This is a genomic window from Gluconobacter sp. Dm-44, assembly GCF_018256175.1.
GTDB lineage: Bacteria > Pseudomonadota > Alphaproteobacteria > Acetobacterales > Acetobacteraceae > Gluconobacter > Gluconobacter cadivus.
The window spans coordinates 1-56,899 of sequence record NZ_JAERLZ010000009.1; the positions used below are offsets into that span (position 1 = coordinate 1).

A 56,899-nucleotide genomic window follows, 5' to 3' on the forward strand; every position below is an offset into this window, starting at 1 on the left:
GCCGCAGCGACGGCCGGCATCGGCGTCGCCGAAGCCGATCTCTATCCCCAGGTCAGCCTTGGCGGCTCGGTGGGGAGTACTACGTCGATAACGCATGCCCTGACGTTGTCGTCTTTTGGTTTGAGCGTCGGTCCATTGATCTCGTGGTCGTTCCCTAATCGGGTCTTGGCGCGCGCGCATATTGCGCAAGCCGGCGCAGAAGGCCGTGCTGCGCTTGGCACGTTTGATGGAACGATTCTACTCGCATTAAAACAGACTGAGACCGCCCTGTCTGTCTACATGCAAACACGTAAGCGTCTGGGAGACCTAGAGCGGGCGGCGAACTCCGCCGGCAAGGCAAGCGCCGATGCCGAAACACTGCAAAGCTTCGGCCGTACACCATTCCTCGACGTCCTTAACGCGCAAGCAAATTACGCCGACGCGCAGACACGCCTGTCATCCGCCCGGATTGAACTTGTTGATCGGCAGATTGATCTGTTCCAGGCGCTCGGCGGTGGTTGGGAGTGATAGTGATCTGTCTGGACATTATGTGCCGCGTTTAGAGCTCCCGTTGAGGACAATTGATGTCTTCTTCTGAGCATTCCTGCGCTGGAAGCGGACATTCCGTTCACCCCCCAAGTCAGCCGCAACGCAGAGAGACGGCTCCAAGCCTGCGTGAGTTAAAATGTCTCTCGCAAAGAGGGCCAGAGACGATCAGGCTGTCTTTCTGGCAGCAGACGTTCTCCTTGCATGGCGTCTGTCGAACATGCCTCGAAAAGACCTTTGCGGGTCTTTTTTGGTGTCTCGACCCTATGTCCGATAAAGTAGATTAACGGACATAGTGTGCGGGAAGGGGGCGATTTTCAGAAAAAAGGCGGAGACTTACCTTTTGAGGATATTAGGGTGTTTGAATGCTGTTGCTACGGGCCGCTTGGTGGTATTGAAGGTTCATAGGCGAGAGACACAGCGCGCCTTCCGGCCTGTGAAATAACGGAAAAGTCTCTCAGACAAACAGTCATGACATCCTGTTCGGAGTGTGGCGCAAATCAGGCCCTGTGACTCATCCTTCCGGTCGAGGATTCAAATGACGATTTCCTTTGAAGCGCTCAAAAAGCAGGCACGACAGGAAAGCCGGTCAGGTGCTTTGTCTTATACGCAGGCTCTTGAACAACTCTCCCAACGCCACGGATTCCGGACTTTCGCTGCTCTGAAAGCCAGCTCCGCCAAATCGTCAGCTGTGCATGCCCAAGGCCCTGGTCCCGGTGGGAGCGGAAACGCCCGCCTTGGCGAAGAAATGGTCGGACCTATCATCATCGGTACGATCCGGGACGACCCTCATCCGATCTCGATGGATAAGGTCAAAGCTATGGGTGGAAAGTTGTTTGAAATGTCTTTTGCTACGGACGTAAAGCAGCACTACGCAGAACTCGTCGCGTCCGGGAAGGTGATCCATCTTGGAGACTATCCGAAAAGTGACGCCTCATAGGATCAATGGTTCCTCCGTTCGCCGAGAGGCTCACCCGTCTCAGTCTTGAGCTGGGACGTCTGGATCAGGCGCTGAGACATGGTTCCCCTGTACCTGCCTTCCTGTTCCGACAACGCCTGGATGCAATTCAGCGCCATAGCGCTGTAGACGGATGGCTGATCGATCCCTGGTATCTGGTTGCCGAACTGCACGGCCTCGTGCCAAAAATGGTCGGCCAGGACGGCTATGAACGCGGTACGGCCATGGATGCGGCATCCCATGCCTTTACGCTCTGGCGCTGGTACGCTCGCCCGGATGCTATGCAGGCGAATGCCATTACCGAAGCCGCAGCGTTCCTGAATGATCAGTCATCAGGGTGAGGACCGATCCTTGATGTGGGGATCGCTTTTCATCGCTGGTTACAGGCCGGTCACCCTCGTGCTCCCTTCTGCGCGGCGTTAAGCCGGTACTGGCACTCCCATGATATTCTCCGGGCGCCCTTGATCCTGACCGGCATAGAAGCACTCGCTCCGGGAACGCCTTGGGAGATCGAGCCCTGGCTGTGCTGGTGGCTCGATGCTCTTCTAGCCGAGGCCCGAGAAGCGCTCGATCTTCTGCGCCAGCTGGAGCGAGCCAGGACACAGGCGCTTGAGAAGTGCGGCGCACAGCGTCGTCATTCCCGTGCGCCCCAAGCGGTCAATGTGCTGGCGATCCAGCCGCTCATGTCTGCCTCTATGCTGGCGGATCGTCTGGGCATGTCGATGAAGAGCGCGCTGCAGCTTCTCAGCGTATTCCAGGACCGAGGCATTGTTGTGGAAGTCACGCACCGAACGGCTCATCGCCTGTTTGGTCTGGCTGGCATGGGAGCGCTCCGAGACGTCGTGAAACCTCCAACACGCCCCATCCACGGCCGAAAGCGCGGCCGGCCCCGTAAGGATGATCCTTTCACGACACAATCTATCCCCGAGGAAGAGATTCCGCAGCTTCCGCCGCCGATGCGGCTGGACCCGGTTCAGTTCGACTATGAGGATCTGGCTGCCAGGCTGATGAAGCCATATGCGCCGCTTCCTCTTCCTGGAAAGATTGAGTGCGAGCGCGTAGCTATCAGCGGGTAACAGCCCCCGATCTGCTGAAAACGCAGATCAAAAGCGACCTAAAGAACCGTCTATCAGAACGCCAAATGCCAGACATTACAGGCCAAGTGTATCAACCAAGGGTTCTTCGATCCCTCCAGGTTTCATCCACTTGGACGTGATTGCCTATGCCGCCATCCTTTTTGAACAACCATGCTTCACGTATACGCTGCGCGAGGAACCAAGCTGACTTCTGCGTGATACCGAGTTCGCGAGCCATTTGTGTTGAAGGAATGCCTTTGCGCGCCGTGGTCATCATGTAAATTGCCATAAGCAACTTGTGCAGCGGCAAGCGACTTTCGGCGAGGACAGTTCCAGTGCGGACACTGAAATGCTGACGGCAGTCGCGGCAGCGATAGGGCATCGGCCTGTGATTCTTGACCTCGGCCACCGAAAAGCTGCCGCAATGAGGGCAGGAAACTTTGTCATTCTAGCGGTTTTGTTCAAAATATTGCCGTGCAGCCTCCTCGTGCGGGAAGCGCTGGAAAAACTGATACAAACTGACGGTTTCGGTAGCTATAAAACATAAATAGCCGTTAATTATTTCGTTGCCAACAATGTTTTGGATAGATATGTATATAGGACCAAAATAAAAAATGTATACTACACCTATTGCTACGTCATCCTATTTTGTAGGCCATTGTATTACTTGAGAATTTCATTAAATTCTAGGACGTTTCCGTCCGGATCGCGAACGAAACAGACGATGCGTCTGTCGTGCCCCATCTGGACTGGTCCTTCCGTGATGGCGATCTGTTCCCGTTCCAGCCAGTGCACCAGATCCGCTATGCTCTCAACAATGAACGCCGCATGCGTATATCCCGGACGTTTGACGGGAACGTCCATAAGAACATTCCCGGCTGGATCTGGCACGACATTGAAAATGAGATGGATACGAAGTCCGGATGGGTGGTGTAGCCCACAGGCTTTCACGGCCGGAGCGAACTCTTCCGGGTCGCGGATGAAGCCGAATTTGGCATAGAACCGTTCAGAAACGTCAAGACTTGTCACACGAATACCAACATGATCGAACGTCAGGTGCGCGAAATTCATTGTCCACATCCTGTTTCCAGGCCAGCTACAGTTTTCTGAAGTGGGACAAAGCCTTTCAGGTTCTCCACACGTTGCAGCCAGACAGCAATCGCATCATATCCAGAGAGATCAACATTTCCCTCCGGTGCTCTTGCGATATAGCTGTAAAGAGCGATGTCCGCGATCGTGGGCTGCTGGGTTCCTGCGATCCAGGTTCTGTCCTTCAGGGCGTGCTCGATAACTCTAAGTGTGTCGTGAGCGCGCTGAATGACTTCTGTCGTATCAAAAGATGCTCCAAAGACTGTCACCAAACGTGCAGCACAACATCCATACGCAATCTTTCCCGCTGCCACGGACAACCAGCGCTGAACTTCGGCCTCTGTCACGGTGTCCTCCGGCAGCCAATGAGACGGACCGATTTTCCGTGCCGCATATACAAGGATGGCATTGGAGTCCGGAATAATGATGCCACCATCTTCCAGGACGGGAATTTCCCCGAATGCATTCAGCTCCAGAAATTTTGCAGTTTTCTGCTCACCTGCGGCAAGGTCAACAGGTTTCAATTCATGAGGCAGGCCAGCAAGATTGAGAAAGAGATGCGCTCGATGCGCATGTCCTGAAAGGGGATGATAGTAGAGTTTCATAGGGACTCCCGAAGGAACGACTGAACCGATGCATTGCCTTTCCACGGAACGCAGCGCGGGATAATCTATCAATAAAGCAGTTCACTATTGTGGTTTTCACTCACAATCTACCGGAGCTTAGGAGAGACCTCTGATCGACCTTAAGACATTACGGATCTTCATGGCCGTGGCCGATCAGGTCAGCTTTGTTGGCGCTTCCCGGAAACTAGGTCTTTCCGCCACCACGGTGACCCGGACGATCCAAAGCCTAGAAACGACCCTCGGGCTCTTTCTGTTCAACCGTACAACACGCTCTGTTCATCTAACGACGGAAGGCGCGGAGTTTCTGTCCCGGTGTCGCGCGGCGATTTCTGATCTAGATGATGCGGTCGCCATAGCACGAGGCGCGGGGGCCGCAGAGCCCCAAGGGGTATTATCTATTACCGCTCCAGTTGTTTTCGGGCGTCTACATGTTCTTCCCGTTGTCACGGGGCTTCTGAACTCCTGGCCAAAACTGACTGTACGTCTCTTCCTGACTGACCGGGTTGTTCATCTTGTGGAGGAAGAAATCGATCTCGCCCTTCGGATTGCCCCGCCGCAGGACAGTGCCTTGAAAATGCAGAAAATTGGTGAGGTCCGGAAAGTCTTTGTTGCCAGCCCAGCTTATCTTGCACAGCATAAAGAGCCACAAAGTCTCGAGGATCTCGCGGCACACAGCCTCATCGATATTGATGAATGTGCAACTGGACATTCGGAATGGCGAATAGGCGGAAAAAATGTCCCTTCAGTAAGAATTTCACCCCGCCTTTCCGTCAATAGCGTCGACGCGGCCCTTGCGGCGGCCAAAGATGGCCTCGGTATTACCAGGGCGTTATCGTATCAAAGCCATGATTTTATCGAAAAAGGACAGCTTCGCAGGGTTCTGGAAGACATTCCTACGTCTGCATTACCTGTGTTCATGCTGTTTCCCTCTAGAGAGCGCCAGACTGTTAATGTTCGAATGTTTCTTACCGCCATGAAGGAACGATTTATGACAGGTAACTTCTAATAAACGCCCCAATCACAAATGACGGGTTCAAAAAACCTCAAGTTCACAAGAAGAATTCGCATATAAAATCGGAATAGCGGCCTATCCAAAAATCGAATACTATAAAGTTCTGGATCCGGTCGCGTGTGTCTTTAACTGATCAGAAATCACAGACCGACTGTTCGTCCAAACAGTCGGCATCGCGCGAGCCACCATGATGATCGGGCTTATCAATGTCGTTTACAATAGACCCTTCCTATAGAGAATGATCGTCGCGACATAGCAATTCAGAAAATGCTAACTTCAATCTGCTCAATAGGCAGATTGAAAGCGACCTCAAAAACCATCAATCAAGTCACAAAAAGCCTGAGATCACGACACAAGCACATCAAACTACGTCTTTTCGATCCCTCCACCTCACGCCGTTAGAGAAATGAGCGCGAATCAATAATTTCCACCAGCCAGTCGACAAAGACACGCACACGGGGAGAAAGTTGTCTGTTGCTCGGATAGAGCACCGAGAGCGGTGTAGGTGTCGGGGGAAAATCGGGCAAAACCTCAATCAACCTGCCATTCGCCAGATCATCAAGGAAGCGGTAACGTGGAGCCTGCACAAGGCCAAAACCTTGCCGCGCGGCCGCGGCACTGGTTTCAGCCCCGCTGACCAGGAGTGGCGTCGGCAGTATTATCTCGATCACTTCGTCTTCGTGCGTGAACTCCAGCGGCAGGGGCTGGCCGGTGCGCGACGATACGAAGCCGATCATTTGATGGCCTTCAAGGTCCTCTGGTGTCGCGGGTATTCCATGCCGCGCCAGATAGTCTGGGCTGGCTACGGTGACTTCTTCCATGACCCCCAAGGGCCGAGCCACCATATCGCTGTCGGTAAGAGGGCCGGCCCGCACAACGCAATCCACGCCCTCCCGGACCAGATCAACAAACCGTTCTCCCTCTCCGAGGTGAACGGTCAGGGCAGGATGCCGTGCCAGGAATTCAGGCAGTGCCGGCAGTAGGATGGTACGCGCGAGATAGCCGACGGCATCCACGCGCAAAATGCCGGAAACAGTGCCTGCCGCGTCACGATCCGCATCCTCGAGATCAGCCAGAATCGCAATGCATCGCCGATAATAGGCGCTCCCTTCCACCGTGGGCCTGACGTGACGGGTCGAACGTTGTAGCAATCGGGTGCCAAGTCTGCCCTCCAACGCCTTGATCGCAGCAGTTGCGACCGGCCGCGAAACACCACAAGCGGCTGCCGCGGCACTGAAGCTGCCACGGTCAACAATGCGGATAAAAAGATCAAGCGTAGCAAGTCTGTCCATGGGATTGTTTCATGATGCAAAACAATGCTTTCCGAAAGTACGATCTTATCGAACGGGAGATGGAATGAGCAATATGGGGTCTCATCAAGGGGAGAGTCTCATGCCTGCAGTCAAAACAATTGCCCTCGTCACCGGTGGAAGCCGTGGCCTGGGGCGTTCGACCGTCGAAGCGCTTGCCCGACGTGGTGTTTCATCGATCTTTACCTATCACGCCAACAAAGCGGCTGCGGACGCGGTTGTCGCGAGTGTCGAACACAGCGGGGCCCGCGCTGTGGCCCTGCAACTCGATACAGGCGAGACGTCTGCCTTTCCGGCTTTCGCCAATGAAATGCGAAGCGTGCTGGGCGAGTGGGGCGCTGAGCGTTTCGACTATCTCGTCAACATGGCTGGGACTTCGCACAGTGGCCTATTCGGTGAGGTGACGGAGGAGGATTTTGACACTGCTTACCGTATTCACGTCAAAGGTCCATTCTTCCTGACACAGACTTTGCTGCCATTAATCGCGGATGGCGGTCGGATCGTGAACATCTCTTCCGGGTTAACCCGTTTCTCTTACCCTGGCCGGATCGCCTACGCCTCCATGAAAGGGGCTGTAGAAGTCATGACACATTACATGGCCAAGGAACTCGGCCCACGACGCATCGCCGTCAATACAGTTGCACCCGGCGCTATCCAGACGGATTTTTCAGGGGGTGTCGTACGGGACAATCCGGACGTGGCCCGGCACGTCGCGGAAGCAACTGCACTTGGGCGGCCAGGCCTGCCAGATGATATTGGTCCGATGATCGCATCGCTGCTGTCCGAGGACAATCGTTGGGTCAATGCACAACGGATCGAGGTCTCCGGTGGCCAGACTATCTGAGCGCAAGTCGCCAGTTGGAGGGATCGAAGAACTGTTGGTTGATGCGCTTGTCTGGTGATTTTAGTTTTTTGGCGCTTTGATTGAGGGTTTCCGGGGTGACTTTCGCTCTGCGTTTTGAGCAGAGAGAGGGTTTCATGCTCTGGATTGCTACGCGGCGGCGTTAATCCTCTCCATGAGGAGAAAGCGGCGCATATTGTAGACGATATTGGCCAGCCCGATCCTCATGGTGGCCCGCGTTAAGCCTACGGTTCGGACGAACAGTCCCGTCTGTGATTTCTGATCGGCAAAGACATGCTCGACACGGGATCGGATCACCGACTTCCCTGCATTGGACCGCTGGATATGCCGGGGCATCGGTTTGAGATGCGGCTTTTTCCTGTGAACCTTTGATACAAAGCCGTGCTTTTCCATGAAGTCCTCATTGGCTTTTGAGCGATACGCCGTGTCTGCCCAGACCGTTGAGGCTGTATTGCTTCTATCAAGCAAGCCCTCTCTCAATCGCGCGCCGTCACTGGCAGCGGCATCTGTCGTCTTCCATTTGCGGATCAGCCGAAATTTCCGATCGATGGAGATGTGCGACTTGTAACCAAAAAAGGGGATGGCCAGATCCGTTGCGGGCATACTCCCGTCTTCCTGTCGCTTCGCTTTGGTAAACTTCAGGGTCCAGCGCGCATGCCTGTCCTTATGGGACAGCTTTGCCGGTTTATCCTGCCAGTCCTGTGGGATCCGTCCTTCCCGCAGATTAGTCTTTTCATCGTTGGTATTGCGCTGCTTCGGAGCCGCTACCAGCGTGGCATCCAGGATTTGGCCTGACATCGGCAGATAACCAGCGTTCAGCAGGGTCGCATCAAAGCGGTTGAACAACCCATCGATCGCACCCGCCTGTGTCAGGCGTTCACGAAACAGCCAGAGTGTTTTGGCATCCGGCACACGGTCCGACAGCCCCAGGCCTAAAAAGCGCATGAAGGAGAGACGGTCATTGATCAGGTATTCCGTCCGTTCATCGGACAGATTGTTCAGCGTCTGGATCACCAGAATTTTGAACATCAGCACCGGATCAAATGGCGGTCGCCCACCCTTACTTCCATCGGAATACGCCAGGGCCTTTTCCAGATCAGGACGGAACGCTTCAAAATCCACAGTCCGGGAAAACGCTTCGAGTTGATCGCCAAGCCCGCTCAATCGAGTAAGCCGCTCTTCAACATCAAAGAAACCCGCCTGCTTCATGTCGCCACTCCTCCAATAAAAACCGGAAAAATGGAATCACAAAGGGGGCCTCAAAACCAGAGGGTTTTTCGAACCCTCCAACTGCTCAAAACGCAGATCAAAAACGGCCCAAAGAACCATTAATCAAATCGCCGAAAGCCAGAAATTACGGGCCAAGCGTATCAATCAAGGGTTCTTCGAGAACTCCACCTTAAAGAGAAACGTTCACGCCAAACTGAAAGGAACGCATAATAACACCCTTCTGAGACCATGACGAGTTATACAAATAACCACCGTAAGTCGCATAATCCAAAGGAGCGCGGAAGCCAAGTAGGTTATAAACGTTCGCATAAATAGACCAACGTTTATTCATCTGATAATTAACAGTCAGATCAACATCCCAGAATCCCTTAACCCGGCACTGTGTGGGATAATTAGGTCCATTAGCCTGGTTCATGCCCAAGGAGTAGGCGCAACTATGACTATACAGTCCATTACTTCCTGCAGATGCAATACCACTATCATCTGCGACCGTTTTATAACCGCTCGTATAATAAACAGTTGGGGTAACTGCTAAACCTTTATACGAAAAAGTGTTGGCCCAGTTCGCTCTCCAACGTGGCGTACCAGAAGAAGAAACGCTTTGATAGGGACCAAGCGTCCCAGCATAGCGATACGTAGTACCGTCAGGATTAACCTGATTAAAGCGTCTAACAAACGTTGCTTGCCCTTTACTATACCACATAATGTTGTGCAGAAAGCCGGGAAGACGTGCGTGCGCATCAATAGACATATCAAAGCCATCAGTCATCATACTTTTGGCATTAATATATTCGCCCTCAACATAACCCGGCGCGGCTAATGCGTTGGGATAGTTAGAGTCTTTTGGCCCTGGAACAACTGTAATTCCAGAAGGCTCCCCGGAATTTGATCCTCCATTCTCAATCCAAGAATTGAAATACTGATTAGGGTTAAGAATTCCTGTCGTAATATAGTGGTCCTTCTTAATGTAATAGTATTCAAAAGACAGTGTCATCCAATTCGTAGGCTTTATGACGGGACCGACGGTGTAGCTTGTCGATATCTCGGGTCGAAGATGCGGATTTCCTACACTCATTAGCCCAAGATAATTACCTGATTGAACATAAGCACTATTTCCATGAGACGCCATCCATGCTTGCACAGCAGGATTGGACGTGTCGTAGGTCACCGGAGTAAAACCTTCCGTCTGGCCGCCCGTCTCCGCAAAACTAGGCACACGAAAGCCACGGTTAAATGTGCCACGTAACGTGAACTGTTTGACTGGTTTGAACTGGAAGCCTACTTTCGGAGAGAAATGGCTGAAGCCTTCTGAATAGTGATCGTAACGACCTGACGTATCAACAACGAACTGTTTTACAATAGGCAAATTTGCCTCGTAAAAACCAGATTCAACCCAACGATGACCGATCTGCGAGACCGGATTGTAACTCGCCCACTGATTCGCGTAGTTGCTTGTGTCAATTGGATTGGCATTTGGGTCGTTCACGGATTCATAACGCCAGTTTGCTCCAATCGCGAGCTTAGCCATACCGCCCGGAAGCTTGAAAAGCCCTTTACTGAGACCAACCTGCCCTGAATATTCCTGTGAACGGGCGTTAATAGTGTTCGCAGGCAAAACATAATTCATTTCAGAACGCGAGTTTTTTGACGGGTCAACAAAATTATACGACCCATCCGCAATCGCTGCTGTTAAATGACTGATGTATGGCTGTCCTGTTTGCACCTGATTAAGAAGCGTATTCATGCCGACAAAATCAGCATTATAATTCCAGTCGGAACCCCAATTCGAATGAGACCAACCAGTATAACGAACTGATCCCCTGAAATTATTAGAGGTATCGGTAGTTACTGGAATTTGATTGAACAAGCCAACCACTTGCGCATCTTGATGTTGTGCGGCGTATGGATCGTTCGGGTTCAATTGTCCATTCGAAAGCTCCCACGGCAGAATGGTGGGAGAATTACCAGCCAACTCATCCTGTGTATACGAACCATAGGATGCTGGCGTCCCGGTCGTAATTGTACGCGCCTGAGACCAGTTAAACATCGCAATCAACTGCGACTGATCTGTGACATTCGCCGTCAAATGTGCTGTAGCGCTAATACGACGCAAATCAGGGGCGACTTGCTTGTAACGCATTGCGTTCTGTGAGCATGCATTTGTAAAAGAATTAGGATAATTTGTGGAAAATCCGTAACCTGAGACGCCTGTCTGATTACTACCGCATCCAGCAGAAGAATTCAGAAGATTATATCCACCAACACCACTTCCATTGACAGCAGGGCGAACAAGAGCTGTAGTTGTTGCACCAGTAAAGTTTGTATTAAACTGATTTGTCCCCGGAAGAAGAGTATTTGTGTTTCCGTTGGAACCGCCCAACGATGTCAGATCCCCACTATTATATGGCGATTGAAGTTGGCGATAATATAAAGAATCATCCTGTTGGTATTCGGAATTGATGTAAAAATTGTAACCGTCGTTAGCAAGATCACCATGCCCGAATGTAGCATATAAGCGCTGATGACCTTGGTCTCCACGCTGGGTCAGACCACCCTCGGCATTGCCTTCAAAACCCTTAATCTCGTTTCGGGTTCTGAAGTTAATTACGCCTGCAACTGCATCTGCACCGTATGTTGCAGAACCTCCGTCTTGCAGAACATCCATACCTTCAAGGATAGACATTGGGATCCAGGTCGTATCGACAAAATCACGTTCGCCATCGTCCGCAAGCGGATAATAAGAACCTCTCTGTCCGTCGATGAGCACAAGAGTAGAGTCAGTACTGAGCCCACGCAACGACGGAGCTGATCCGCCTGGAGCAAACCCTCCTCCAGAAGCCCACTGGCTCGTTAAATTTCCTGCCCCGTTTGAGGAAAGTTGTTGAACGAGATCATTCACCGTTTTGAGACCACGCTGCTGCATGTCTTTGCGTGTGATATGAGTAATTTCGGATGAGCTTGTCGTATTGGGGTCGCGAAACAATGTACCCGTTACGACAACATTTTCACTACGAGATTTTGGAGCTTCGACGCTCTGCTTTAAAGCATTTCGCTTTGCAGCAGATATTGGTTCTGGATTATGATTTTTTATTGTTACGCTTGACGTTTCAGTCTTTTTTAATTTGGACGTTGCCGTATCACTAGGAGAGGCAGCATGCGCGCTTTGTGGCAATTGAAGCACAGTCGCAAGTGCAGTTGCCCCCATGAGCGATGTCGTCCATCGAGCCTTTTTCATAGCCACAGGTTACTCCGTCAAAACTAGGGGCGCGGATCATGTATGATCCCACAATATTTCGTATCAGAAACATCCTGTCACATGACGACTGGGCCTAAAATTAAAAAAGTCACATTTTGACCCTGTTTGACCAGTTAGTTGTTTTTTCGCAACACAAATCAAGCTGGAGGGTTCGAAAAACCCCCTGGTTTTGAGGTCTGCTCTGTGATTCCGTTCGTCCGATTCTGACTGAGGGAATGGCGTTATGAAACAGGCTGCTTTCTTTGAAGTTGAAGAGCGACTTGCCCGGTTGAGCGGGCTTGGCGATCAGCTCGGAGCGTTTTTCCGGACTGTGGATTTTGAAGTGTTCCGTCCTGATCTGGAGAAGGCTCTGGCCTATGCAGACATGACCGAGCTTCTGCTCACGCTCTTTCTGCCGGAAGACAAGAAAGGCGGAGGGGGGAACTCCGCGCATTTCCGCGACAGGGCCGAAGCGCTTATTCGCGGCATGTCCTATGTCTTCGTCTGGGTCCGGGACAACCTTGGCATTCCGATTATGTCCGAGACGATCCGCACGATGTTCTCCGACATCGTGAAACTGCGCGATCTCTATCAGGATCAGATCTTCACCTACTATGATGCGGATTCAGCTGAGACGAGAACAGTCGAGCTTCCGCCAGAATTTGACCGGACCCTGCTGAACCCGGTCCGCGACTACGTGACGGAGACGGGTGGCTTCTCGAACACCAAAAGCGTGGGAGACCAGGACAAGGTTCGCGAGCAGCATTCCTATGTGGTGGGTGGCTTCGGCAAAACCTTTACCCAGATGAGTTCCACGCTGGCGCATATCTTCCGGTGCAATATCGGTGATGTGGACTTTCGGGACGTCATCTTCAATCGGCGTATTCTCGTCGTTCTTCTCCCCTCGCTCGAAAACCACCCGGACACGAACGCCGCCTTGGGGAAGGCGGTCATCACGGCGCTGCGCTACGCGCTGGCGGCGGCACTCGGCACCTCGATCGAGGGCGACTATGAAGACCGCGTGGTAAATCGTGCATCGTCCTCCACGGTGCCCTATCCTCTGGTTCTGGACGAAGTCGGTCAGTTCGCGACACGCGGGATCGACGCAATGATGGCGTTGGGTCGCGAGCTGAACATTTCCCTGCTGATCTCGTTTCAGGAAGTGGGCACTCTCTACGCCACGCTCGGTAAGGATTTGACCGTTCCGCTTCTCGGCAATCCCAAGCTGAAGATCTTTGAAAATATCGAAGACTCTGGTCCAACCCGGGAGTGGATCGAACAATCAGGTGGAACGATGCCTGTCAGCGTCCTCCCCGGCTTCGACAGTTCCAACCCTCTGGGCGTCTATGCAGACCAGCAGCGCGCAGACATCCGGGACGTGAAGCGGATCTCCTGGAGCGATGTGCAGAACCTTCGACAGGGGCAGGCCATCATTCTCTTCCGAGGGAAGCGCATCTACACGCGATTGTTCTATGCCGGCATCAAGCCAGAGGGCGTGAACAGGGTGTTCCCCACAGTTTCGGCGGCTCCCGCTCTTGAAGCCCCTGTATCGAAGGAACCGGCTACAGAAGCAGATGACGTGGCTCGGCGTCTTCAGGAAGGGCGCGATCGGATCGAAAAGGGTGATCTCCGGCCGTTAACCGGAGTCTTGGGAGAGCTATATCAGCGGCTCGGCGTCGTTCTCAATTCGGAAGGCACGCCCCTACAGGACGCCCAGGAACTCCTGAACCTGCTCTTCCCCAATGAGACATCGGCAGAAGAAAAGCCGTTCGCAAAGCTATTTGAGACCCTCGTTCCTCCGTCCGCTCAGTTGCCCCGTACAACGGAACCGCTTCATGCGGATCTGGACAAAGCACTCCTGACCGAGCTGGTGGCCTTTGAGTCGGCCCTTGGACTGGATGAGCGTGCGGCCGTCGAGGCAGTCACGCACGCCCTGAATCTCTATGCGCGTGGCAAAGAACTCGCATAGCACCTGAGGCGGCATGTTCCATGCCGCCTCCGTCTTCGAACCTACATCCCGCGTCCTGTGCCACGAACCCGCGTGCGATCGCGCTCCCGCTCTTCTGCCTGTGCAGCCGCGCGAGCTTGCTGCAGCCGGTCTTCGGCCTGCTGCGCCCGCCGCCGTTCCTGCAGGTCCTCAACCCTCCGCGCTGCATTCAGGGCATCCTGCGCTGCATAGCCGGCCTTGCGCAGTTTGCGACTGACATCATCCCACTGCGCACGCGGGACATCCCGGATCGGGGCTTCCTCAATATGTCGCCGCACCTGACCACCCGGTGACTGCCCCTTCTGCCGGGTGCGCTCATTGACGTGGTTCTGCCGGATCCAGCGCGTATTGGCTTCTTCGTGCGCCAGGCGGGCTTTTGCCAGATCGACGGCCAGCGACTTGTAGGGATGTCGCCCCATGTCAGATGCCAGACGGTCATACAGATCGTTGACCGTCACCGGCCGGATATCACCCAAAGCCCGCGAAAACGTCTCGGCTTCCCGGAGAGATCCTTCGGACACGGCCGTCCAGCAGCGATGAACATGCCGGCTTTCAGCGACATAGGACGTAAAGCCGGTCATGGCCGAAGATCCACGCGGCATGGCGTTGATATGCTCATCGGACGTCACACCCTGCGCCGCATCGACCGTCATGGCATGACCAAAGCCCAGTCGAACGCGTCCGGTCTTCGGGTCGGCCAGCCGGGTCCAGGGTACGAGCCCTTCCCGTCCCTTCGCATTCTGTAACACCAGCCCCTCATCGGACCAGCCTTTGACGGTCGTGAAGTCGCCATTCGAACCCAGATCACGCCAGCGACGCCCATGCGCGGTCTCCACCCGGACGCTGGTTTTCGCAAACAACCGAACCCGGTCGCCAACAGCGAGAGGCAGCTCATAGGTGACGCCACGCTGATCGATGGCGGCCTTGACGATTTCCGCCTGCCCGATCTCGCCACGCTTGCGCAGCCGGTCGCGGACGGCACGGCTGAGATCCATGACGTCTTCGTTGGTCGGCGCCGACATGGTGATGCCCCGTTGCGATCCGGCCTGGGTCAGCATGTCGCGACGCCGAAGATACAGGTCAGCGATCTGCTCGACGACCTGGTCATGGTCGCCCCCCACAAGTCGGATGGTGCCGTCCTTGCGCTTCATGTCGATGGCTTCACGCGCCCGGGCGATATCGGCTTTCTTCTGCTCGTCCTCGGTCTGGCTCAGGTCGCGGCCGGGACTGCGGAACATGCTGGCGATCTGCCGACCACGCGCGGACTTCTGGCGGATCGTGCTCAACAGCTCCGGACGCGCCTCTTTGGGCATAACCCGCAAAAGCAGTTCGACAGCGTCGCCGGCCTCGATCGCCTGGGCCTGTTCCCGGTCGCCCACCAACCGAAGGGCAAAACCTTTTTCCTGCTGAAGCTGATGGATCTCAAGCAGCTGACGCGGGGAGACCTGACTGACTTCATCAAGGACCAGAACCGACTGCCGATCGAGGACAATCTTTCCCTGCGCCAGACCGTCCAGAAGGGGAGTCATCGCGTAGGTCTGGGAAATGCCCGCATCCTTCAGAGCATCGGCCTGGCGCCAGGCAATGGCCGCGCCAATGACGGTGCGACCATCATCGTGCCAGGCGTCGACCAGAGGCTTCAGAAGCGTCGTTTTACCGGAGCCGGCGACACCGATCAGGAAGCCCAGACCGCCCGCCTGACCAAGCGCATTGATGGCCGCAAGCTGCGCGGCGCCGTGGGACGGCTCGCGCGTAAAGTCGAGACCCGACCGGGCGACGGCTGCGGCAATCTGCTCGTCACTGAGCGCGCCGTCCCGCGTCCGCGCAGACAGGCCGGCAAGACGGGCCATGTCCTTTTCGAGCGCGATCTGGGCGCTTGTCGCGACCCGGAGGCGGCCGTCCTGCTCGCGCTCCAGAAAGCGGACCAGTTGACCGTCGATCTCAATGCCACGCTCCTGGATCAGATCGGCGATCCGCTCGACGTCCTGCGTGCCTTCAATGCCAGCCGCAATGAGACCCCGTGCGGCATGGGTCCGGAACGTGTCCCGGTCGAGAACAGCAGCTGTCCGAAACTCCTCAGCCAATTTCTTCGCCGCAATCGCATAAGCCAGTTCGTAGCGCTCAGCGCGCCCTAATGGCTGGACCTTCTCATTGGTCAGGACAGTATCGTGATACCACCCGATGTCGTGAGCCTGCTCAAGCCAGAACTCCCTGTCGTTGCTGCCATTGTACTTCTTTGAGCGGTAAGCGAGATTTGCGTTGTGAAGGATTGAAAATTTCCGCTCGGCCGACAGATCGTTCCAGTCCAGGCCCTGCCGTTTGGCATAGGCTTTTCCCATTTTCTCCGCCTGGGAATGCCGCTTTGAAAAAAGCTCACAGGCTTCTCGCGGCACACCATCAATCGCGATTGCCCGGCCGCTCTCATCGACATGCACCGCGATACCGAGCTTGCGAAGTTCGCCTTCAAGTTCCGCCTGGAAATACGCCCCGAACATGAAAGACGTCGCACTGGTAATGCGAGCACTGTCCAGCGAACCCAAATGGCCGCTTTCGGTCGCTACGGCATTCAAAAGCAGATTGTGAATATGCGCCTGTGGATCCCCCGGCACCGGAACTTCCACCGCCGCCGTGGGGCCTTTTGCGCCATCCTGAATCTTCATGACCGGTCGTGCCGTGTAGTGCCGGAACGATACCCACGCGACTTCCCCCCGTTCCAGCGTGGCTGTCTTTCCTGACCCTCTGCGCGCCACGCCAACCTCTTTGGCAATAAACGCCATAGCCTTGTCGTTGGCCTTGTGAATTGCGCTCCAGATGAGCGCCCGCTCGGCATCCGTCGACGCAAATTCAGCGGCAAGCGTCACTGATTTATCGGGTGACGCTGTGAAGTCGATGGCCGAGTGCTCACGCTTCCGGCCTGTGTTGGCCCATTTCTCACCTGTGTCAGCGCGCTTCGCCTCGAACAGATTTGCCAGCGCCTGGTCTGTCGGCACCTTCATGACGTCAATGCCTAGCGCATCAGCGATCCGGGGGCCCATATCTGGCGACCACATTCCCCGCCCTTCCCGACCGGTATAGTAGGTTGTCAGCCTGTCACCTGTATCACGGGTCGGATCGCTCCGTTCCCGTTCAAAGCGGGCATCCTTCTCCGGCTCGGACTGATTCTCTCTCAGATAGGCGACGATCAGCTTGCCGGCACCTGCCGCAGAAATCTTCCGGTAAGTGATCATCTTCCAACCGGCGCAGAGAAGGTGGAAGCTTCAAGCCGGCCAAGCTGCGCCGAGATTGTCTCAAGGGCGGCACCCTGCTGTTCCATGGCCTAGGCCATGCGCGCGACGACCTCGACCAGGCCCTCGCCTTCTTCTGCTTTCTCTGGAGGGCTGACCATCTGGTGGATTTGGGCGAGCGTCTCCCCGATCTGATCCAGCCGTTGCAAAACGAGGAGCTGAAACGGCGCTTCGCGATCTACCGGTTGCGGGAGGTCAAATACGTTTTCGTCTGGCATGCATCGTCTCCGTGGGCAAAGGAGACATTTTGCTCGAGGTGGTTGTGAGTGCTCGCCGACAAAAACTGTCGCTCCGAGCCCACATCGTCTCGGAGACTATCTGCCTAGCCGTCGCATCCCACCAGAAGCGCAATCTGACGTCTGATGGCAGCAAGCTGATCGGATCTCACCTTGCTGCCTGTCACGGTGACACGTTGCTTGGATGTGGTGGTAAGCAGAGCACTGACTGCCCAACAGGGTTTGGTGCAGCCGTTATCAGCTGTTGGGTCGATCCGTACCGCCAGATCCGGAATGACGAGGTTCTCATCGTCGGTCAGCGGCACGAGCATCACGTTCGGCCACTCAGGCGGAAAGAGGTCGTCTTCGACAACAACAGCCGGCCGACGCTTGTTGGGCTCCTTCGGCAGGGCATCTCCGCGCCAGTCCGCCAGCACAATTTCTCCAGGCGAGAAAATCGCTGCCATAGCGACCGGCCGATCAGGCGCCATGGGTTCCGCCAGCCTCTTCAAAAAGTGCCTGGGCGGAAGGCGTTGCAGCGACGTAGCGGGCAACACGCGCACTGTCCCTGCGGATACGGTCTCGGCGCGCACTCTTTGCCCCTGTCTCCAGAAGATCACGAATGAGCTGGCTCAGAGGGATACCGCGCGCCGTTGCTTCCTGCTCCAGGTCAGTGCGCAGCCGCTCGTCCAGACGGATCGAAAGGGGGGATGCCATGACACACTCCATACATTCAGAACGTCGTTAACGTAGCGCAATTCTGTAGTGCAAAACAACATATTTGGCAGGGCAGAATGCGCCGAGATGTTTTCGGCCTCGGCCCGTCCCTGCCCCGCCGGATGCAACACCCGCAGGGTGGCGCGAAGCGCAAACTGAAAGTTTGCATTTGTGTATGGAAAAAGAAAAAGACTGATACTCTTGTGATACTCTTTTGATACCGACGCGATAGCGAAGCGATATCTGTTGATACCGACGCGATATCGTTCTAGAGTGCAACTCAGACGCCAGTAGCAGCGTCAGCAAGCCCCTGTGAGGACACACATGACTGCCGCCAGCATCGGGATTGAGGGAGCTCTTGGAGCGCTTGAAAAGGCGTCTGGTGCGACGTCTCTACGTGTCTGGATGGAAGCGCACCGCGATGAGCTTCTGTCGGCTCTCGATGGTCGGCGTCTGAACTGGAAGGCCCTGTGCGCGTGGTTTACCGAAGTCGGACTGACGAATGCGAAGGGCGAAGCGCCGTCCGTAGGATGCGCCAAGTTGCTCTGGAACCGGGTCGGAAAGACGCTCGAAGCCCGTAGGCAACGCCATGCCGATGCGGCCTCCGCCGCAGAGCGACTGGCCGAAGAAAAGAAGGCAGCCCGCGAAGCCGCGAAGGCGAGCCGGGATGCCGAAGCGGTTGAGGCTGAAACGCTGTCCCAGCGGATGCAGGAAGCAGACCGGGCCGAGAGCTACGCTACAACCAAGCAGGCCGAAGTTCAGGACGCTCATGCCAGGGCGGCAGTCCAGCGTCAGGAGCGCGCCCAGCAACTCGCCGCGAGCGCACAGCAGAGCGAGATTGCGCCGTCTGATCCATCAGAGTTCATCACGCTGGATCTTCCGGTGCTCAAGGGCGTGTCGAAACGTGCTTACCTGCCTGTCGACCCGAAGCTTCCTCCTGTTCGCAAGGGTGATATCAATCGCCTCACAGGAAACGCGTGGCGTTACGGTGATGATCTGCCCGGATATCCCAGCAAGCGAAACTACGAATACGAGAAAAACTGGCTGCGAGACGTGGGCCTTCTTCTGCGTCATCGTCATCCGACAAACCTGACGATGACGCCGGAAGAAAAGTTCGTCATGCGTGGCGCCAAAAGCTGCATTCCGAACCTGTACTGATCCGGATGAACCGCACTCACATCGGCCTGTGAGATCCTTCTGGGACGGGAGACTTCCCCGCAACATCAGGAGACACAGGCACCATGGCAGAAAAGCCCACAACGCCACCGGTTAAGAAAGAGCCCCCACGGCGGCGCGCCGTCTGGCGTATCGCTCGGGGCCGAAGCGGTGGGAGCCTCGCGCTCGCCATTTTCATCTATTGGGCCATTCAGGCAGGCCGGGACGTTTTGGCAGCGGATGGCGATCCGAATAACCCGATGCTGTCCAAGCTGTTTCCACCCGAAGGCAAGCACGGCGTCAAACGCCCGGCCAACGCGGAACTGGAAGGGAGCAAGCTCTGGCTGGCCAACACACTCGCGCAGGCACTCGAACACAATGCTTCCCTCGCGATCGATATGGGCGGCGGTGACCGGGTCAGTGAAGAGCTGGCAGCAGAATCCCATCTGGCGGACTTTCTGAAAGCCAATGGCGTCAATCCGACTTTCGCATATTTCACCGGTCCGGAGCGGGACGATTTCGATCACGCCTATCGCATCTGGGAGTCTGGGGCTTTCAGGGGCGGCGATTCAATCCTCTTCCTGAACGAGGGTCTTTTCCGTTCGTCGTCCCGATCTATCGATCCCTTTCTGTGGCTCAAAGAAGATCCGCGACTGGCAGAAATGGAGGCAGCAGGTGTGCGCCCGATCGTCTTCCCTGCTCTGACATGCATGAAGTATCTGGAGGGTGATGACATGAACGTCTTTGACGTGGTGGCGGACAAGCCGAAGGCTGACGGCACCATGGTCAATCCGCTCTGGAAGCACATGACCGTCAAATGGCTTGAAGCGTTCGAGCACAATATCAAAGAAGAAGGCGTGGCCGAATGGCTGCCGTAAGCAGCCTCCCCCCCTCGACCACACAGGAGGCGCGTGAGCGCCTTCTGGCAAGCCTGCATGATGCGGGGATAGAGCCCTCCAGCCCTCTGGGTCTGATCATGATTTCCCAGTCTGAGGGCATCAGTCTGGCCAGTGCACGGTTCGACCGGGCGGCTGAGGCACTGTCAGCGGCCTCGCGGACTGCTGAGACGGGACTGGCGGACCTCCGGGAGCAGCTGACACGCGGGGTCGAACAGGTTGAAAGCCTCAAGGCGTCTGGAGAGAGCCGGATCCGCACACAGGAAATTTTCCTCGAGCGGGAACAGACGGCGGCCGTGGCGCAGATTGTCAAAAACATCGAGCAGGCGCTGACGAAGAATGTCGTGGCGCAGCAAGAGGATCTGTTCAAGGCTCTCAAGAAGCGCCTTCCTGAGAACGAGGAACTGTTCTACCGCCAGATCCGCTGGAACCGGATTTTCATGGCCTTTGTTATCGCGGCCGGTCTGGTGACACTGGGCTACTGGAGCGGGAGCCGCGTTTCCTCGGAGGAGACCGTGAGAGGTCATTTCTGCTCCGAGCACCTTCAATATGACAAGCCGACCGGGATGCAGTGGTGCCCCCTGACGCTGCCCTCTCAGGGCATCGGGACCAGTCGGTCATGACGTTCGGGCGCGTCTGGAAAGGTTTTGCGTCATTCAGGGGTCATGCGATCGGCGTGATCCGCTTGCGGATTGCGCCGATCGCACGATTTGTTTCCGGGTCGAACGCATTGCAGGAGATTTACGCCAGCCCGCTCCGGCTGGTGCTCTGGGGAAGTGGGTGCCTCTCACTCCTCGGCGGCGCGTGTGCCCATATGATTTTCAGTCCATCACTGGGCTTTGCTGCGTTTCCTGTAGGCGCTTTTGGAGTGCTGCCCATTTCCTGCGTCGGCCTTTATCTTTTCGTTCGTTTCGAAAGCCATGCGGCCTTGGTCTGGTCTGTCGCAGGACTGACGGGTCTGGCGATCCTCGTGTCTGTGGCCGGACCGACGCTGTCTTGGCCGTGATCTCTCGCGCAGGCACCGCCAGGGCGAAGCCCTGACGCAATATACTTCACAGCCGCGCTTGCGCGGTTGTGTCCATTTTGGCGCGGTCTGACCGGACAACAAAAAAGGCGGCTCCCAGGGGAACCGCCTTTTGCGTGTGTGGACCTGGCCGAGGCCGATCAGGCGAGGCCGTTCGAGGCGGCCCGGATCTCCTCGGGGGTGGCACCTGCGGCGCGCGCATCCTCTGCGGCCTTCTCGATGCTGGAATCAAAGCGGGTATTTTCCAAAAAAGTCATGAGGGCGTCCGCGATGGCGAAACCACGCGCAAGGTGCTCCAGCCTCCTGAGAGGAAGGCTCTTAGCGCTAACGTCCGGGACATATTCGGCGGGTGGGTGAGACATGGGACAGGCTCCACGACCGGGCGGGGCCGGTCGCTCTTCGATGTGCAGAGAGACAGGAAGAGGCCGCGCCCTGTGGGCGCGGCGGGCTTGACTTAGAAGCCCATGGCGTCGGCCTGAACGGCGGCGACGTCACGGGAGAGGCTGCGGCCATTGTCGCGGGTGTAGGGCTTCCAAGCCTGACCCATGAGTTCCTCATAAGCGGCACAGGCACCAGAAGCGACGCAGGAGAGCGCGTAAGCCTTCGCGCCGTTTTCGGCGGCAATGCGGCGCAAGCCGTCTACGCGGTTTTCGCCACCGTCCACGCCCATGCGGTCTTCGTCACGGTCCCCGTTTGCGAAACTGTCTGCGGCATCCTTGGCGATTGTGCGGCGGTTCTCATAGAAGTTTGCGGCGCCGTAGGCGGAACGGATCAGACCATCCACCACGCGGTCGAGGTGCATCCGCAGGCCGTTGAAATTCTCCTCGCCCCGGATGCGGGTCACGAGGATGGGAAACATCAGGTCGTATTGCTCGCGCACCATGTTGGACCCTGCCCCGGTCAGTTCGTCAACGTCACCGGCCTCAACGCCGAACGCGAGCACGATCTTGGACATCTGGTCATCAGACGGAACGAGACGGAGAATGTCTGCGAGACCCGGAGAGGCAAGAGCCTTGGTGCGGCGTTGGGCTTCGTTGAAGCGACGAACAGCGGCGGGGGAATAGTTGCCCTGAGAAGCGTTCTGGGACATGGTGTTGGATGCGTCGGACATGAAACTGAACCTTTCTAGTCTAGCGAAGTCCCGTTCGGTGGTCGTAACACCGTTCGGGGCGCTTTGTCTTGAGGGCCAATCCCTCTCGACAAGTAAAAGATAGCCTTTTCGGCCTTTCGTGACAAGAGAAAAAGCACAGAAAACCGCCATAAAGCGCGATTTATTTTTGTGCGGCAAGTAAAAAGATTTCTTGATTACTTTATGAATACCTGTCGTTTTCCTAGACCCATCCTGCCCGTGCGGCGAGCACACTGACGGCGACGAGAGTGGAACGACAGTGGCGTTTTCCTGAGCCCATCCTGCCATCGGCCAAGACGGTCGACGGGACAGGCCGTCAAGCCCGGAGCGTCCTGAGCAAGGGTGGCTGGTCTGCGGCTGATGCGGGGTCGCGTGCGGCCCTGCAGCAGATGCGGGCCTGACACCTGCCGCCGAGGGTCGCGGAGAGGCTTTACGGACTGGCACGGCGACTGTCAGACTGAATGCTGGATGCGAGGACGCTGTCGTGGAACGTCCCTCCCGGGCGGTCCTTCAGGACCGTTCGGGAGGGACGAGGAGCCGTCTCACGAACCGATCACCCAGTCCGGGACCATTCGTTCAGAGGAAAGAATGCGGGTGAACCGTTACCCGGAAGGGCCGAGACGCAGGGTCCAGACGCCCGGTTGAGGGCGGCTGGACCCTGTGGCTCGGTCGAACTTGGCGACGCAGGAGCCTAGTGAGATAGAGTGAGCGAACCCTTCAGGGCCGCCCCGATCTCTCTTTTGCTTTTTTTACCTATGACCCTGATTTTTGCCCGAAGACTCCCGCGTGAGAAAAAACGCTACAAACCCGACGGCAAGAACCAGCAGACCTCCCCGGGTGGGATGCAGAAAGCCCTTCCAGATCATGAGAAGAATGGCTGCCTGAAAGACCAGAGCCCCAATGCGGATTGCGGTTTGTCGTGACATGGGGGTATTCTAGCCTTCTTCGCTGTCCTGGCGCAGCCCCCCTGTGGGGGGCGAGCAGTCGGGGGCATCAAAACTCGCGCCGACGAGGCGCGTCCGCCTGACTAAACTGGACGAGCGAAAAAAAAGCGGCTCGGAGGCCGCAGGATGTTTCAGAGAGAGGCGCTTTAGGAGGCCGGAAAAACTCAGGCGATATTGCGATCCTCCTGAACGCTCTATCTGGTGGCCTTAAAAGATGAGCCCCGGAGTGCGGACCAGATAGAAAACCCCGTATCCACCTGCTCCGAGCGCGAGAGCGACAGCGGCCGCGCTCGCAGCAGTCACGTAACCCTTGCTTATGGCATACAGAAGAAAGCCTGCAACAAAATACACCAAAAGGAGGCCTGCGGTCTCCCCGGCAAGGACCAGATGGCGGCTGGCGTGAAACGCGGCGGGCACGGCTGGCCGATAGCTGGCCAGTGAGGCGTAAAGACCGATAGTCAGACCGGTCATCAGGAGCACGAAAAGAAAGATGATAGCGGTGCGGTCCACTGTGATGCCTCCTGAATCAGTAAGGAGATGAATACCAGAGGTTAACGGAGTAACGGAAGGACAGGGCGGCGCAATCGGCTCCCTGTCCTTCCCGGCGCGCTCTAGAACGGGATTTCGTTATCGAGGTCGTCCCCGCCCGGTGCGTCCCAGCCCGCATTGCGGTTTGCGTTGCCAGACGATCCCCCGGACCGGCCGCCACTGCTACCACCACCAAAGCCGCCCTCGCCCCGGTTGCTGTCGATCAGCACCAGCTCGCCCCTGAAACGGTCAATAACTACCTCTGTAGTGTAGTGCTCCTGACCGCCCTGATCTGTCCATTTACGGGTGCGGAGTTCGCCTTCGATATAGACTTTGCGGCCTTTGCGGAGGAAGCGCTCTGCGACGTCACCAGCCCGCTCATTGAAGATGACGACACGGTGCCATTCGATGCGCTCACGGCGTTCGCCGCTCTGGCGGTCGTTCCATGTGTCAGACGTGGCGAGGGTAAAGCTCACGATCTTGGACCCGGACTGCGTATGACGAACTTCCGGGTCTATACCAAGGTTTCCAACGAGAATGACTTTGTTAACGGAACCAGCCATGAGAGCCTCCAAGACTTAGGGAACGTATCGACTGGACTTGTTCGGCGTCATTGCCTCTGTCCATGAATAGATATTAGCTTTTTACTTGGTGAACGTCAACTAAAAACGGCAGAAAACTGCCGTTTTCAAAGAAATAAAGCCGTAAAAATGTGATATTTACTTGTTGGTTACTGAAATTATATTTGATGTTTTGCTAGACCTATCCTGCCCGTGCGGCGAGCACACTGACGACGAGAGTGGAAGGGAGGTGGCGTTTTCCTGAGCCCATCCTGCCACCGGCCAAGACGGGCGACGGGACAGGCCGTCAAGCCCGGAGCGTCCTGAGCAAAGGAGGCGGTCTGCGACTGATGCGGGGTCGCGTGCGGCCCTGCAGCAGATGCGGGCCTGACACCTGCCGCCGAGGGTCGCGGAGAGGCTTTACGGACTGGCACGGCGACTGTCAGACTGAACGCTGGATGCGAGGCCGCCTCCCTGCAACGTGCCTCCCCGGGCGGTCCGCAGGACTGGCCGGGGAGGTTGAGGAGCCGTCTCACGAACCGATCCCCCGGCCCAAGACCGTTCGTCATCGGAAAAGAACGCGGGTGAACCGTTACCCGAATGGGCCGAGACGCAGGGTCCAGACGCCCGGATGAGGGTGGCTGGACCCTGTGGCTCGGTGGAGCTTGGCGACGCAGGAGCCTAGCTCCGCCGCTTAAACACAGTTGCTAGCAGGTGTCCCACTGCCAGGGCATGCTGGCTGGTGATCGGTAACTCCTTATAACCGTTTTCAATCAGACCGTGTCGCAGCAGGTGAGGATCAGCTATGATGGCGAGTTCTCCATCAAGCAGCCCTCTTGGGGAGTTTTCCGAGTATGGGCTTGCCGCGGCGGAGCATCCTCAAACCGACGTTTTATGGCTCGGTGCAGAAAGATCGGATGCATGAAGATTAATGGTAGCGACTTTGCACCGTAAGTTTCCTATCTCGCAATCCGTTCGCACAATTAACCTCGGAACCAATCAGCCATGAACTCGATGAAGCTACGGGCGGCTGATGGGGAGAGGAAACGGTTAGGAAGTACCGCGTGAAGCGGCAGAGAGCGCGCGGTCCAGTTCATCATGATCTGCTGCAATCTCCCTTCGCGAAGATCGTGCTCGACCAGGAACAAAGGCGCAAACACCGGCCCCAATCCGCGCCGTGCAAGTTCGAGCAAGATTCCGATGTCCGAGGCGCTTACTCTGCCGGTCAGCGCAACGCTCACCTTCTGTCCGGCCGCATCCTTGAGTGTAATCCGGTTCGGGCGAGCCGTCTGCGTGTAAATCAACACCTCATGGCATTCCAGTTCCTCAGGTGAGACGATATCCGGCGCGCCGGCAAGATAGCCGGGTGCCGCGACGAGTACGAGAGGGAACTCCGCCAACTTCCGCGCCGTCATAGCGCTGTCAGGCAACGCTCCGAGCCGTAGTGCCACGTCGTAACCCTCGCCCACGATATCGGCTACGCGCTCCGTCAGATCAAGCGCGAGGGAAACGCCAGGGTATTCCTTCAGATATGCATCGAATGCCGGACCAAGAGACGCATTGGCGAAGGCCAGTGGCGCGGCAACCCGCAGAAGACCCGTCGGGCTGGCTTGCAATGTTGCGGCCATCGCCTCGGTACTAGCGATTTCGTCGAGGATCGCAGTACAACGACCCAGATAAGCATCACCCGCCGCGGTCAGGCTGAGCTTGCGGGTGGATCGGTTCAACAACCTGACACCAAGCCGCTTCTCCAGCGCCCTGAGGTGCCGGCTTGCCATCTCGGACGATAATCCATGGTTGCGTGCAGCCGCGGCTAGACTCCCCTGCGCCACCGCGTCGCGGAAGATCGTCATGCTAGTCAGCCTGTCTAACGCCATCATCAACTCTTGTGCACCAATGTTTCCATTAGGTGCCGGATTATCACCCTGAGGTCGATTCTTTATCTTGAGACTGCGCCAATCGAACAGGAGACCGAGATGTCTAATTATATCAACACCCGCAACGCCAGGATCCATATTACCAACGAGGGACGCGGTGATGTCGCTCTGGTCTTTCTGCATTACTGGGGCGGCAGTGCACGCACTTGGCATCATGTAACCAAGGGACTCGCGGGATTAACCAACTGCATCGGGATCGACCTGCGTGGTTGGGGCAAGTCCGAGGCCCTGGATGGGCGTTACGACCTAGGAGCCATGGCGGAAGACGTAACAGAAGTGATCTCGGCGCTCGGGTTAAAGCGGATAATTCTCGTTGGCCATTCTATGGGTGGCAAGGTCGCGCAGATCGTGGCGACGGGTTTGGCCGCGACAGCCAAGGCGCTGATCCTCATCGCCCCATCTCCCGCGACAGGCATGCACGTACCAGCAGAAATCCGTGCGCAAATGCTTGCGTCGTACCAAAGCGCAGAGGGCGTGGCCCAGGCCTTAACCATTCTCGCTCATCGCCCACTGTCCGAGACGGACCGCACGATGGTTTTCGAGGACACTCTCGCAGGCGCCGACGGTGCAAAGCGGGAATGGACGGAGACCGGGATGATCGCTTCGCTGCAGGAGGACATCTCGGCGATCACCATGCCTGTCCGCATTCTGGTGGGTGACGAGGACAAGGTCGAGCGGGTTGAGGATTTGCGACGTATCTACGCGGAGTTACTGCCGCACGCGGAGTGGGACGTCCTCTCCAACACGGGCCATCTTTCGCCCCTTGAGAACCCGGAAGCAATCATTATCGCTTGTCAAAATCAGCTTACTCAGTTGACAGCTATTACCTGAAGGGATCGAAGCACCCTTGATTGATACGCTTGGCCTGTAATGTCTGGCATTTGGCATATTGATTGACGGTTCTTATGGGGCGTTTCTGATCTGCGTTCTGAGCAGATCGGTGGCTGTTCCCCGCTAGATAGCTATGCTGTGGTGCTGATGTGCCCTAGGAAGATGAGGCAGCGCATGTTGTAGATGGAGGATTCGCCCCTTCCCCTTTTCAACCGATCAAGAATCATAAGCCATTGATATTATTATGCAGCAAGCGTGCTTAAAAAGAGTTTTTCGAACCCTCCATTTGCAGCAAAGTGAAACCTTCTTCAGGAATGGTTGCCAGAAGATCGTGGACCGGATCTACGATGATTTCCCGTGCAGTCTCACCCAACCGGTCGGAGGCCGAAACCCACAACGCAAAGCGTGCGTATCGCACAAAACCTTCACAATTCACGTGTCGAATACTGCACTAAGCTGCGAAATTATGGCTCTGCGTCCGTTATGCCATCTGAAGTACGCCGAAACGGCTGCAGCCGGTCCGTTAAATAGAGACGGTGCATTCGTCGCAATTCATCAGGCGCACCCGGCATCGTGGGGGCGTCCTTCGCCAGCATGCTGCGCAGCACTTTCATAGTGTTTAGAACGACCGCAGCAATATCTCTCGCCAGTGCGTCCTCCAACTCTGGCGCACAGACACGCAACGCTGCCGCAATTCCGACTATGGCATGTCCTCGTGCACGATCACGGATCTCCATGTTGTCAGTCCGTGCCTCCATCAGCGCAGACAGGGATTTCACGCGAGGATGAAGCGTGACAAGCAGTTCGATCAGAACGTCTGCCAGAGCGTCCGGGGATAGTGTGGCGGCACGTTTGGCGAGTGCCGCGTATTCGTCTTCCAGAACGGCGATATGCCGCTGCACAAGAGCGTCCGCCACAGCCTCCTTGTTCGGAAAGAAGCGATAGAGCGAGCCGATCTTCGCCCCGGCGCGCGCGGCGATCTCCGCCATAGTCGTCGCCTCGTACCCTCGTTCCGCCATGAGGCCGGACGCGACCTCCAGTAATTCCTCAACGCGCTGACGCCCAGCCGCGCGCTGCGGTTGAAGAGATGTCCGTTTACCCCTTGACGAATTTGAGTCCATTCTCAAATAATGCTCCTGCTTGAGTGCCTACTCAACTTACTAACGTTTCCACGTGTTCCGGACAACGGTTCGGGATGGCGGTCGAACGTCAACAGGGAAGGTCTTGCCATGATTTCACTTCCAGTCACCAGGACGGCCCTCGTCCTGATCGATCTCCAGAAGGGCATTACAGGACTTCCCCTGGCTCCGACACCGGGTGCTTTTATTGTTGAACGATCGAAAGAACTTGCCGCGCGCTTCCGGGCAGCCGGAGCGCCGGTCATCTTGGTGAATGTAGCGTTCGCGCCAGATTTCGCCGATGCCGTGCATGCGGTCGTCGATCGCTCCTTTTCACCGCCTGGCGGCTTCGCACCAGACTGGGCTGAACTGGTCGACGGGCTTGCCGAACCAACCGATCTGCGTGTCACGAAGCGGCAATGGGGTGCCTTCTACGGCACGGATCTCGATCTTCAGTTAAGACGACGCGGTATCTCGACCATTGTGCTGGGCGGAATCGCGACCAATCTGGGCGTGGAATCTACCGCCAGGGCGGCTCATGAGCATGGATATAACGTCGTGCTCGCCACGGATATCATGTCCACATTCACCGAAGAGATGCAACGCTTTGCCTGTGAGGAGATTTTCCCCCGCCTTGGCCGTGTGACGACGAGCGAGGCGATCGCGCTGGATGCGTAAGTCCATGGCGGATGTCTGCGCGTCTCGCGGTTCCCAGCGAGATCGTTTATGAAGAAGATCAGCGGTCGTCCGTTCTGATCGGTGACCGCATGGAGCTTGGTATTCATACCGCCTTTGGTGCGACCGATCAGGCGGCCTGGCCCCCCTTTTTTAGCCGCAGGCTCGAAGCCGTGCGGTGCGCCTTGAGATACGTCGCATCAATCATGATCGTTTGAGTCTCGGCTTTCGCAGCAGACAGGCCATCCATTATTCGCATGATAACGCCCATGTCTCTCCAACGTTTCCAGCGGTTGTAGAGCGTCTTGTGGGAGCCGTATTCCCAGGGCGCATCACGCCAGAACAGACCATTGCGGTTCACGAAAATGATTCCGCTCAACACGCGGCGGTCATCAACACGGGGTCTGCCGTGGCTCTTTGGGAAAAAGGGCCGCAGACGATCCATCTGTTCATCCGTCAGCCAAAACAGGTCGCTCATCTCCAGTCTCCTCGCAGAGCCTGAATCAGATTTCCACGATCAAATCAATGGGTCCTGAGCCTAGTGAGATAGGGTGAACGACCCCTTCAGGGCCGCCCCGATCCTGCTTTTCTTCTGCCCTTCAAACCACCCACGGGTCAGTATCGAAAAGATGGAAAAGACTGGCCTTTCCCTCCTTGCTCGCCTTCCTTTTCAAAACCCTGCGTTCCTGACGGGCCTTGCGCCTTTTCTTCTCCTCAGCCTTCCAGCAATCCCGCAGGACAGCACGCAGTTCGGGACACTGTGCGCCGATCTGACCATAAGCCTGACGCCGGAAGCGGGCCACGCCGCCGAAGCGGTCGATACCTGTCAGCAGGGTGCTCCTTCCGATCCCCGGATAGAAGATCACGCCGAGGCCATCCTGCGCATCGGGTGTTGAGGGCAGCCGGAGGAAAAGAGTGGCGAAGCCATCCGAAGTCTGAACCCATCCGGGCGCTGGCCCTGCCAGTTGCCGTAACGGCATCAGGTCAAAGTCGGGGCAGTTCTCGGCTATGGCAGCCGAGAGAGGCGGAGACCTGTGCCAGAAGCTGGCGCTACAGCCCGCCCAGTCTCTCGAAGGATCCGTTGGAAACAGGATTGAGAAAACGGTGATGAGTTCTGCCTCATAGACAAGCTGGCCGCCCTGCCATTTGGCGAAGCTCGGATCATCGAAGCAGTCGAAATATTCCATCCCCCGGGTACTGACGTCGGGATACTCGTCTGACAGTCCGTCTCCATGATGAAGGAAGGGCGTGCCGATGCCGTTTTCGAGGGTCATCACCAGTGTGGTGTCGTCTTCCCAAGTCATCTGATCCGCTGCGCAGGTCCGGTAAGCGCGCTCTTCGGCGATCTGGCGCAGACGATCCTGCGGCCCGGTGAGCGTGAAGACTGTTGTGACGGAAGTAGCCACGGAAAACATCCTTTTCTCTTTTCAGATGCTTTCCCGCAGGCGTAGACGGCTGGACGGGACAATGGCGCGCCCTCCAGGGCGCGGGCCGCGTGCGGCCGAACCATTGTGGCGGCCGGACGGCCTGTGGCTGACCCTGTCTCTCTCCTGTCCCACGCTCTACTCTTCACGTCCCGACCCGCCCCCGGCTTCTTTCGTGCCGGCTTGCTGCGCGGTTGTCAGAAGGCGCGCAGATGCTGGCCACCCCACGGCCCGCTCTCACATCGCGCGATGACAGAGTGCAGAGATCCATTGTCATGACCCGGGATAGCCATGCACCATCGCATTTCCAAGTCAGCCCGTTCTGGCTGTCATCCCCACGACGAGCTTCGGCTGATCGTCTGCCTGCTTTTTGAAGATGGAACGGTCTTTGTCGGACAGAGCCTTGTCCGCACGTTGCAAACCTACCTCAAGCGCACGGGGACCCTTTTCCGCTCCGTAGGATCGTTTCAGCGTTACGACCTGCACGCCTTCACGATCGGGGATGCGCCCCCGAATGATATGGTTTTTCTCTGGGCCTACCACCTGTCCCGACACGGCGTGCGCCTTCGAACCCTGAGCGACCCCGAAGCCATCGTTGATCCGCTTGCGCCGCTGGCGTTACAGAAGCGCGAATGGAGCAGTTACAGCGCCCGTACCCGGAAAGTGCTGTTCCCTGCCGTCCTGAAGCAGGCTCTCGCTTTGCGGGGAGAATGGCGCGGCAGCCGTATTGTTGCCTATTGCTGCATCCTGTCTCAGGGCGCATTCGTCCTTGGCAGTACACCTCTTCTCGATGAGGAATCTTTCAGACTGGACGACTGGCTTCCCGGGGTTGGAACCCATCATCTGTGGAGCCACGTTTATGAGGCGGAGGTCAACAGTCAGGCGGCATATCAGGAGGCGGAGGCCGCTTTGGGCCTCTGGCGTGAAACACTCGAAAACATGGGCGGCCGGGAGACGTGGTACCGTGAGCACATGTTTTATACCAGCTTTCCGGAAACGGGAGAGCTTCACCTTCCAGATACCGAACTGCTTCTGTCCCTGCCACCCTCTCTGCTGGCGGGAATCTCATTCTGCCTTGAGCACTGGCCCATGGGTCTCAAAGACACACGACTGCCGCTCGACAACCAGTCTGCACCCCTCGTCTTCCCCGGATTCCTCAAGTGCGAAAACGAGAACCCGAGTGACTGGGAGAGTGTGGCCCGCTCCCAGCAGGATACTCTGGAAGTCATACAGACATATGTCGAGGATATGGGGGCGATGTTTGAAGGAACACTCGCCAGACAAAAGGCGCTTCATGACCAGATGAAGGTGTTATCCAGAACTGTTCTCGAGGCCACAGCGCTGATGGTCAAGCTCCACGCGGCCTCCCGCCCTGATGATATCTGATCAGCCTTCCCGCACGAAGAAATTGACCTCCCTCGGCCAAGCGCTATTCGAAAAGCGTGGCGAGGAGACGTTTTCAGGCGCGCGTGTTGGGCCTCTCTCCTTTTGAGAGGTTATACCCGACTTCCTCCTGTCTCACGCGCATCCCGCTCCTTTTGCCTCTCACTGCCTCCAAGAGCAGCATCTGCCTGAAGATAAAGGGCCTCAACCACACACAGCCCCTCTTCTCTCCGGTTTTCTGTAAAAAGCCTGTCTGCGACGTCGGCCAGAAGCTTCATAGGGGAAGTCTCAGACGGGGCGGCAAGGGCTGCGGGCGGGAGCGGGAGAGGCATCATGGCAGAGTGTTCCGAAGATTAAGGTTACGGGATGTCATGGGTGACCGGCCGGGCATGGGCTGATATCCCTGAACCGGCTGCGCAACGGTGCGACGAATGGCGAGCAGATCATCAAAATAGGTGATCGCGTGCCGCACCAGGTCAGGATCAAACGCGCCACCCGCCTGCTCCTGAAGACAGGCTTTCACCTGCCGCGGAGACCGCCCTGTTTTATAGGCCCGGGCGGAGAGCAAGGCGTCGATCACGTCGGCGAGGCCGATGATGCGGGCGGCCAGGGGAATGGCCTGACCCTTCATTCCGAACGGATAGCCGTCACCGTCATAGCGTTCGTGATGCAGAAGCACGACCTCATAAACGAGGGTCGGGATATCGGCTGACAGATGATACAGCGCTCCGAGACCAAGCGACGGATGCTGTCGCATCACCAGCATCTGACGGGCGTTAAACCGACCCGGATAATTCAGGAGACTGTCGGGCAGGAGCAGTTTGCCTGCATCGTGCAATCGGCCCGCCAGTTCAAGCGCGCTCGACGATAATCCGCTCCCCGTCAGATGGCCGAGCAGGCCGGCGAGGCGCCCGACCCTCTGGCCGTGTCCGTCATCTCCTTGGGCAATCTGTGCCAGGAGAGAAACAAGAGGCGGGCCCTGCCGCCGATAGGACGCAGGCAGTTTCACCACCTCTTTCAGGAGTGTCTGCAGTTCAGGCATCTTTCCTCTACCGGTTGTGTAAGATCACTCTAAGCGCGGCCAATGTGAGTCCGGTTATCCCGGATGGATCAGACCGCGGGCGAGGCCGCCAAGAGCCAGAGCGACGCAGGTGAAGAGGAACTTGATCCCGCTCGCGCGGCGCGGCCCACGTCCGGGCAGGATCCCGGCCGTCCTTTCGGCGAGTTTCACAAGACCCAGGGTGACGCAGGCCAGAAGCATCCATTGCCAGAGCGACAGCGTGACGACCGGCTGGCCCAGTCCGGACAGATGCCATTCCCCCTGCCCTGCCAACTGGTCCAGACCGAGAAATCCATCCGCCGCATTCGTCAGAAGAAACAGACTGACCCCAGCCAGACACCTGGCGCCACAGACCCGACGCGGCACCGTCCCAACAGCGCGAGCCGGTCCCAGAGTGGAGATGTAACGAACACTGGTGACGCACGTTGGGGTCCAGTCCGTAAACAACGGTGCGGGCACGATCAGAACCGATCCAGCAAAAGTCTGGAGAGAGAAAGCAGGCAGAGCACCAGACCGAGACTGGCAAATACCACTCCCCGCCTCCGCTCAAGCCCGTAGTCGCGTCCATCCTCGCCGATATCGGGAACGCCCGGTCCCATCATGGATGCAACGCAGCCACCGAACATAAAAACGGGTCCCATGACAGCGCCAAGCCGGGGAACCACAAAGGCAAACAGAAGCAGGCCCACACTTGGCCAGCAGACCAGAATCTCACCTGCGGCTTCGGCGATGCGGCGGCGCGGTGGGGCATCTTGCATCAGGTCACATTCCCAGGGCACGGCGGTAGATCTGCAAAAGGGTTTCCTGAGCCTCGAGTTCTCCGGGCTCCTGCTTGCGCAGGCGGATGATCGTTCGGATGACCTTGACGTCAAACCCGGCCGACTTGGCTTCGGCAAAGATGTCCTTGATGTCACCACTCAGCGCCTTGCGCTCTTCTTCCAGGCGCTCGACCCGCTCGATAATGGAGCGCAGCCGGTCGGCGGCGATGCCGCCTGCGACGACAGCCTGATTGTCCTGAGAGTCCTCAGGAGGCGAAACGCGTTGCAACATGGGTCAACCTTTCAGGGATCGGATGAGTAACAGATGGGTGAAAGGGGGCGGGGCAGATCGCGATGACCGTCTGCCAGCGCTTCGAGCCAGCGGGACTGCCTTTCCGGAAGATGTCCCTGTTCTTCGATAAGGCGGCGAAGGGCGGTCCGGTGTTCGCCGAGGCGCTCTGCAAGCGTGCGTTCAGACCAGCCAATGGTCATGAGAGCACTGGTCATCGCGTAACCATTCAGTGGAGGCCGGTTGCCCGCGGGAGGCACAGCCCGGGCCAGTGGGTGGCTCAGTCGACGATGCAACATCCCAAGGGCCGCAAGCCACCTGAGGAAGTCAGGATCAGGAATGCTATGCCCCGATTGCCAGCGCAGGATCCGGTCCTTTGAAACGCCGGATCGGCGGGACGCCTGACGCACGCCCCAGCCGATAGCGGAGAGCTCGCCTGCGATGGACAGCGCCGCTCGCCTGTGCCCTGGACGAACGGACCGTGAATCCACATGTCCTGCCTTCGGTTGCCCACAGTGCTGTCCACCGCTTTGGGGGATAACCCGAAAACGCAACGCCTCAGCCATGCCGGGCGATGTCAGTAAAGGTCCGGTCCTGTGCACCCCGGCGAATGTGTTTGGCCATATGAGGCGAGACAATCCGGTAACGGTTGGGGCGACGCGGATCCAGTCGCTCCTCGATCAGCCCCGCCCGCTCCAGAGCCGCAAGTGACTCACGCACCTCACCGACGGAGAGGCCGAGCCATGTCGCGATTTCGCTGGCGGTTTCATGTTCGGTCAGGGACGCAAAGACAAGATCCTCGATGGGCGAGGTTTTCACCGTTCGCGTGGCTGGCATCCACGGCACCCGGGCATAAACACTGTGACCCAAAGCCGCGATTTCGCCAGCCTGGGCGAGCGTCGTCAAAGCCATCGGCAGAGCACCCGCCTGCTCGGGCGTCAGGTTCGCGCGGAGTTCAAGGACATTATACGGCCCGCGGTTCAGACAGGTCCGGACGTGCTGGAGAACCGACTGATAGACTTCACGCTGCATCTCTGCCTTGAGCTTGCGAAAGACCCGCGCCTTCGGTTGATGACCGCCAAATTTCACTGTGATGCCCCGTCGTCTGTAGCCGTCGGGATATTCTGCCGGAGACTGTTGTGAGTGCAGTCACGCAACGTCACCATTGGCCTGCCGCCTTCATGCAGTCATAGGCGTTCCGGAGGTTGAATAGGCCGACAGCCACCCAGACCGGAACGAAGACAAGGACATGCCAGCGCGGCATGAAGGCTTTCGTCTTCCACACGCGCATGACGTCCATCACAAGAACGGAGATAGCCAGAGAGAAAAGGATCGCCTGTGCAAGCATGGTCCAGACCATCCGGACGTCCAGCGGGAAAAAGAGCCAGCCGAACCCGAGGAGCATGGTCGCCGAAAGAACCATGCTGCCAAGCATCCAAGAGGAAGACAGTGGGAGAGAAAGTGTTGATTCGGGCAGATCTGGCTGCCCAAGAGAAAGAGAGTGCTCGGTCATACCGCGCAGTATGACGACAGCGTTTGTGAGTGCAGTTCTGCGAAGGGACCGGATGAGGTTGAAACGACAGACCCTACTGGCAGGCCTCAGGCCTCCAGTCCGAGACCTGACGCTTTGTAACGCTGCGTTGGAAGAAGCCGCACCACAGCATTTCCCTCAGCATCCGAAAGTTACAGCAAGTTTCGGACGACAAAGCCACAGACGCCGTAATGGCACTGCCGGTTCCAAATCCCAAAGCCATGCTGGCCAACCGGCGCTATGACAGCGACAGCTTCCGCCTACATGTCGGTCATAAGAAGAGCCGTTCCAGTTTCCGTAAAGCGGACGGTCGGCAATAGTTCTCGTTATCCGCTGATGTCCTCCTCCAGACTTCTGATTGCTGCATCTGCAGCTGATCAGGAGAACATATCATGGAAAAGAAAACGCGTTTTCCATCACCGACGCTGACGGCGTCCGTACCCTGGAATGCAGGAAAAATGGTTGGCGCCAAGCGGGCGCTCAAAGAAAAGCACGTATGGGCTATTCGGTTTTGGCTGGGGAGCGAACAGCGTGTCAGAGACAGAGCTTTGTTTGATCTTGCTCTCGATAGCAAGCTCAGGGGCTGCGATCTTGTCCGCCTTCGTATCGGCGACATCGTGACCAGCGGTCAGGTGCGTCATCGAGCCGTGGTTGTCCAGCAAAAAACCCGGCGACCTGTGCAGTTCGAGATTACGGAAACAACGCGGGAAAGCGTGCGGGCGTGGCTGGAGCATCGAGGTGGCGGCTTGAATGAGTATGTTTTTCCTAGCCGCCTAAGCGCCAAAGCTCACCTGAGCACAAGGCAATACGCCCGGCTTCTGGATCAATGGGTTCAGGCGGTGGGACTGATCCCCGGTGAATATGGAACTCATTCACTCCGCCGGACAAAGGTTGCCATGATTTATAAACGAACCGGTAATATCCGGGCCGTGCAGATTCTGCTGGGTCATACAAAGCTGGATAGTACAGTTCGATATCTTGGGGTGGACGTCGAGGACGCTCTGGCACTGTCTGAAGCTACGGATCTCTGAAATCGAATATGTCTCGGAAATTCTCTACCTCCTCCTTCTGTGTACATGTTATGATGACACATAGGGAGGAGACCATGAGTCAGCATCTTTCAGATAACTTGCCGTCCCCACAAAAAATCGGTGTTCGGGAATTCCGGGGAAACCTGACAACGTATCTGCGCCAAGTCAGACAGGGCAGGACGATCCTCGTGACGTCTCACGACCAGGTTGTGGCTGAACTGCGGCCACCAGCTCCTTCCTATCGCCCTCGCCGTCAGCCAGGAGCTCTTCGAGGACGGATCAGAATGAGCGAAGATTTTGATGAGACACCACCGGATATTCTTGAGAGCATGGAATGCAACTTGTGAAGGTTCTGCTTGATACGCATGCGTTGCTGTGGTGGCTTTCGGACTCCGACCGGCTGGGTGAGACTGCACGGGAAATCATCGCAGATCCGGCCCACGATATTCTGGTGAGTATCGTGTCACTCTGGGAGATTGCGATCAAAATCCGTATTGGAAAGCTGGATGCGGATATGAATGATATTCTGGCAGCCATTCCTGCGGAAGGTTTCTCTCTGCTACAAATACAGCCTGAACACCTGCAGATCCTGATGTCTTTGCCTCTGCATCATCGTGATCCGTTTGACCATCTCTTGATGGCGCAGGGACAAGCTGAACATGCCACGTTTCTTTCAGAAGATGGACAAATGGATCATTATCCCATCAAGCGGATACGTTGTTCGTGATTGCTAATCTGGATAAAATCTATGATTAGAATAAATGAATTAATATTAAATATAAATAAAATTTACTTCGTGTATTTTCGACTAATTATAATTTATCCGTAAAATAATATTCTGTTTATTTGATTCACGCCTTAAAATTATTTTAATTTCTTAAGACACTCTTTGAAAAACATCTTCCCTTATCAAGATGTATGTTTCTGGATCGCTTGGGCCGATCTGGAAGTTATGAATTCGTGAAAATCTCTTTATTGATACATTATATCAGTACTGCAGTGATTATCATAAGTGTTGTTTCTTATGCTCGGGCAGAGACTCTCCACGATGCGATACAAAGGGCATGGAAAAACGATCCTAATCTTTCATTTTTTCATATCGATGCCCTATCTTCAAAGAAAGAAGTAAAAGCGGCCCGATCTTGGTTCCCAGACAGTCCGATGATTACGGGGGAATATCTCGACGATCATTTCATCGGTAGTAAAGTTGGTTACACAACGTACCAAGGAGGTATTAATTTCCCTCTGTGGTTGCCAGGTCAAAGCCGTGCTCTGTCAAACGAAGCTCTTGGGAATCAGGCCGTAGCAGAGGCTAGAGCACAAGTTCAGAAATTGGTGACCGCTGTGCGCATCGTCACATTGACGAGCCAGGCTACCCTGCAAAGAGAGACCGTTAGAAACCTTCGCCACGCTGACGTACTTTTAGGGAATATCGCTCATGTGACAGCAGTCGCATATCAGAAGGGCGAATTATCTGGATCCGACAATGACGCAATTATTGCCGAGAAAGAAGAACTCGAAGGTAAAATTTCTGACGCCTCTCAATCTCTAGAAAGTCTTCAATCAGACATCCAAGCGTTAACGGGCTCTGATGAAATTCCCGATCTTTTGTCGCTTTCGGGGCATATTTTAGAAGGTCGCAATATGGCTCTGGATATTGAAAAAGATCCAAGAGTCAGGTTGGCTGAAGCCATTAGAAAACTTTCCAAAGCTTCTTACGCTGTCGTTCGTCATTCTCAAATCCCTAACCCCCGGATTGGTGTGATGGTAAGTCGGCAAGAGCAGTATGAAAGTCCCTGGGATACCCAAGTAGGGGTTCAGCTCCAGATTCCTCTCCCAAGCTCCGCACGAAACACACCTAGAGAAATGAAGGCGGTGCGCGCTATGGCGGCGGCTGATCGTGATACCATTCTGGCACGTAGAAAAGTCCAAACCGAATACCGACAAATCCATGCTCGCTTTCGTTCTTCACTCACAACTTTGCAGCACAATAAAGCGACAAATGCCGCACTACAGAAGCGTGCAGACGATTTGGAAAAGGCTTGGAAGATGGGTGAAGCGCCCATCATAGAATATCTTCGTGCGCGCCGTAGTGCACTGGAATCCCAGCAACGAGCCTCTCAGGCAAATGTCGTCTGGCACACTGCCATGATCAGAATGATGCTCCTGACAGGAGAGACCCCGTGAAAAAATCTATCTTTGTATCTGTCCTGTTGGGCATGAGTTTTTTGTGCTTTCCTAGCGTAGGCATGGCTGAAAAGACTGTTCAGATTTCGCCGAATGCTTTTAAAGCGGAAAATCTTGTGATCTCTACGGCGGTAGCCGGAACACTGTCTGATCATGTGGATGTTCCGGCCTATGTCGCACTTGATGAGCGCCATGTCGCCCGTATCCACCCAGTCGGAAGCGGCCGTGTTCAGGAAGTATTTGTAACGCCAGGAGAGAAAGTTCAGAAAGGAACACCTCTTTTCAAGTACGAAAATTTTAGTCTGGCTGATCAAGAACAAAGAGTTAACGAGGCGCAGGCGGCTTATCAACAGGCCCGAGCGCAAGAAAGCAATGCGACAGATACTTATAAACGCGGGCGCGCCTTGGAGGGAGGCGTGGTATCTTCCGGTGAAGTAGAGCGACGTTTCTCATCGTTTAAAGTGGCACGTGAATTGCTTCGTCAGAGACAGGCGGAGTTAAATACGGAAAAACAACGTCTCGCACGGTATTCAACACAATTGGAAAAAGGAGAAGGCCTTGTTTCTACTGTTACCTCTCCGATTAACGGTGTTATTCGTACGATTTCAGTGACTCAGGGAGAGGATGTTTCGAATACAGCTTTACCAGCTATTGAAATTGACGACCTCTCGCAAGTTTGGGTCATCTCGCAGGTTGATCCACAGAAAGCTGGACAATTGGCTTCTGGAGGGCAGCAGATAACATACATCTCTGCAAATCAGGCTCCTATTCCTTCAAATATTACTCTTATCGAGGCCAGTATCGATCCCAGAACCAGACATGTTCTGGTGCGCAGCCTTGTAACAAATCCTGATATGATTTTGCGCCCTGATATGCTTGTAAAAACTCGTTTGATGACAAGAAATCGTGTCTCCGGTGTTCTTGTTCCAGAAGTCGCCATTCAGACACTGAATGGCGAAAACTGTGTCTTTGTTCAAAAGTCAGATCATGAATTTGTCCCGCGGAATGTGACTGTCGCGACTACTCTTGAGGGAAAGGCTTTGGTGACAGAGGGGATCAAGGCTGGGCAAAAAATCGTCTCTCAAGGCAGCTTTGTCATGAAGTCACAATATCTTCTGGCGCCGACGCCTGATCATTCCGAAGCACAGGACTAGATCATGAATTTCTTTTTGCATGTCGTCAAAGGCCGGAAAGGAATTTTGGGCTGTATTCTTCTTCTAATGGTGGCAGGTCTTTTCGATCTTCGCTCTCTTCCCGTAGAGCCAGTTCCAGATATTTCGCCACGTCAGGTCCTCGTCTCCATTCAAGCACCTGGATTACCGACTGAAGAGGTGGAGAAGCTCGTTACATTTCCCATTGAAACGGTGCTGTCGGGGGTTGTCGGGCTAAAAAATCTAAGATCGGTCTCCCGCACAGGCGTGTCGGTTCTGTATCTGCAATTCGATGACAACACGAGTATTTATCGCGATCGGGACCTGGTGTCCCAATTTCTGGATCAGGCAAAAAATACCATTTCAGTTCACGGCCTCTCCATTAGCATGGGGCCAATGGCCACAGGCATGGGTGAAATCATGCAACTGGAGATAAAAGGGAAAGGCCATTCTCTTACAGATCTGAACCGTATTCTGAACTGGTCTGTTGTGCCTAAGCTGCGACTGGTTCCTGGGGTGGTGGATGTTAACGTCAATGGTGGCGCGTCGGAGACCTACGAAGTCGCGCTCGATCCAATGGCCATGCGTCGGTTCAATGTGTCCGTTTCAGATGTTTTCAAAGCTGTCGATACCGGCAATGAAGCTGCGGGTGGTGCGTGGATAGAGCATAACGATGAGCAGCACATTATTGTGGGGCGTTCACTTATCGATGACCTCAAGGAACTGGGAGAAATTCAGGTCAAAAGTGGTCCAAACGGAGAAGTTGTTCATATCCGGGATATTGGCACTGTCCGCAAGGGAGCTCTGCCAAGGCTAGGAGCTGTGACACGGGACGGTAAAGGGGAGGCTGTCAATGCAGTTGTGCTGTTGCAGGAAGGCGCGAGTGCGCGGGACACACTTAACCGGATCAATACGATTCTTCCCAAAATCCAAAAAACCCTTCCAGAGGGTATCACCCTAGAGCAGTACTATAGCCGCACGACGTTGACAGATGTGACGATTGACACCGTTAAGGAAAACCTTGCGCTAGGGGCACTGCTTGTTCTGGTAGTATTGCTAGTTGTTCTTGGAGACTGGAGGGCGTCTCTGGTCATCATGTCCATCATCCCTTTTGCTTTATTGGCTGCAATGGTTGGAATGCATCATCTCGGCATTTCGGCCAATCTCCTGAGTCTTGGTGCCATTGATTTTGGGATGATTGTTGATAGCGCACTGGTGATTGTTGAAGGCGTTCTTAGTATTTCCATTGTGGCCGGACTGACTCTGCAAGAGCGCGTAGCCAAAGTAACAACATCCGTCGCGCGACCAGTCATTTTTGCTGTTTGCATCATCATGCTGGTTTATCTGCCGATCCTGACGTTGGCAGGTGTCGAAGGCCGGATGTTTCGGCCAATGGCGGAAACAATCATCCTGGCATTGCTGGCGTCTTTGGTGTTCGCATTTCTGGGCGTGCCCGCATTATGTGCGATGATCATGAAGAGCCATTCTGGAAGCGTTCAAACAAAGAATGTTCCTGAAGGGCATGGACATGATGGCAGTATTGAGAGCCACGACACGCGCTTTATTGCCTTTTTGCGGCGAGGATTCAACCCGGCAGCGCGATACTGCCGCACGCATACAAATCAGATATTTATAGTTGCAGTCGGCATTTTGCTGATGTCTGTCTTTTTGGCGACGCGCCTTGGAGGAGAATTTATTCCCCAACTCCAAGAAGGTGATCTGATTGTCACGTCAACACGCCTTCCGGCGATTTCATTGGGTGCTTCCATCCGAGAAGTTACTGCAATCGAGAAGACGCTGAAAACGTTTCCTGACATACGAACAATTGTGAGTAACACGGGCACGTCTGCCATTCCGACAGATCCATCGGGCGTAGAGCAGACTGACAGTTATGTTCTGCTCAAGCCACGATCAGAGTGGAAGACCGCTCATTCTCAGGAAGGGTTGATTAGAGCGTTTGACGCGGCACTGCGCCAAAACAATCCTGGCTCGCTTTTTTCGTGGAGCCAACCCATTCAGATGCGCATGGATGACATGCAGGCAGGAGTTCGCTCGCAAATTGCGATTGGCATTTATGGCCCTGATATCCGCACGCTCCAAGCTCTGGCAAAGCAGACGGCGGACATTGTCAGCAAAATCAACGGTGCTGCGGATGTCGCTCCTCAGGACGTTGGGACCATTCCATACCTTCATATTGATGTAGACCGAACAACTGCAGGTCGGCTTAATGTGGATACAGCGACTATTCTTGATGTTGTTGAGTCATTAGGTGGACATGTCGGGTCGCCGGTCTCGACCGGTGACGCTTTAATTCCGACCGAAGTACGAATTGATGCTCCGCAAAGGCGTACTCTTGATGATATCAAACGCCTCCCGGTTGCTACACGTGATGACCAGATGGTTGAACTATCTCAGGTCGCTAAAATTACGCTGAATGATGGGCCAGCAGCCATCCGCCGCTATCAGGGAGAGCGACGGATGATGGTGCAGGCGAACGTACGCGGGCGTGATATGAGTTCGTTCGTGCAGGAAGCACAGAAGACCGTTGCCCAGAAACTTAAACTGCCCCACGGATATCGTGTTGAATGGGGGGGGCAGTTTCGCAACCTCCAGTCTGCTGTTTCTCGATTGGAGATCGTCGTACCGATTACCTTAGCTCTTATCTTTTTTCTGTTGGTGTTCGCCTTTGGAGATGTTTGGGTGGCCGGTTTGGTCTTCCTAAATCTACCATTCGCGGCCACCGGGGGGATTTTGGCGCTAACGGTGAGAGCCCTGCCGTTTAGTGTCTCCGCTGGGATTGGGTTTATCGCCCTGTTCGGCGTGGCCACCTTAAATGGCGTAGTCCTTGTTTCCTGTATTCGGGAAAAACGAGCAGCAGGGTTGTCGGCGCGTGTTGCCAGCCAGGAGGCTGCCGAGGAACGGTTCCGCCCCGTCATGGCTACGGCGACGGTAGCCTGTCTGGGTTTCTTTCCTATGGCATTTTCAATGAGCGAAGGGGCTGAAGTCGAAAAGCCATTAGCCACCGTTGTTATCGGTGGTTTGCTATCTTGTACGGCTTTAACTTTGCTTGTTCTTCCGTCTCTTTATGTAAAATTATCGGACTTTAGAGAAAAAGATAAAAAATAAACGTTACCAAATGAGAGAGAAGACAGGAATGTTTCCAATATTTCTTGATGCAGGGCGAGAAAAAAGTCAGACATACAATATGGATACCATCAGCCTCCTCGCTCTGCTTCTAAGTCTCTCGGCGGGGTTCAGTATTCTCAATCACCACACGTTGCGTCTTCCTGTGACGATTGGTGTACTGGTCTTCTCATTACTGGCCTCTCTGCTGGTTATGGTCCTGAATCCGTTGATACCGTCCTATGATCTTCAGGCTCTCCCGCGATCTGTTCTCGGAGCCATCAATCTTCCCATGGCCCTCCTGAATGGCGCGCTGTCCCTGCTTCTGTTTGCCGGGGCCACGCAGGTAGATGTCGGACATCTGCGCGCAAAGCTTGCCTCCGTGGCTGCTCTCTCTGTTCTGGGAACCGTTCTGGCTGTTGCCTTCCTGGCAATCGTGGCATGGTACCTTTTCCCTCTGTTAGGTCATACCGTTCCTTTCACATGGTGCATCGTCTTGGGGGCTATCCTCGCGCCGACTGATCCCGTTTCGGTTGTCGGGATGCTGAAACGTCTCGGACTGCCTGGCCCCCTGCAGGCTGTTTTCGCAGGTGAGAGTCTGTTCAATGACGGCGTGGGCGTAGTGATTTTCGGCGTCACGATAGGACTGGCGACCGGGGACAGCCAAGGAGTGACCGCCTCCGAGATTGCTCTGAGTTTTTGCCGCGAGGCGATCGGTGGCGGTCTGCTGGGCGCACTGACCGGATTGATTGCACTCCGTATACTTAAGGGACAGCGGGATCCGCACATTGATCTGCTGACGTCACTGGCGCTTGCGACCGGAACCTTCAGCATTGCCAACCAACTTGGCATGTCGGGTGCGATTGCCGTCGTGGTGGCGGGACTGTGCTTTGGCACAAGCTACAGCCATTCCGTTTTTGATGAGGCATCCCGCAAAGAACTCGACGTCGCATGGACACTCATTGACGAGGTGCTAAACGTCTTGTTGTTCATGCTGATTGGCTTTGAAATTCTTGAGATCACGCCGCATCTGTTTGCGGTGCTGGCGACACTTGCCGTGATACCGCTATCCATTGCCGTGCGGGCATTAAGCGTGCTGTTTTCAACGCTTCCGGTTCATCTCAGGCAATGGGAACGAGGGCGTGTTCTTGGTATCCTGACCTGGGGCGGTCTGCGTGGCGGCATCTCGGTTTCGCTGGCACTTGGATTACCGCCCGGAGAGTTACGGGAGCTGCTACTGCCTGTCTGTTACGGCGTGGTGGTGTTTACGATCATTGTCCAGGGGCTAACCATGGAGCGGGTTGCCTGTAGACTTTATCCGTCCTCTACGCTTGGACCTCAATAATACAGCCCTTATTATTTGAAGGGCAGCACCGCATGGAGGACAGTAATGCCCGATTTATCATGTTTTTCAACAGATAGCCGATATTCCGCTTAACCCTCGTCTTTCGGTGTCCGCAAGTGTCCAGTGGTCTACAGCTCCAAAGAATTATTATCAGCGCCGACCGTACTTTGTCACAGGCTCCCGAACCGGACGCGGGCGGCTTCGGTTACAGGTGTGAACAAACTAATGATAGTCCCCTCGGGGTCGCGGAACTGGAGCGTGCGGTTACCCCAAGGCAGCGTCTTGGGTTCGATCAGAAATTCCACCTTGCCTTTCAGACGCGTGAATTCAGCGTCCACGTCCTCGACCCTGAATTCAAGGATGGCCGTGCGATTGGCGCCTGGCTCAGCACTTCCTTCCATGAACAACGCCACTGTTTCGGTACTACCGATCGCAATTCTCGCACCAGAGGTTACGATTTCGGCAAACTGAGGCGCAAGCCATTCGGCAGAATGCCCGGTCACCAGCTCATAAAAAGCAACCATCGTAGTGATGTCGGCGGCAATGAGACGGATAGAGGCGAATGTCATCGGTAAGTTCCTATGCAGGTTGTGTTCCCCGCTTTTTGGCACAATCATGCTGACAGCATCCTGTCAGCATGATTGCAGAACCTTTGCGTAGCACCGATCGCCTTTTTCAGATCATCCAGATCCTGCGCCGGTCGTCTCGCCCCGTTACGGCGAGGATGCTGTCCGAGGAGCTGGAAGTCTCCATCCGCACGATTTATCGCGACGTCGCACATTTGATCGGCCAACGCGTCCCCATTTCAGGAGAAGCAGGCGTTGGGTACATTTTGGGGCCCGGATATGACATGCCACCCCTTGCACTGCTCCCGGCTGAGCTTGAAGCAATCATTCTGGGAGCACAGTGGGTGGCGGCCCATGGCGAAAAGGAACTGTCACGCGCCGCATTGGACGTGCTCACCAAGGTTAAAGCGGTTATCCCCCCGGCCTTGCAGCCGTTTATCAGTATTCCAAGCACAGCAACAAAGCTGCCGCTCGATGCATTACAAGGCAAAGATGACAGAGCGAGCCTTCGAGCGGCCATTCGTGCAGGAATGAAGTTACGCCTGCATTATCGGGATCAACAAGGCGAGGTCACCGAGCGTATAGTATGGCCAGTTGTTCTCGGTTATTCGGACATCACGTGCATGTTGATCGCCTGGTGCGAGTTGAGGCAGGGATTTCGTCACTTCCGTACGGACCGGATACACGCGGTAGAAATTTTGGATGAGAAAATAGGTGAGCCTCGCTCCCGACTGTTTCAACGCTGGAAAGCGCAACGCATAACGGCACTCGCTAAAATTACGACTGAAACCGGTTGATCGTTTCCCCAGTCCTGCCAGTTGAGGACATTAACATCGCTCGACACATATTTTAGGCGAGTAGAAACGTCTGCTATTTTACGTTCGAGCACGAATAACGGACATTCCGCTTTCCCCTAAACGGTCTGTCCGCTTAAGGAATGTGAAGCAGACATGCGGCGGGCGCCTCTTCTCGAACATACAGGAGGTTGGGAACGATTCCCGAAAGCCGGCATTAATCATCCGACGCTCTGCCGGCAAAGACGGATAGCGGATTTGCGCAAGTATTTCACCCTGTGGACGTTCGAATCTCACCGGGCGGGCCGGAAACGATGATGATGGGCACTGTTCCTACTCAGTAGCCACCTAGGGCCCGCTATGACCCGCCCCTGCGGCTGAACGAGATATTATGACGTTTCAAAGGAACGGATAGGATAAGATGGATTTTTGACCGACCTTCGGCCAGTGCGTTTATGGACTTGGCCGTCATCCACTATCCACTGACCGGTGCTGTTCGAGCTTAGCGGAAACAGACCTTGGAGACCCATCTTCTCAAATCGAACGGCACGGAGCTTGCGCACATTATTCTATGTGCTATATTACATTAAATAGTGTGAATGTAAGCTGCCGACCGTGAATTATACGCAATTCCTCACCGAACTTGCTCGAGCAGGCTTAAGCGTTCGTGCGTTCGCGGAACTTCTCGGCATGAATCCAAACTCAATTTCCAACTATGCCCGAGCGGTTGAATTACCGGCCCACTTAGCATTGATAGCCGTTCTCATTGCTGAGATGAGCGTGCAGGGGCTGGATTATCGTCGCGTCATCACGAAGGTCAAAGTTACGCCCAAGAAGCCGCGTGGTCGCGCGAAACGCGGCCATTTCGGTGGCTACCCGCAAGTCGTGCTGGATCTAGGCGCATGACGGCCGCGGTTCCGCTGACGCTGGAACGCGTGGGCCACGCACTTGCATGGCCCGAACCCGGAGACATCCTTGACCCTAAAGGCGCGGGCGTCGCAATCTACACAGACTTGCTACGTGCTAAGATCGGCTCCGCCCTTACTCGGATCGTTGGCGCGGCGACGACACGTATTGGCATGCTTGTGGCAGACCCGGACGCCGTCACGACGGAACCACTGTTGGCGATTGTTGTAGAGTTCGCCTCTCCGGCAAGCGATGAGAGCCTGCGCGAATTGCATCGGTTGGCCTGGAATTTCTCCCACAGCCCGACGTTAGTGACGATCGAACCGCAGTTGCTCAGGGTCTGGAGCTGCTGTGAAGCACCAAATGATAGGGCGCCGATCACCGACAGGACAGTGTACTCCGTCAACGCCGAAGCTATCGAGAAAAGCTATTCGATGCAGGATAGCGCCGCTCGAACCCTTCATTGGATAAGCCTCGTCTCGGGCGAATTCTTCGCTTCCTATGCTGCGCGTTTCGACCGCGATGGCCGGGCCGACCAGATGCTACTGTCGAATCTCCGCGAAATTCGGACACGGCTGACAGATGGTGGGCTCGATGACGATGATATTTGCCATGATCTGCTCGCCCGGGTCATCTTCGTCCAGTTTCTTTTCGACCGCAAAGATACCGATGGTGCAGCTGCGCTCAACCAGGCAAAGCTTGCCAAACTGCATGCCGATGGCTTGCTTCGGGCGCGCCATCCAGATTTCTCTTCGCTTCTGAACGACTATGAGGACAGTTACGCCCTTTTCGAATGGCTGAACAGGCGGTTCAACGGTGACCTCTTTCCCGGCAAAGGTGATACACCGGAAGCGCAAGCAGAAGGCTGGAAACGTGAGCGCGAGCGGGTCAGACCGGAGCATCTGAAACTGTTGGCGGACTTCATTCGCGGCGATCTCGACATGCCGTCTGGGCAGGCCGCGCTGTGGCCTCTATACGCATTCGACGTCATCCCGCTGGAATTCATCAGCAGTATCTACGAGACTTTCGTTACGGAGCGCGCGGCGAGCGATGGCATTTTTTATACGCCACCACATCTCGTCGACTTTATTCTCGACCGGGTTCTCCCGTGGGACAGGACCGACTGGGATCTGAAGATCCTCGATCCAGCCTGTGGATCAGGCATTTTTCTTGTAAAAGCCTTTCAGAGGCTGGTTCACAGATGGAAGCTTGCCCATCCAGGCGTGAAACCGAAGGTCGAAACCTTGCGGCGGATGCTTGAGCGCAATCTGTTCGGCGTCGACAAAGACCCTCATGCGGTGCGTGTCGCTTGCTTCAGCCTCTATCTGGCCATGTGCGACGAGATCGAACCGCGTCATTACTGGACGCAAGTTCTTTTCCCGACCATGCGCGACAGACAACTAATCTGCTCGGATTATTTCACTGAGGACCGAGCTGGGTTTGGTTCGAAAAATGCCGGAGGCCGTTACGACCTCATCATCGGCAACGCCCCATGGGGCGACAGCCTTGTCACACCGGAAGCGATCGACTGGGCGAAAGAGGAGGTCCCCCCTTGGGCCATCGCGAACAAGGACATTGGCGGCCTTTTCCTTGCCAAGTCGACGCATCTACTAAAACCGGAAGGCCAGCTTGCGTTAATACAGTCAGCCAACGCGTTGCTCTTCAACATGAGTCCGACAGCAGTGCGGTTTCGCGAACAACTCTTTTCGCGTCGACGGATCACAGCGATCTACAATCTCTCAGCGCTGCGCTTCAAGGTGTTCAAGCGCAAGACCCACACACCAAAGCGATCAACCTCTCCTGCATGTATTGTCATTATCCGACCAGGGACACCGTCGCACGATGATCGTATCGCCTATGTCAGCCCAAAATCGCTGAAACCGCTCGTCGACGAGTTTACTGTTGTTGTCGAACCACGAGATGTCCGCTGGCTCAGCGTGCGGGATGCGTTGAATGATCGATCCATATGGTCTGTGCTGATGTGGGGTGGTCCACGCGACCGTGTGTTGATCGACCGGTTACGCCGTTTTCCGACATTGGAAAGTCTGAAGGAGAGCGGCGTGAGGAGCGGTCGCGGCATTCAATATGGCGACGGCAAGAAGCGGGTCGAAAGCCTGTCAAGTCATCGCTTGTTCGATGAGCGAAGGTTCAACAGCACTGACCTGTTAACGTTTGATGCGGACAGTCTGCCGCTTGCCGGGACGCTCTTGCTTGACGGCAGAATGTCGAGTGATTTTGGAGCTTATACCTATCCCCAGCTGATTATGAAGCGGAGTTGGAGGAAGAAGTCCGCGCGTTTCGAGGCACGTCTTGCCCAGACGGCAAGGCGTCAGAATGTTGTCTGTAACCAGAGCTATGTGTCAGTCCATGGGCCGGCCCCAGTGCTCGCCGCTGCGTGTCTCGCGTTCAACAGCGCCATCACAACCTATTTTCTCCAACTCGCCAGCGGTCGTGCGGCCGCCTATCGTCCCGAGGTGCTAATCGACGAGGTAAGGCGCATACCCTTGCCCAAGCTGGCACATGTGACACTCGACAAACTTACGAGCCAGAAAGAAATTGACGAGGCAGCCTTCAAGGCCTTCGGACTGAACGACGCTGAGCAGGTGTTGATCGAGGATTTGGCGAACGAGGTTATTCGCGATTTTCGAGGGAGCGCGACACAATCCGAGCATCGGACGACGATAGACGTCGGGAGCGATGATCGCGAAGCCACTCTAAGAGATTATTGTAGTTACTTCATGCGCGTCATCAAGGCGGGCTTCGGCGCTGATCGCATCATTCGGGCGACTATTTTCAGCTACGGCGATGACCAGAAGCCGCTACCTTATCGCCTGGTCGGGTTCCGCCTGTGCGATGGCGGCGATGACGGGATCGAAGTCGAGCAGCTCGAAAGCGGCGCTTTGCTTGACCAGATGGAAGCTCTCGATCGTCAAGAGGGAGGTAAGCGGCGCGGTATCTACGAAGGCAAGGCTTTTCGGCTTTATGATGGTCGCTCGGGAACGCCGATGATCTTCATCCTAAAGCCCGATATGCGGCGCCACTGGCTGCGCAGTGTTGCCTTGGAAGATGGTGATGATGTCTCGCTTGACCTGTTCCGATGGCGACAGGGCGTGCTCGATGCAGAAAGTATGCGCTGATGAGCGCGATGGATTGGAGAAAGCCGCTACAGCCGATCGATCCGGCATTTGTCGTGCAGGTCGCCACATGGCTCAATCGTCCGGACGAGAAGCTGCTTAATCTTGTATGGGCAGCCTATGACCAACTGATCCACGATCAGCCCTCCATTGATGGACGCGACCTTGAACGCAGCATCAGCCAACTCCTCGAACCGCGCGTCCGGGACGCCATGTCCGGCTTCGAGCCTTTCTACGTTCAGCATGGTACATTCGAGCGCGAAACAATGGCGAAGCCACCAGCACAGCCGCCGGAATATGACCTTGCCTTCGTCTGGCGGGCCGACGAACGTGTTATCTGGCCACTCGAGGCCAAAGTGCTCGAAACCCCAGGCAGGCTCGCCGACTATGATCACGATCTGCGTTTCGAGTTTCTGACTTGCCGCTATGCACCCTTCACAGCATCTGGAGCCATGGTCGGTTATTTGTTATCGGGAACGGCGGAAGAAGCACTTCAGCGGATTGCCGTCAAAATCGGCACCGCGCTCGAAAAGATATCTGACAAAGATATTCGGCCGCAGCGGATCTCTCAGCACGCCCGACAGGTTCCCAAAGACAAACCTTATCCCGCAGACTTTACCTGCTACCATCTGGTCCTAGAATTTACTGGTTTGCGCCGCGATCAGGGACCTCAATGAACGATCCTTTTTATTGGGAGCGGTCCTTCGGTATTTCATTAGCGAACATCAAAAACAGGTCGACAACAGTCGCTCGTGTCAGTGACGAGCTAAGAGCCTGTTTGGAAAATCACGGGTGAGCATTTCTGCGCATGAGATTGGCGCCCATGGCGACGAAGATCATGGCCTGTGACACGTCGACGCGGCGCTCGTAGTCACGCACGAGCCGCCGCCAGCGGGTCATCCAGCCGAAAGTCCTCTCGACCACCCAGCGTCGCGGCAGCACCTCGAAGCCCTTTGCTCCGTCGCGGCGGCGGATGATCTCGACGATGAAATCCAGATAAGTCGCCTTGTCCATCAACTTCAGGCGGTCATAGGCACCATCGGCGAACAGATGCTTCACTCATGGCCAACGCTTGCGGATCGCATCCAGGATCATCTGGGCGCCGGCACTGTCGGAGATGTCGGCCGGGGTCAGGTTGACCATCAGGAGGCGCCCGTCCGTATCGACGGCAATATGACGCTTGCGTCCGACGACCTTCTTGCCGGCATCGCAACCCCTTGTCTTTGCATGAGGCGCCTTGATGCTCTGGCTGTCGATCATCGCCGCTGTCGGACTGGCCTCGCGGCCTGCCTGCTCCCGGTCGAGCATCAGTTCAACGTCATGAATGGTCTGGAACAGGAACCGTCGCGCCAGTTCCCGAAACCAGCCATAGACCGTGCGCCAGTGTCCGAAATGGATCGGCAGTATGCGCCAACCGCAGCCTGAACGAACAAGATAGCGCACCGCGTTGATCACCTCACGAAATTCTACCTCCCGTGGACGGCCACGACGCCCAGGGCCTGGCATCAATGGCGCAATCCGCTCCCATTCCTCGTCCGTCATGTCAGACGGGTAGCGTTTCGTCTTGCGGCTGATCCTGGCCATCCGGCCCCTCTGCTCTGGCGTCCACATCCAGAGCTTGAATCACATCAGAGCGATTTTCCAAACAGGCTCTAAGAGCCTTTTTGGAAATTCAACGTGATGGGGTTTTCAGGGAGTCTGGTGCGTGATTCAAACTCTGGATGTGGACGCCAGAGCAGAGAGGCCGAATGGCCGACATTACAGGCAAGACGAAGCGTTATCCGTCAGACCTGACCGATGAAGAATGGGAGCGCATAGCGCCCCTGATGCCTCCTGCGAACCGGCGTGGCCGGAAACGGGCGATCGATTTTCGCGAGATCATCAATGCGCTGCGCTATCTTGTCCGCTCGGGTTGTGGCTGGGAGATGCTGCCGGTCCACTTTGGTCCCTGGCAGACCATCTACTGGTGGTTCCGCAGGCTGATGCGCCGTTTTCTGTTCCAGACGATCCATGATGTCTGCCTGATGCTGGATCGTGAAGCAGCGGGACGCGAAGCCACTCCATCCGGTGGTGTCATCGACAGCCAGAGCATCAAGGCACCCCATGCAAAGGCCCGCGGTTATGACGCTGGCAAGAAGATCGTTGGTCGTAAGCGCCATATTGCGGTTGATACCGATGGCCGACTGCTTCTGGTCAGGCTGACACGCGCCGATATTTCAGATAGCGCGGGAGGGCAGATGATCCTGGATGCCATCCGCAAACGCTGGCCGTGGGTGAAACATCTCTTCGCCGATGGCGCCTATGACCGCCTCCAGTTGATGGATAAAGCCGCCTTTCTCGACTTTACGGTCGAGATCATTCGGCGCTCAGACACCGCAAAAGGGTTTGAGGTTCTGCCACGACGCTGGGTCGTTGAACGCACCTTCGGGTGGATGATCCGCTGGCGTCGTCTGGTAAAGGATTACGAGCAACGGATAGACGTGGCAGAGGCCATGATTCACATCGCCATGGGAGGCCTCATGCTACGCCGAAATGCTCATCCCTGAATTTCCAAAAGGGCTCTCATAAGAGGGTATGTGTTTTAAATAATAAAGTCGATATTAAGAATTTATCTTGGTCTAACGCTTCAATACACAATAATACATTCTACATAACCGGAAGTGTGGGAAGTAAAAAATTCGACCACCTGTTGTTCGACACGGGATCTAGCCTTTTTACGATCCAAATACCGCCTGTTATTTGGGATAATATGGATGGCGACACCACAGACGCACCAGCCATTCCAGGTAGAACATACGACGGTAAAAGCTCTGTAATAATAAGCAAAATCATGAAAGACGGTGTTACTATTGGCCCTCTCACTTTGCGTAGGCCGGTGGTTTATCAGAGCTCTGATACATTAACAGCTATAATCGCTAATCGTGGAGCCGATGGCTTGGTAGGAAACGCCGCTTTTTTCCGAAATACTGTAATATTAGATTTAAGAAATCCGGCGCGATTTGGCGTATCAAATGATGCATTTGACAATAAGCATGCTCGCTAACTCTAGCGACTGAGGAGACTTGCGGGAGCTGCTGTTGCTTGTATGTTACGGCGTAGTGGTGTTTGCGATTATTGTGCAGGAGCTAACCATGGAGCGTGTTGCCTGCAAACTCTATTCATCCTCTACGCTTGGGCCGCAATAATACGCCTCTGATTATTTGAAGTACCGCTTCGTAAGGAGAAAGTAATGGCAGCTTTATCATATTTTTCAACAGATAGCCGACCTACCAGTTCCCCCCAAATCAGCCGTTGGCGCTTTGAGGGAGTGGAAGCAGTTCGCTGAGACGTGCAGCTGGATGGCCATCGACCATACGCGTCAACACGTCACGCAGCCAGGCAAACGGCTCGATCCCATTGAGCTTGGCGGTTTCGATCAGGGATGCCACGATGGCCCATCGGTTGGCGCCGCCTTCGCTACCCGCGAACAAAGCATTCTTACGACCGAGCGTGACGGGTCGAATAGCCCGTTCCACCGGATTGGTGTCGAGATCTATGCGCCCGTCCCCGACAAAGCGCGCGAGATCATCCCAGCGGTTCAACGCATAGCGGATTGCTTCTGCCAGTCTGGCGCGAGAGGGCAGCAAAGCCAGTTTTTGTCGGAGCCAGAGTTCCAGCGCCTCAACACGCGGTCGACTGTGCTCCTCCCGAAGGGTTTTGCGTTGATCAGGCGGCAGCCCCCGAAGGGATGCCTCAATCTCATACAGAGACCGGATCTGCACCAAAGCTTCGGTGGCCATTGGTGATCCGGTCTTGTGCAGTTCATAAAACTTACGGCGCGTGTGCGCCCAGCAGGCCGCCAGATGGATTTTTCCGTTCTGTGTCAGCTGCTCAAACCCGGCATAACCGTCGACTTGCAGAACGCCGCGATAGGTCTTCAAATGACGGGCAGGCCAGAAGGCCGTGCGATCTGGTGTCGCATAAAACACCACGGCGGGTGGGGCCGTACCGCCGAAGGAACGGTCGTCGCGCGTGTAGGCCCAAAGCCGTCCAGTTCGGGTGCGTCCGCGTCCCGGATCAAGGATGGGTAGTGAGGTGTCGTCCGCGAAAACCCGTTCTGCGGCACAAACATGGTTCATCAACTGATCGCGCAGCGGGGACAGCCACCAGGCGGCAGCCTTGACCCAATCGGCCAGCGTGGAACGCGCGAGAGCGACACCGTGACGGGCCAACATCTGGCTTTGGCGATACAGCGGCAGGTGATCGCAATAGCGACTGGTCAGCACATGCGCGATCAGACCCGGCGTGGCGAGACACCCTTCGGCGATGCGCTCAGGCGCCGGAGCCTGATGCAGCGTACCGCAGGCGCGACACGCGCATTTGGGCCGGTTGATCCGCACGACCCGCACCGAGGCCGGAACCCAGTCCAGCATTTCACTGGTGGTCGTGCCTGCGTCGCGCAATGCGCCGCCGCAGGACGGGCAGGCTGTCACGTCGGACAGGATTGTCACGTCCGTGCGCGGCAGGTGCTCTGGCAGGGATTTGCGATGCGGTGGTTTTACGATCGGTGCTGTGCCGTTGAGATCCGGTAGTGTCGTGGAGATTGGCGTTATAGGGGGCAGTTGGGCAGCATCAGCGTCCAGCGTCAACAGAAGCTGGTCGGGTTCAAGTGTCTCGGCGCGACGACCGAACCGGGCGCGCTGGAACCCCCTGATCATCTGCCGCAAGCGGTCAATCTCGATCTGTCTCTCATCGACTGCGCCTGCTAGATCCCGCACCATGGTCTGCAGGGTGATTGGATCAAATGGCAGGCTGTCGAGGGCAATCCGCATATCTATAAAATGCCAGTTTTCTGCGGGTTTGTGCAAGAAAAATCGGCGTGTTTTACCCTGCCATCAGCCTGCGTCGCGCGGGGGCCTGTGCCCGCCAGTCCAATCCTTCCAGAAGCATCGACAATCGGGCCGGGGTTAGCAAAACTGTCGCCGGTTCTCCGGGGCTGGCCTGTGTGACAGGCCATGTAAAGATTCCCTGATCAAGGCGTTTGGCATACAGGCACATGCCGTTGCCATCGTGATACAACAGCTTGATCAGTCCGGCCTTTCGGCCGCGAAACACAAAGACATGCCCGCTGAACGGATCGGCCCGCAGCGTCTCCTGCACCAGCACCGACAACCCGTCGATCCCCTTGCGCAGATCGGTGTAGCCCAGGGCCACATGGACCCGGACATGGGGTGGCAGGGTGATCATCGGGGTGTCGCCAGAACATCCAGAATGGCCCGCAGCGAAGCGAGTTCTATCTGCACAGGGACGCGCAGGAAAGTACCGTTGGGCAAGCCGATCTGTATGTCTTGTCCAGAAGAAAGAGGCGCTATGGCGTGCACGTCGCGCAGTGGTGGGGGCATCGAAGCTGTCGGTAAAGACGCTGTCGCGTCGGAAGTCAGTTGCACGGTCGCGAAAAGGGGTGGTGGATCTGGAAGTGTTGCGGGCTGATGTGGGCCTGGGATCGGCTCGGCCAGTTCCTTGAGCCAGCGATAGAGCATGCTGGGAGCGAGGTTATGCGCCTTTGCATATTTCCACGTGGACATACCGGATTGCAGCAGGTTCCACACAACATCCTGTCGCTCAGCCTTGGTCCATTTACGGCGCCGAAACTGACGATCCGATAGCAATTGAGCCATGATGACAGGGCGGTCACCTCCAAGGGACGATGAAGAGACGTCTCTCCAGTGTCTCTTGGAGGTGAGCGCAGGCATTGGCTGTTTTTCTAAGGGTGCATCCTGCGCATCTACTTGCTGCGTCATTCGGGCCACCCCGCGCCGGAAACTTCGCGGTGCCAAGCCGTGCTCTCTGCAATAAGCCGCGCGGGTCAAGCCGGACATCTGCCATGCATCGTGATGCTGTTGCCAATAATCCCAGCCAAAACCCGCCACGCTGCTCTCCTCTGCGCTGAATTCCAAGAAGACAGCACAGCCCATCGGACAATGTCAGCGTGTCACTCTCGGACGCTTACGCACAAAGGACTGATAGGCGCGTTTGAGATCCGCCTGGAGCCCGCTGTAGGGCAGGTTCTCCACCTGGGCGCGCAGGACCGCGCGTGCGGCATCACGGACCGGGATCAAACCTTCGATGATACGCGCGTGCTTCTGGAAAATGCCGTCCTTCTGCTCGCCTTTCTTGACCTTCACCGGCACAGACTGGCCGTCGATGATCTGGTGCAGCGCGCCCTTTTCGATCAGGTAGCTGCCTTCCTTGAGGCTCGCCCCCTCCCCTGCCGTGCCGACATCCGCACGTCGGCTGTCCCGCAGTGCCTCGACGTCAAGCGTCTGCGGCACCGGAAAGCGGGCTAACGCGGCCAGACGGGAGAGTGCGCTCGGCAGGGCGTCGTCGAGCATCAGCATCGGGTTCGGGGCACAGGTGTATTCCGGCCCGAACTGTCCGCTCGTCGAGCCATGCCGACCCAGCACCTGCTGGCCGTTCTCCGCAAAATAGCGGTTGATGCTGAGCGGGCCTTCACCCTCGTCTGTGTCGGGCAAGTCAGTGACCTCAAGCCAGGCGGTCCCGCCCGAGCTGTCCCCGATCTCGCGACGGCGCAGGACCAGCACGTCCACGACCACGTCCGTTCCGGCATCATCGCGCATAGCACCTGCCGGCAAGCGAACCGCACCGACCAGATCGGCCGTTTCGAACAGGTGCCGGCGCGCAGTGGCGTCGCGCTTGTCCATCGTCCAGCGTGACGTAACGAACAGACCCATGGCACCGGGGCGCAGGCGGGACACTGAGCGTGCGATGAAGTAGTCATGCAGCGACAGGCCAAGCCGCCCCAGTTCGTCCGTACCGCGCACCGTGCGGTTGCTGAACGGCGGGTTGCCGATGGCGAGGTCGAACTGCTCGGCAATTTTCGCCGTCGTGAAGTCCTCAGACCGGACCCACTGGTTCGGAAACAGCTTGCGGGCGATGCGGGCGGTCAGAGGGTCGTTCTCGATCGCCGTCCAGGCCGTCTTCGAGGCAAGTTTCTCCGGGATCGCGCCCATGAACAGACCCGTGCCACAGCCCGGCTCCAGCGCACGTCCGCCGCGGAACCCCATCTGCGCCACCAGATCCCACAGCGCATGCACGATCAGTTCCGGCGTGTAATGCGCGTACTGCGTGGCCCGCGCCAGTCCGGCCCGCTCCTGCTGGCTCGTCAGCGTCTCAAGCTGCACCCCGATCTCTTCCCAGCCCTGACGGAACGCTTCGCCCGGACGGGGGAACAGGCTGTTGGCCAGCTCCCCGGCTCCAAATCCTGTAAACCTCGCCAGCAAAGCCTGCTCGGACG

Annotated in this window: 54 protein-coding genes and 7 pseudogenes (1 of these 61 cut by a window edge); 28 read left to right on the forward strand and 33 right to left on the reverse strand. The window is 56.0% G+C overall.

Annotated features, from left to right (window positions below):
• The 4 genes from JK213_RS10910 to JK213_RS15910 form a co-directional block, all read left to right on the forward strand.
• Positions 1-507 (forward strand): TolC family protein (locus JK213_RS10910; RefSeq protein ID WP_211571492.1); only part of this gene is annotated, 507 nt, incomplete at its 5' end.
• A 556-nt stretch (positions 508-1,063) separates the two neighbouring features.
• The gene (locus tag JK213_RS10915; RefSeq protein ID WP_211571493.1) at positions 1,064-1,465 is read left to right on the forward strand and encodes a hypothetical protein; all 402 of its coding nucleotides are present in this window, start codon (positions 1,064-1,066) and stop codon (positions 1,463-1,465) included.
• Positions 1,466-1,470: 5 nt separating this feature from the next.
• A complete protein-coding gene (locus tag JK213_RS15905; protein ID WP_249200591.1) occupies positions 1,471-1,824 on the forward strand; it encodes a hypothetical protein in 354 nt (117 codons plus the stop codon).
• A 15-nt stretch (positions 1,825-1,839) separates the two neighbouring features.
• Positions 1,840-2,559, forward strand: coding sequence for a hypothetical protein (locus tag JK213_RS15910; RefSeq protein ID WP_249200593.1), 720 nt, complete (start codon positions 1,840-1,842; stop codon positions 2,557-2,559).
• Positions 2,560-2,674: 115 nt separating this feature from the next.
• Here the strand turns inward: JK213_RS15910 and JK213_RS10925 are convergent.
• From JK213_RS10925 to JK213_RS10935, 3 genes and pseudogenes are all read right to left on the reverse strand, one after another.
• Positions 2,675-3,097: pseudogene (locus JK213_RS10925) on the reverse strand (transposase); the annotation flags it as partial.
• Positions 3,098-3,222: 125 nt separating this feature from the next.
• Positions 3,223-3,630: a VOC family protein gene (locus JK213_RS10930; RefSeq protein WP_211571495.1), complete on the reverse strand. Its 408-nt coding sequence runs from the start codon at positions 3,628-3,630 to the stop codon at positions 3,223-3,225.
• Complete coding sequence (locus JK213_RS10935) at positions 3,627-4,253, reverse strand: glutathione S-transferase family protein (protein WP_141354613.1); 627 nt, start codon at positions 4,251-4,253, stop codon at positions 3,627-3,629. The genes JK213_RS10930 and JK213_RS10935 overlap by 4 nt, the downstream gene beginning before the upstream one ends.
• A 133-nt stretch (positions 4,254-4,386) precedes the next feature.
• Between JK213_RS10935 and JK213_RS10940 the strand changes: the two genes are divergently transcribed.
• The gene (locus tag JK213_RS10940) at positions 4,387-5,280 is read left to right on the forward strand and encodes a LysR family transcriptional regulator (RefSeq protein ID WP_349291799.1); all 894 of its coding nucleotides are present in this window, start codon (positions 4,387-4,389) and stop codon (positions 5,278-5,280) included.
• A 404-nt stretch (positions 5,281-5,684) separates the two neighbouring features.
• Here the strand turns inward: JK213_RS10940 and JK213_RS10945 are convergent, their stop codons facing one another.
• The gene (locus JK213_RS10945; RefSeq protein ID WP_211571497.1) at positions 5,685-6,578 is read right to left on the reverse strand and encodes a LysR family transcriptional regulator; all 894 of its coding nucleotides are present in this window, start codon (positions 6,576-6,578) and stop codon (positions 5,685-5,687) included.
• A gap of 100 nt (positions 6,579-6,678) precedes the next feature.
• Between JK213_RS10945 and JK213_RS10950 the strand changes: the two genes are divergently transcribed.
• Positions 6,679-7,440: an SDR family NAD(P)-dependent oxidoreductase gene (locus JK213_RS10950; RefSeq protein WP_141354605.1), complete on the forward strand. Its 762-nt coding sequence runs from the start codon at positions 6,679-6,681 to the stop codon at positions 7,438-7,440.
• A gap of 147 nt (positions 7,441-7,587) precedes the next feature.
• Here JK213_RS10950 and JK213_RS10955 read toward each other — a convergent pair whose 3' ends face one another.
• The gene (locus JK213_RS10955; RefSeq protein WP_211571498.1) at positions 7,588-8,667 is read right to left on the reverse strand and encodes an IS5 family transposase; all 1,080 of its coding nucleotides are present in this window, start codon (positions 8,665-8,667) and stop codon (positions 7,588-7,590) included.
• Positions 8,668-8,857: 190 nt separating this feature from the next.
• Entirely contained in the window at positions 8,858-11,923 is a 3,066-nt protein-coding gene (locus tag JK213_RS10960; RefSeq protein ID WP_249200610.1) for a TonB-dependent siderophore receptor, read from the reverse strand.
• Between the two features lie 244 nt (positions 11,924-12,167).
• Between JK213_RS10960 and JK213_RS10965 the strand changes: the two are divergent.
• Positions 12,168-12,308: pseudogene (locus JK213_RS10965) on the forward strand (IS5/IS1182 family transposase); the annotation flags it as partial.
• A gap of 1,625 nt (positions 12,309-13,933) precedes the next feature.
• Here the strand turns inward: JK213_RS10965 and mobF are convergent.
• From mobF to JK213_RS10990, 4 genes are all read right to left on the reverse strand, one after another.
• Positions 13,934-17,137 carry a MobF family relaxase gene (mobF, locus tag JK213_RS10975; protein WP_211571499.1) on the reverse strand — a complete coding sequence of 1,068 codons (3,204 nt, stop codon included), beginning with the start codon at positions 17,135-17,137 and terminating at the stop codon, positions 13,934-13,936.
• Positions 17,138-17,226: 89 nt separating this feature from the next.
• Entirely contained in the window at positions 17,227-17,412 is a 186-nt protein-coding gene (locus tag JK213_RS10980) for a hypothetical protein (protein ID WP_249200594.1), read from the reverse strand.
• Between the two features lie 104 nt (positions 17,413-17,516).
• Positions 17,517-17,900 (reverse strand): type II toxin-antitoxin system PemK/MazF family toxin, encoded by a 384-nt coding sequence (locus JK213_RS10985; RefSeq protein ID WP_061928995.1) that lies wholly within the window; start codon positions 17,898-17,900, stop codon positions 17,517-17,519.
• Positions 17,890-18,126, reverse strand: a complete 237-nt coding sequence (locus JK213_RS10990) for a BrnA antitoxin family protein (protein ID WP_228123965.1) — start codon at positions 18,124-18,126, stop codon at positions 17,890-17,892. The genes JK213_RS10985 and JK213_RS10990 overlap by 11 nt, the downstream gene beginning before the upstream one ends.
• Before the next feature lie 324 nt (positions 18,127-18,450).
• Here JK213_RS10990 and JK213_RS10995 point away from each other — a divergent pair, with 324 nt between their 5' ends.
• The 4 genes from JK213_RS10995 to JK213_RS11010 all read left to right on the forward strand — a co-directional run bounded on the left by JK213_RS10995 (position 18,451) and on the right by JK213_RS11010 (position 21,183).
• On the forward strand, positions 18,451-19,284 hold the full coding sequence (locus JK213_RS10995) for a hypothetical protein (RefSeq protein ID WP_211571500.1): 834 nt from the start codon (positions 18,451-18,453) through the stop codon (positions 19,282-19,284).
• An 83-nt stretch (positions 19,285-19,367) separates the two neighbouring features.
• Entirely contained in the window at positions 19,368-20,159 is a 792-nt protein-coding gene (locus tag JK213_RS11000; protein WP_211571501.1) for a hypothetical protein, read from the forward strand.
• Complete coding sequence (locus JK213_RS11005; protein ID WP_211571502.1) at positions 20,147-20,800, forward strand: hypothetical protein; 654 nt, start codon at positions 20,147-20,149, stop codon at positions 20,798-20,800. The genes JK213_RS11000 and JK213_RS11005 overlap by 13 nt, the downstream gene beginning before the upstream one ends.
• Positions 20,797-21,183: a hypothetical protein gene (locus tag JK213_RS11010; protein ID WP_211571504.1), complete on the forward strand. Its 387-nt coding sequence runs from the start codon at positions 20,797-20,799 to the stop codon at positions 21,181-21,183. The genes JK213_RS11005 and JK213_RS11010 overlap by 4 nt, the downstream gene beginning before the upstream one ends.
• Positions 21,184-21,341: 158 nt before the next feature.
• Here the strand turns inward: JK213_RS11010 and JK213_RS11015 are convergent, their stop codons facing one another.
• On the reverse strand, positions 21,342-21,563 hold the full coding sequence (locus JK213_RS11015; RefSeq protein WP_211571507.1) for a hypothetical protein: 222 nt from the start codon (positions 21,561-21,563) through the stop codon (positions 21,342-21,344).
• 92 nt (positions 21,564-21,655) lie between these two features.
• A complete protein-coding gene (locus JK213_RS11020) occupies positions 21,656-22,312 on the reverse strand; it encodes a hypothetical protein (RefSeq protein ID WP_211571510.1) in 657 nt (218 codons plus the stop codon).
• Between the two features lie 266 nt (positions 22,313-22,578).
• On the opposite strand from JK213_RS11020, the gene JK213_RS11025 reads away from it, so the two are divergent.
• Positions 22,579-22,731, forward strand: coding sequence for a hypothetical protein (locus tag JK213_RS11025; RefSeq protein ID WP_194257252.1), 153 nt, complete (start codon positions 22,579-22,581; stop codon positions 22,729-22,731).
• Between the two features lie 348 nt (positions 22,732-23,079).
• On the opposite strand, the gene JK213_RS11030 is transcribed toward JK213_RS11025, so the two are convergent.
• From JK213_RS11030 to JK213_RS11045, 4 genes are all read right to left on the reverse strand, one after another.
• On the reverse strand, positions 23,080-23,256 hold the full coding sequence (locus JK213_RS11030) for a hypothetical protein (protein WP_211571511.1): 177 nt from the start codon (positions 23,254-23,256) through the stop codon (positions 23,080-23,082).
• 225 nt (positions 23,257-23,481) lie between these two features.
• Positions 23,482-23,784 carry a hypothetical protein gene (locus JK213_RS11035; RefSeq protein ID WP_211571512.1) on the reverse strand — a complete coding sequence of 101 codons (303 nt, stop codon included), beginning with the start codon at positions 23,782-23,784 and terminating at the stop codon, positions 23,482-23,484.
• Between the two features lie 101 nt (positions 23,785-23,885).
• Positions 23,886-24,365, reverse strand: a complete 480-nt coding sequence (gene ssb, locus JK213_RS11040; RefSeq protein ID WP_211571513.1) for a single-stranded DNA-binding protein — start codon at positions 24,363-24,365, stop codon at positions 23,886-23,888.
• A 980-nt stretch (positions 24,366-25,345) separates the two neighbouring features.
• Positions 25,346-26,215, reverse strand: a complete 870-nt coding sequence (locus JK213_RS11045; RefSeq protein WP_211571515.1) for a LysR family transcriptional regulator — start codon at positions 26,213-26,215, stop codon at positions 25,346-25,348.
• Positions 26,216-26,338: 123 nt separating this feature from the next.
• On the opposite strand from JK213_RS11045, the gene JK213_RS11050 reads away from it, so the two are divergent.
• The gene (locus JK213_RS11050) at positions 26,339-27,130 is read left to right on the forward strand and encodes an alpha/beta fold hydrolase (RefSeq protein ID WP_064275592.1); all 792 of its coding nucleotides are present in this window, start codon (positions 26,339-26,341) and stop codon (positions 27,128-27,130) included.
• A gap of 464 nt (positions 27,131-27,594) precedes the next feature.
• Here JK213_RS11050 and JK213_RS11055 read toward each other — a convergent pair whose 3' ends face one another.
• A complete protein-coding gene (locus tag JK213_RS11055; protein ID WP_211571516.1) occupies positions 27,595-28,251 on the reverse strand; it encodes a TetR/AcrR family transcriptional regulator in 657 nt (218 codons plus the stop codon).
• 108 nt (positions 28,252-28,359) lie between these two features.
• Here JK213_RS11055 and JK213_RS11060 point away from each other — a divergent pair, with 108 nt between their 5' ends.
• Positions 28,360-28,926: a hydrolase gene (locus JK213_RS11060; RefSeq protein WP_211571519.1), complete on the forward strand. Its 567-nt coding sequence runs from the start codon at positions 28,360-28,362 to the stop codon at positions 28,924-28,926.
• Between the two features lie 47 nt (positions 28,927-28,973).
• Here the strand turns inward: JK213_RS11060 and JK213_RS11065 are convergent.
• Positions 28,974-29,401, reverse strand: a pseudogene (locus JK213_RS11065) (IS5 family transposase); the annotation flags it as partial.
• A gap of 121 nt (positions 29,402-29,522) precedes the next feature.
• On the reverse strand, positions 29,523-30,338 hold the full coding sequence (locus JK213_RS11070; RefSeq protein ID WP_211571521.1) for a hypothetical protein: 816 nt from the start codon (positions 30,336-30,338) through the stop codon (positions 29,523-29,525).
• 300 nt (positions 30,339-30,638) lie between these two features.
• On the opposite strand from JK213_RS11070, the gene JK213_RS11075 reads away from it, so the two are divergent.
• The gene (locus tag JK213_RS11075) at positions 30,639-31,733 is read left to right on the forward strand and encodes a hypothetical protein (protein WP_211571523.1); all 1,095 of its coding nucleotides are present in this window, start codon (positions 30,639-30,641) and stop codon (positions 31,731-31,733) included.
• Positions 31,734-32,061: 328 nt separating this feature from the next.
• Here JK213_RS11075 and JK213_RS11080 read toward each other — a convergent pair whose 3' ends face one another.
• The 7 genes from JK213_RS11080 to JK213_RS11110 all read right to left on the reverse strand — a co-directional run bounded on the left by JK213_RS11080 (position 32,062) and on the right by JK213_RS11110 (position 35,260).
• Positions 32,062-32,772: an HD-GYP domain-containing protein gene (locus JK213_RS11080; protein WP_211571525.1), complete on the reverse strand. Its 711-nt coding sequence runs from the start codon at positions 32,770-32,772 to the stop codon at positions 32,062-32,064.
• A 54-nt stretch (positions 32,773-32,826) separates the two neighbouring features.
• On the reverse strand, positions 32,827-33,249 hold the full coding sequence (locus JK213_RS11085; protein WP_211571527.1) for a hypothetical protein: 423 nt from the start codon (positions 33,247-33,249) through the stop codon (positions 32,827-32,829).
• Between the two features lie 2 nt (positions 33,250-33,251).
• Positions 33,252-33,548 (reverse strand): hypothetical protein, encoded by a 297-nt coding sequence (locus JK213_RS11090; RefSeq protein WP_211571529.1) that lies wholly within the window; start codon positions 33,546-33,548, stop codon positions 33,252-33,254.
• 4 nt (positions 33,549-33,552) lie between these two features.
• A complete protein-coding gene (locus tag JK213_RS11095; protein WP_211571531.1) occupies positions 33,553-33,840 on the reverse strand; it encodes a DUF2312 domain-containing protein in 288 nt (95 codons plus the stop codon).
• A gap of 11 nt (positions 33,841-33,851) precedes the next feature.
• On the reverse strand, positions 33,852-34,328 hold the full coding sequence (locus JK213_RS11100) for a transcriptional regulator (RefSeq protein ID WP_141354540.1): 477 nt from the start codon (positions 34,326-34,328) through the stop codon (positions 33,852-33,854).
• Positions 34,329-34,395: 67 nt separating this feature from the next.
• The gene (locus tag JK213_RS11105; protein ID WP_141354538.1) at positions 34,396-34,926 is read right to left on the reverse strand and encodes an ArsR family transcriptional regulator; all 531 of its coding nucleotides are present in this window, start codon (positions 34,924-34,926) and stop codon (positions 34,396-34,398) included.
• Positions 34,927-34,996: 70 nt separating this feature from the next.
• Positions 34,997-35,260, reverse strand: a complete 264-nt coding sequence (locus JK213_RS11110) for a hypothetical protein (protein ID WP_034953721.1) — start codon at positions 35,258-35,260, stop codon at positions 34,997-34,999.
• 500 nt (positions 35,261-35,760) lie between these two features.
• On the opposite strand from JK213_RS11110, the gene JK213_RS11115 reads away from it, so the two are divergent.
• The 7 genes from JK213_RS11115 (at position 35,761) to JK213_RS11145 (ending at position 44,205) form a co-directional block, all read left to right on the forward strand.
• Complete coding sequence (locus JK213_RS11115) at positions 35,761-36,399, forward strand: tyrosine-type recombinase/integrase (protein ID WP_211571533.1); 639 nt, start codon at positions 35,761-35,763, stop codon at positions 36,397-36,399.
• 8 nt (positions 36,400-36,407) lie between these two features.
• Positions 36,408-36,746, forward strand: coding sequence for a type II toxin-antitoxin system Phd/YefM family antitoxin (locus JK213_RS11120; RefSeq protein ID WP_211571534.1), 339 nt, complete (start codon positions 36,408-36,410; stop codon positions 36,744-36,746).
• The gene (locus JK213_RS11125; RefSeq protein ID WP_211571537.1) at positions 36,743-37,126 is read left to right on the forward strand and encodes a type II toxin-antitoxin system VapC family toxin; all 384 of its coding nucleotides are present in this window, start codon (positions 36,743-36,745) and stop codon (positions 37,124-37,126) included. The genes JK213_RS11120 and JK213_RS11125 overlap by 4 nt, the downstream gene beginning before the upstream one ends.
• 191 nt (positions 37,127-37,317) lie before the next feature.
• Positions 37,318-38,586 (forward strand): TolC family protein, encoded by a 1,269-nt coding sequence (locus JK213_RS11130; protein WP_211571539.1) that lies wholly within the window; start codon positions 37,318-37,320, stop codon positions 38,584-38,586.
• Positions 38,583-39,740 (forward strand): efflux RND transporter periplasmic adaptor subunit, encoded by a 1,158-nt coding sequence (locus JK213_RS11135; RefSeq protein ID WP_211571541.1) that lies wholly within the window; start codon positions 38,583-38,585, stop codon positions 39,738-39,740. Before JK213_RS11130 ends, JK213_RS11135 begins: the two co-directional genes overlap by 4 nt.
• 3 nt (positions 39,741-39,743) lie before the next feature.
• On the forward strand, positions 39,744-42,863 hold the full coding sequence (locus JK213_RS11140; protein WP_211571543.1) for an efflux RND transporter permease subunit: 3,120 nt from the start codon (positions 39,744-39,746) through the stop codon (positions 42,861-42,863).
• 79 nt (positions 42,864-42,942) lie between these two features.
• The gene (locus tag JK213_RS11145) at positions 42,943-44,205 is read left to right on the forward strand and encodes a sodium:proton antiporter (RefSeq protein ID WP_211571545.1); all 1,263 of its coding nucleotides are present in this window, start codon (positions 42,943-42,945) and stop codon (positions 44,203-44,205) included.
• Between the two features lie 170 nt (positions 44,206-44,375).
• Here the strand turns inward: JK213_RS11145 and JK213_RS11150 are convergent, their stop codons facing one another.
• Positions 44,376-44,774, reverse strand: coding sequence for a VOC family protein (locus tag JK213_RS11150; RefSeq protein WP_211571548.1), 399 nt, complete (start codon positions 44,772-44,774; stop codon positions 44,376-44,378).
• Positions 44,775-44,842: 68 nt separating this feature from the next.
• On the opposite strand from JK213_RS11150, the gene JK213_RS11155 reads away from it, so the two are divergent.
• The 4 genes from JK213_RS11155 to JK213_RS11170 all read left to right on the forward strand — a co-directional run bounded on the left by JK213_RS11155 (position 44,843) and on the right by JK213_RS11170 (position 50,282).
• Positions 44,843-45,568 carry a YafY family protein gene (locus tag JK213_RS11155; RefSeq protein WP_211571550.1) on the forward strand — a complete coding sequence of 242 codons (726 nt, stop codon included), beginning with the start codon at positions 44,843-44,845 and terminating at the stop codon, positions 45,566-45,568.
• Between the two features lie 747 nt (positions 45,569-46,315).
• A complete protein-coding gene (locus JK213_RS11160) occupies positions 46,316-46,471 on the forward strand; it encodes a hypothetical protein (protein WP_211571552.1) in 156 nt (51 codons plus the stop codon).
• Entirely contained in the window at positions 46,468-49,608 is a 3,141-nt protein-coding gene (locus tag JK213_RS11165; protein ID WP_211571553.1) for a class I SAM-dependent DNA methyltransferase, read from the forward strand. Before JK213_RS11160 ends, JK213_RS11165 begins: the two co-directional genes overlap by 4 nt.
• A complete protein-coding gene (locus JK213_RS11170) occupies positions 49,608-50,282 on the forward strand; it encodes a hypothetical protein (RefSeq protein ID WP_211571555.1) in 675 nt (224 codons plus the stop codon). The genes JK213_RS11165 and JK213_RS11170 overlap by 1 nt, the downstream gene beginning before the upstream one ends.
• Positions 50,283-50,391: 109 nt before the next feature.
• Here the strand turns inward: JK213_RS11170 and JK213_RS11175 are convergent.
• Positions 50,392-51,216 (reverse strand): annotated as a pseudogene (locus tag JK213_RS11175) (IS5 family transposase).
• A gap of 110 nt (positions 51,217-51,326) precedes the next feature.
• Between JK213_RS11175 and JK213_RS11180 the strand changes: the two are divergent.
• Both JK213_RS11180 and JK213_RS16180 read left to right on the forward strand, forming a co-directional pair.
• Positions 51,327-52,151, forward strand: a complete 825-nt coding sequence (locus JK213_RS11180; protein WP_211571556.1) for an IS5 family transposase — start codon at positions 51,327-51,329, stop codon at positions 52,149-52,151.
• Positions 52,152-52,661: 510 nt separating this feature from the next.
• A pseudogene (locus JK213_RS16180) lies at positions 52,662-52,790 on the forward strand (sodium:proton antiporter); the annotation flags it as partial.
• Positions 52,791-52,889: 99 nt separating this feature from the next.
• Here the strand turns inward: JK213_RS16180 and tnpC are convergent.
• From tnpC to JK213_RS11200, 5 genes and pseudogenes are all read right to left on the reverse strand, one after another.
• Positions 52,890-54,416 carry an IS66 family transposase gene (gene tnpC, locus JK213_RS11185; RefSeq protein WP_211571557.1) on the reverse strand — a complete coding sequence of 509 codons (1,527 nt, stop codon included), beginning with the start codon at positions 54,414-54,416 and terminating at the stop codon, positions 52,890-52,892.
• 52 nt (positions 54,417-54,468) lie between these two features.
• Positions 54,469-54,831, reverse strand: a complete 363-nt coding sequence (gene tnpB / locus JK213_RS11190; protein WP_211566810.1) for an IS66 family insertion sequence element accessory protein TnpB — start codon at positions 54,829-54,831, stop codon at positions 54,469-54,471.
• Complete coding sequence (locus JK213_RS11195; RefSeq protein WP_249197735.1) at positions 54,828-55,262, reverse strand: transposase; 435 nt, start codon at positions 55,260-55,262, stop codon at positions 54,828-54,830. The genes tnpB and JK213_RS11195 overlap by 4 nt, the downstream gene beginning before the upstream one ends.
• Positions 55,263-55,376: 114 nt before the next feature.
• Positions 55,377-55,559 (reverse strand): annotated as a pseudogene (tnpA, locus tag JK213_RS16185) (IS66 family insertion sequence element accessory protein TnpA); the annotation flags it as partial.
• A gap of 30 nt (positions 55,560-55,589) precedes the next feature.
• Positions 55,590-56,899, reverse strand: a pseudogene (locus tag JK213_RS11200) (lactate dehydrogenase); its annotated part runs 274 nt beyond the window's last position; the annotation flags it as partial.

Bases quoted from the DNA above. Each gene is read 5' to 3' on its own strand.
- JK213_RS10915 (WP_211571493.1), top strand. From the start codon at position 1,064: ATGACGATTTCCTTTGAAGCGCTCAAAAAGCAGGCACGACAGGAAAGC.
- JK213_RS15905 (WP_249200591.1), top strand. From the start codon at position 1,471: ATGGTTCCTCCGTTCGCCGAGAGGCTCACCCGTCTCAGTCTTGAGCTG.
- JK213_RS10930 (WP_211571495.1), bottom strand. From the start codon at position 3,630: ATGAATTTCGCGCACCTGACGTTCGATCATGTTGGTATTCGTGTGACA.
- JK213_RS10935 (WP_141354613.1), bottom strand. From the start codon at position 4,253: ATGAAACTCTACTATCATCCCCTTTCAGGACATGCGCATCGAGCGCAT.
- JK213_RS10945 (WP_211571497.1), bottom strand. From the start codon at position 6,578: ATGGACAGACTTGCTACGCTTGATCTTTTTATCCGCATTGTTGACCGT.
- JK213_RS10950 (WP_141354605.1), top strand. From the start codon at position 6,679: ATGCCTGCAGTCAAAACAATTGCCCTCGTCACCGGTGGAAGCCGTGGC.
- JK213_RS10955 (WP_211571498.1), bottom strand. From the start codon at position 8,667: ATGAAGCAGGCGGGTTTCTTTGATGTTGAAGAGCGGCTTACTCGATTG.
- JK213_RS10960 (WP_249200610.1), bottom strand. From the start codon at position 11,923: ATGAAAAAGGCTCGATGGACGACATCGCTCATGGGGGCAACTGCACTT.
- mobF (WP_211571499.1), bottom strand. From the start codon at position 17,137: ATGATCACTTACCGGAAGATTTCTGCGGCAGGTGCCGGCAAGCTGATC.
- JK213_RS10980 (WP_249200594.1), bottom strand. From the start codon at position 17,412: ATGCCAGACGAAAACGTATTTGACCTCCCGCAACCGGTAGATCGCGAA.
- JK213_RS10985 (WP_061928995.1), bottom strand. From the start codon at position 17,900: ATGGCGCCTGATCGGCCGGTCGCTATGGCAGCGATTTTCTCGCCTGGA.
- JK213_RS10990 (WP_228123965.1), bottom strand. From the start codon at position 18,126: ATGGCATCCCCCCTTTCGATCCGTCTGGACGAGCGGCTGCGCACTGAC.
- JK213_RS10995 (WP_211571500.1), top strand. From the start codon at position 18,451: ATGACTGCCGCCAGCATCGGGATTGAGGGAGCTCTTGGAGCGCTTGAA.
- JK213_RS11000 (WP_211571501.1), top strand. From the start codon at position 19,368: ATGGCAGAAAAGCCCACAACGCCACCGGTTAAGAAAGAGCCCCCACGG.
- JK213_RS11005 (WP_211571502.1), top strand. From the start codon at position 20,147: ATGGCTGCCGTAAGCAGCCTCCCCCCCTCGACCACACAGGAGGCGCGT.
- JK213_RS11010 (WP_211571504.1), top strand. From the start codon at position 20,797: ATGACGTTCGGGCGCGTCTGGAAAGGTTTTGCGTCATTCAGGGGTCAT.
- JK213_RS11015 (WP_211571507.1), bottom strand. From the start codon at position 21,563: ATGTCTCACCCACCCGCCGAATATGTCCCGGACGTTAGCGCTAAGAGC.
- JK213_RS11020 (WP_211571510.1), bottom strand. From the start codon at position 22,312: ATGTCCGACGCATCCAACACCATGTCCCAGAACGCTTCTCAGGGCAAC.
- JK213_RS11030 (WP_211571511.1), bottom strand. From the start codon at position 23,256: ATGTCACGACAAACCGCAATCCGCATTGGGGCTCTGGTCTTTCAGGCA.
- ssb (WP_211571513.1), bottom strand. From the start codon at position 24,365: ATGGCTGGTTCCGTTAACAAAGTCATTCTCGTTGGAAACCTTGGTATA.
- JK213_RS11045 (WP_211571515.1), bottom strand. From the start codon at position 26,215: ATGACGATCTTCCGCGACGCGGTGGCGCAGGGGAGTCTAGCCGCGGCT.
- JK213_RS11050 (WP_064275592.1), top strand. From the start codon at position 26,339: ATGTCTAATTATATCAACACCCGCAACGCCAGGATCCATATTACCAAC.
- JK213_RS11055 (WP_211571516.1), bottom strand. From the start codon at position 28,251: ATGGACTCAAATTCGTCAAGGGGTAAACGGACATCTCTTCAACCGCAG.
- JK213_RS11060 (WP_211571519.1), top strand. From the start codon at position 28,360: ATGATTTCACTTCCAGTCACCAGGACGGCCCTCGTCCTGATCGATCTC.
- JK213_RS11070 (WP_211571521.1), bottom strand. From the start codon at position 30,338: ATGTTTTCCGTGGCTACTTCCGTCACAACAGTCTTCACGCTCACCGGG.
- JK213_RS11075 (WP_211571523.1), top strand. From the start codon at position 30,639: ATGCACCATCGCATTTCCAAGTCAGCCCGTTCTGGCTGTCATCCCCAC.
- JK213_RS11080 (WP_211571525.1), bottom strand. From the start codon at position 32,772: ATGCCTGAACTGCAGACACTCCTGAAAGAGGTGGTGAAACTGCCTGCG.
- JK213_RS11090 (WP_211571529.1), bottom strand. From the start codon at position 33,548: ATGCAAGATGCCCCACCGCGCCGCCGCATCGCCGAAGCCGCAGGTGAG.
- JK213_RS11095 (WP_211571531.1), bottom strand. From the start codon at position 33,840: ATGTTGCAACGCGTTTCGCCTCCTGAGGACTCTCAGGACAATCAGGCT.
- JK213_RS11110 (WP_034953721.1), bottom strand. From the start codon at position 35,260: ATGGTTCTTTCGGCGACCATGCTCCTCGGGTTCGGCTGGCTCTTTTTC.
- JK213_RS11115 (WP_211571533.1), top strand. From the start codon at position 35,761: ATGGAAAAGAAAACGCGTTTTCCATCACCGACGCTGACGGCGTCCGTA.
- JK213_RS11120 (WP_211571534.1), top strand. From the start codon at position 36,408: ATGTCTCGGAAATTCTCTACCTCCTCCTTCTGTGTACATGTTATGATG.
- JK213_RS11130 (WP_211571539.1), top strand. From the start codon at position 37,318: ATGTTTCTGGATCGCTTGGGCCGATCTGGAAGTTATGAATTCGTGAAA.
- JK213_RS11140 (WP_211571543.1), top strand. From the start codon at position 39,744: ATGAATTTCTTTTTGCATGTCGTCAAAGGCCGGAAAGGAATTTTGGGC.
- JK213_RS11145 (WP_211571545.1), top strand. From the start codon at position 42,943: ATGGATACCATCAGCCTCCTCGCTCTGCTTCTAAGTCTCTCGGCGGGG.
- JK213_RS11150 (WP_211571548.1), bottom strand. From the start codon at position 44,774: ATGACATTCGCCTCTATCCGTCTCATTGCCGCCGACATCACTACGATG.
- JK213_RS11155 (WP_211571550.1), top strand. From the start codon at position 44,843: ATGATTGCAGAACCTTTGCGTAGCACCGATCGCCTTTTTCAGATCATC.
- JK213_RS11165 (WP_211571553.1), top strand. From the start codon at position 46,468: ATGACGGCCGCGGTTCCGCTGACGCTGGAACGCGTGGGCCACGCACTT.
- JK213_RS11170 (WP_211571555.1), top strand. From the start codon at position 49,608: ATGAGCGCGATGGATTGGAGAAAGCCGCTACAGCCGATCGATCCGGCA.
- JK213_RS11180 (WP_211571556.1), top strand. From the start codon at position 51,327: ATGTGGACGCCAGAGCAGAGAGGCCGAATGGCCGACATTACAGGCAAG.
- tnpC (WP_211571557.1), bottom strand. From the start codon at position 54,416: ATGCGGATTGCCCTCGACAGCCTGCCATTTGATCCAATCACCCTGCAG.
- tnpB (WP_211566810.1), bottom strand. From the start codon at position 54,831: ATGATCACCCTGCCACCCCATGTCCGGGTCCATGTGGCCCTGGGCTAC.
- JK213_RS11195 (WP_249197735.1), bottom strand. From the start codon at position 55,262: ATGGCTCAATTGCTATCGGATCGTCAGTTTCGGCGCCGTAAATGGACC.